The 55,362-nt window shown below is 62.0% G+C and carries 57 protein-coding genes and 1 pseudogene (2 of these 58 running past the window's edge); 33 read left to right on the forward strand and 25 right to left on the reverse strand.

Annotated elements, in window-relative coordinates:
* The 4 genes from AC0L2K_RS16645 to AC0L2K_RS16660 all read left to right on the forward strand — a co-directional run.
* Positions 1-520: the 3' portion of an aminotransferase-like domain-containing protein gene (locus AC0L2K_RS16645; RefSeq protein ID WP_473531849.1), read on the forward strand. The gene continues 869 nt to the left of window position 1, outside the view; 520 of the gene's 1,389 nt are visible here — the last part of the coding sequence; its start codon lies beyond the left edge, outside the window; it ends in the stop codon at positions 518-520.
* 42 nt (positions 521-562) lie between these two features.
* Positions 563-1,837: an NAD(P)/FAD-dependent oxidoreductase gene (locus AC0L2K_RS16650; RefSeq protein ID WP_473531850.1), complete on the forward strand. Its 1,275-nt coding sequence runs from the start codon at positions 563-565 to the stop codon at positions 1,835-1,837.
* 327 nt (positions 1,838-2,164) lie between these two features.
* A complete protein-coding gene (locus AC0L2K_RS16655) occupies positions 2,165-2,353 on the forward strand; it encodes a hypothetical protein (RefSeq protein WP_123148143.1) in 189 nt (62 codons plus the stop codon).
* A 371-nt stretch (positions 2,354-2,724) separates the two neighbouring features.
* Positions 2,725-4,206: a thiol-disulfide oxidoreductase gene (locus AC0L2K_RS16660; RefSeq protein ID WP_473531851.1), complete on the forward strand. Its 1,482-nt coding sequence runs from the start codon at positions 2,725-2,727 to the stop codon at positions 4,204-4,206.
* A gap of 207 nt (positions 4,207-4,413) precedes the next feature.
* Here AC0L2K_RS16660 and AC0L2K_RS16665 read toward each other — a convergent pair whose 3' ends face one another.
* Positions 4,414-4,815: a thiol-disulfide oxidoreductase DCC family protein gene (locus AC0L2K_RS16665; protein WP_473531852.1), complete on the reverse strand. Its 402-nt coding sequence runs from the start codon at positions 4,813-4,815 to the stop codon at positions 4,414-4,416.
* Positions 4,812-5,000 (reverse strand): hypothetical protein, encoded by a 189-nt coding sequence (locus tag AC0L2K_RS16670; RefSeq protein ID WP_128246943.1) that lies wholly within the window; start codon positions 4,998-5,000, stop codon positions 4,812-4,814. Before AC0L2K_RS16670 ends, AC0L2K_RS16665 begins: the two co-directional genes overlap by 4 nt.
* 251 nt (positions 5,001-5,251) lie before the next feature.
* Here AC0L2K_RS16670 and AC0L2K_RS16675 point away from each other — a divergent pair, with 251 nt between their 5' ends.
* The 6 genes from AC0L2K_RS16675 (at position 5,252) to AC0L2K_RS16700 (ending at position 10,646) form a co-directional block, all read left to right on the forward strand.
* A complete protein-coding gene (locus AC0L2K_RS16675; RefSeq protein WP_473531853.1) occupies positions 5,252-5,785 on the forward strand; it encodes a hypothetical protein in 534 nt (177 codons plus the stop codon).
* Positions 5,786-5,918: 133 nt separating this feature from the next.
* The gene (locus AC0L2K_RS16680) at positions 5,919-6,641 is read left to right on the forward strand and encodes a class I SAM-dependent methyltransferase (RefSeq protein ID WP_287345458.1); all 723 of its coding nucleotides are present in this window, start codon (positions 5,919-5,921) and stop codon (positions 6,639-6,641) included.
* A gap of 4 nt (positions 6,642-6,645) precedes the next feature.
* Positions 6,646-7,638 (forward strand): polysaccharide deacetylase family protein, encoded by a 993-nt coding sequence (locus AC0L2K_RS16685; RefSeq protein WP_473531854.1) that lies wholly within the window; start codon positions 6,646-6,648, stop codon positions 7,636-7,638.
* Positions 7,639-8,181: 543 nt separating this feature from the next.
* Complete coding sequence (locus AC0L2K_RS16690) at positions 8,182-9,234, forward strand: acyltransferase family protein (protein ID WP_473531855.1); 1,053 nt, start codon at positions 8,182-8,184, stop codon at positions 9,232-9,234.
* A 160-nt stretch (positions 9,235-9,394) separates the two neighbouring features.
* The gene (locus AC0L2K_RS16695; protein ID WP_473531856.1) at positions 9,395-10,201 is read left to right on the forward strand and encodes a class I SAM-dependent methyltransferase; all 807 of its coding nucleotides are present in this window, start codon (positions 9,395-9,397) and stop codon (positions 10,199-10,201) included.
* Between the two features lie 139 nt (positions 10,202-10,340).
* Complete coding sequence (locus AC0L2K_RS16700) at positions 10,341-10,646, forward strand: hypothetical protein (RefSeq protein ID WP_023799134.1); 306 nt, start codon at positions 10,341-10,343, stop codon at positions 10,644-10,646.
* 69 nt (positions 10,647-10,715) lie between these two features.
* On the opposite strand, the gene AC0L2K_RS16705 is transcribed toward AC0L2K_RS16700, so the two are convergent.
* Positions 10,716-11,054: a hypothetical protein gene (locus AC0L2K_RS16705; RefSeq protein ID WP_473531857.1), complete on the reverse strand. Its 339-nt coding sequence runs from the start codon at positions 11,052-11,054 to the stop codon at positions 10,716-10,718.
* Positions 11,055-11,230: 176 nt separating this feature from the next.
* On the opposite strand from AC0L2K_RS16705, the gene AC0L2K_RS16710 reads away from it, so the two are divergent.
* Positions 11,231-13,378: an alpha/beta fold hydrolase gene (locus tag AC0L2K_RS16710; protein ID WP_473531858.1), complete on the forward strand. Its 2,148-nt coding sequence runs from the start codon at positions 11,231-11,233 to the stop codon at positions 13,376-13,378.
* Between the two features lie 117 nt (positions 13,379-13,495).
* Here AC0L2K_RS16710 and AC0L2K_RS16715 read toward each other — a convergent pair whose 3' ends face one another.
* Both AC0L2K_RS16715 and AC0L2K_RS16720 read right to left on the reverse strand, forming a co-directional pair.
* The gene (locus AC0L2K_RS16715) at positions 13,496-14,350 is read right to left on the reverse strand and encodes an aldo/keto reductase (RefSeq protein ID WP_128247039.1); all 855 of its coding nucleotides are present in this window, start codon (positions 14,348-14,350) and stop codon (positions 13,496-13,498) included.
* 158 nt (positions 14,351-14,508) lie between these two features.
* Entirely contained in the window at positions 14,509-15,519 is a 1,011-nt protein-coding gene (locus AC0L2K_RS16720; RefSeq protein WP_473524746.1) for an Lnb N-terminal periplasmic domain-containing protein, read from the reverse strand.
* Positions 15,520-15,923: 404 nt separating this feature from the next.
* Here AC0L2K_RS16720 and AC0L2K_RS16725 point away from each other — a divergent pair, with 404 nt between their 5' ends.
* A complete protein-coding gene (locus AC0L2K_RS16725; protein ID WP_473524745.1) occupies positions 15,924-17,174 on the forward strand; it encodes a PQQ-dependent sugar dehydrogenase in 1,251 nt (416 codons plus the stop codon).
* Complete coding sequence (locus tag AC0L2K_RS16730) at positions 17,092-17,565, forward strand: c-type cytochrome (protein WP_473531920.1); 474 nt, start codon at positions 17,092-17,094, stop codon at positions 17,563-17,565. The genes AC0L2K_RS16725 and AC0L2K_RS16730 overlap by 83 nt, the downstream gene beginning before the upstream one ends.
* Here the strand turns inward: AC0L2K_RS16730 and AC0L2K_RS16735 are convergent.
* From AC0L2K_RS16735 to AC0L2K_RS16745, 3 genes are all read right to left on the reverse strand, one after another.
* Positions 17,543-18,031, reverse strand: a complete 489-nt coding sequence (locus AC0L2K_RS16735) for a VOC family protein (RefSeq protein ID WP_473531859.1) — start codon at positions 18,029-18,031, stop codon at positions 17,543-17,545. The genes AC0L2K_RS16730 and AC0L2K_RS16735 overlap by 23 nt on opposite strands.
* 57 nt (positions 18,032-18,088) lie before the next feature.
* Positions 18,089-18,652 (reverse strand): histidine phosphatase family protein, encoded by a 564-nt coding sequence (locus tag AC0L2K_RS16740; RefSeq protein ID WP_473531860.1) that lies wholly within the window; start codon positions 18,650-18,652, stop codon positions 18,089-18,091.
* 104 nt (positions 18,653-18,756) lie between these two features.
* Positions 18,757-19,995: an MFS transporter gene (locus AC0L2K_RS16745; protein WP_473531861.1), complete on the reverse strand. Its 1,239-nt coding sequence runs from the start codon at positions 19,993-19,995 to the stop codon at positions 18,757-18,759.
* A gap of 407 nt (positions 19,996-20,402) precedes the next feature.
* Between AC0L2K_RS16745 and AC0L2K_RS16750 the strand changes: the two genes are divergently transcribed.
* The 4 genes from AC0L2K_RS16750 (at position 20,403) to AC0L2K_RS16765 (ending at position 22,823) form a co-directional block, all read left to right on the forward strand.
* Positions 20,403-21,038 (forward strand): ankyrin repeat domain-containing protein, encoded by a 636-nt coding sequence (locus AC0L2K_RS16750; RefSeq protein WP_473531862.1) that lies wholly within the window; start codon positions 20,403-20,405, stop codon positions 21,036-21,038.
* A gap of 148 nt (positions 21,039-21,186) precedes the next feature.
* A complete protein-coding gene (locus AC0L2K_RS16755; protein ID WP_023799123.1) occupies positions 21,187-21,594 on the forward strand; it encodes an ArsR/SmtB family transcription factor in 408 nt (135 codons plus the stop codon).
* Positions 21,591-22,124, forward strand: a complete 534-nt coding sequence (locus tag AC0L2K_RS16760; protein ID WP_473531863.1) for an SRPBCC family protein — start codon at positions 21,591-21,593, stop codon at positions 22,122-22,124. The genes AC0L2K_RS16755 and AC0L2K_RS16760 overlap by 4 nt, the downstream gene beginning before the upstream one ends.
* A gap of 123 nt (positions 22,125-22,247) precedes the next feature.
* The gene (locus AC0L2K_RS16765) at positions 22,248-22,823 is read left to right on the forward strand and encodes a dihydrofolate reductase family protein (RefSeq protein WP_473531864.1); all 576 of its coding nucleotides are present in this window, start codon (positions 22,248-22,250) and stop codon (positions 22,821-22,823) included.
* Positions 22,824-22,891: 68 nt separating this feature from the next.
* On the opposite strand, the gene AC0L2K_RS16770 is transcribed toward AC0L2K_RS16765, so the two are convergent.
* The 4 genes from AC0L2K_RS16770 to AC0L2K_RS16785 form a co-directional block, all read right to left on the reverse strand.
* Positions 22,892-23,641 (reverse strand): glucose 1-dehydrogenase, encoded by a 750-nt coding sequence (locus AC0L2K_RS16770; protein WP_236377435.1) that lies wholly within the window; start codon positions 23,639-23,641, stop codon positions 22,892-22,894.
* Between the two features lie 76 nt (positions 23,642-23,717).
* Positions 23,718-24,722, reverse strand: a complete 1,005-nt coding sequence (locus tag AC0L2K_RS16775; protein WP_023799119.1) for a sugar-binding protein — start codon at positions 24,720-24,722, stop codon at positions 23,718-23,720.
* A 53-nt stretch (positions 24,723-24,775) separates the two neighbouring features.
* A complete protein-coding gene (locus AC0L2K_RS16780; protein WP_473524736.1) occupies positions 24,776-25,876 on the reverse strand; it encodes an ABC transporter permease in 1,101 nt (366 codons plus the stop codon).
* A gap of 16 nt (positions 25,877-25,892) precedes the next feature.
* Positions 25,893-26,633, reverse strand: coding sequence for an ATP-binding cassette domain-containing protein (locus AC0L2K_RS16785; protein ID WP_023799117.1), 741 nt, complete (start codon positions 26,631-26,633; stop codon positions 25,893-25,895).
* A 193-nt stretch (positions 26,634-26,826) separates the two neighbouring features.
* On the opposite strand from AC0L2K_RS16785, the gene AC0L2K_RS16790 reads away from it, so the two are divergent.
* The 6 genes from AC0L2K_RS16790 to AC0L2K_RS16815 all read left to right on the forward strand — a co-directional run bounded on the left by AC0L2K_RS16790 (position 26,827) and on the right by AC0L2K_RS16815 (position 32,103).
* A complete protein-coding gene (locus tag AC0L2K_RS16790) occupies positions 26,827-28,278 on the forward strand; it encodes an FAD-binding oxidoreductase (protein ID WP_473531865.1) in 1,452 nt (483 codons plus the stop codon).
* Positions 28,279-28,289: 11 nt separating this feature from the next.
* On the forward strand, positions 28,290-29,018 hold the full coding sequence (locus AC0L2K_RS16795; protein WP_128246959.1) for a FadR/GntR family transcriptional regulator: 729 nt from the start codon (positions 28,290-28,292) through the stop codon (positions 29,016-29,018).
* A 2-nt stretch (positions 29,019-29,020) separates the two neighbouring features.
* Positions 29,021-29,458, forward strand: coding sequence for a VOC family protein (locus AC0L2K_RS16800; protein WP_473524735.1), 438 nt, complete (start codon positions 29,021-29,023; stop codon positions 29,456-29,458).
* A 67-nt stretch (positions 29,459-29,525) separates the two neighbouring features.
* The gene (locus tag AC0L2K_RS16805) at positions 29,526-30,572 is read left to right on the forward strand and encodes an ABC transporter substrate-binding protein (protein WP_128246961.1); all 1,047 of its coding nucleotides are present in this window, start codon (positions 29,526-29,528) and stop codon (positions 30,570-30,572) included.
* Positions 30,572-31,348, forward strand: a complete 777-nt coding sequence (locus tag AC0L2K_RS16810) for an ABC transporter ATP-binding protein (RefSeq protein WP_031254866.1) — start codon at positions 30,572-30,574, stop codon at positions 31,346-31,348. The genes AC0L2K_RS16805 and AC0L2K_RS16810 overlap by 1 nt, the downstream gene beginning before the upstream one ends.
* Complete coding sequence (locus AC0L2K_RS16815) at positions 31,345-32,103, forward strand: ABC transporter permease (RefSeq protein ID WP_473531866.1); 759 nt, start codon at positions 31,345-31,347, stop codon at positions 32,101-32,103. The genes AC0L2K_RS16810 and AC0L2K_RS16815 overlap by 4 nt, the downstream gene beginning before the upstream one ends.
* Before the next feature lie 101 nt (positions 32,104-32,204).
* Here AC0L2K_RS16815 and AC0L2K_RS16820 read toward each other — a convergent pair whose 3' ends face one another.
* Both AC0L2K_RS16820 and AC0L2K_RS16825 read right to left on the reverse strand, forming a co-directional pair.
* Positions 32,205-32,678 carry an SRPBCC family protein gene (locus tag AC0L2K_RS16820; RefSeq protein WP_128246964.1) on the reverse strand — a complete coding sequence of 158 codons (474 nt, stop codon included), beginning with the start codon at positions 32,676-32,678 and terminating at the stop codon, positions 32,205-32,207.
* A 39-nt stretch (positions 32,679-32,717) separates the two neighbouring features.
* Positions 32,718-33,587: an SDR family oxidoreductase gene (locus AC0L2K_RS16825; protein ID WP_091599220.1), complete on the reverse strand. Its 870-nt coding sequence runs from the start codon at positions 33,585-33,587 to the stop codon at positions 32,718-32,720.
* A gap of 103 nt (positions 33,588-33,690) precedes the next feature.
* On the opposite strand from AC0L2K_RS16825, the gene AC0L2K_RS16830 reads away from it, so the two are divergent.
* From AC0L2K_RS16830 to AC0L2K_RS16845, 4 genes are all read left to right on the forward strand, one after another.
* On the forward strand, positions 33,691-34,581 hold the full coding sequence (locus AC0L2K_RS16830; protein ID WP_287238517.1) for a LysR family transcriptional regulator: 891 nt from the start codon (positions 33,691-33,693) through the stop codon (positions 34,579-34,581).
* A gap of 514 nt (positions 34,582-35,095) precedes the next feature.
* On the forward strand, positions 35,096-35,737 hold the full coding sequence (locus AC0L2K_RS16835) for a peroxiredoxin-like family protein (protein WP_091590900.1): 642 nt from the start codon (positions 35,096-35,098) through the stop codon (positions 35,735-35,737).
* A 339-nt stretch (positions 35,738-36,076) separates the two neighbouring features.
* Complete coding sequence (locus AC0L2K_RS16840; RefSeq protein ID WP_413468436.1) at positions 36,077-36,259, forward strand: hypothetical protein; 183 nt, start codon at positions 36,077-36,079, stop codon at positions 36,257-36,259.
* Between the two features lie 125 nt (positions 36,260-36,384).
* A complete protein-coding gene (locus AC0L2K_RS16845) occupies positions 36,385-37,941 on the forward strand; it encodes a serine hydrolase (protein ID WP_473531867.1) in 1,557 nt (518 codons plus the stop codon).
* A 208-nt stretch (positions 37,942-38,149) separates the two neighbouring features.
* Here the strand turns inward: AC0L2K_RS16845 and AC0L2K_RS16850 are convergent, their stop codons facing one another.
* From AC0L2K_RS16850 to AC0L2K_RS16870, 5 genes are all read right to left on the reverse strand, one after another.
* Positions 38,150-38,395 carry a MoaD/ThiS family protein gene (locus tag AC0L2K_RS16850; protein ID WP_023799104.1) on the reverse strand — a complete coding sequence of 82 codons (246 nt, stop codon included), beginning with the start codon at positions 38,393-38,395 and terminating at the stop codon, positions 38,150-38,152.
* Complete coding sequence (locus AC0L2K_RS16855; protein WP_473531868.1) at positions 38,383-40,659, reverse strand: xanthine dehydrogenase family protein molybdopterin-binding subunit; 2,277 nt, start codon at positions 40,657-40,659, stop codon at positions 38,383-38,385. The genes AC0L2K_RS16850 and AC0L2K_RS16855 overlap by 13 nt, the downstream gene beginning before the upstream one ends.
* A gap of 2 nt (positions 40,660-40,661) precedes the next feature.
* Positions 40,662-41,138: a (2Fe-2S)-binding protein gene (locus AC0L2K_RS16860; protein WP_023799102.1), complete on the reverse strand. Its 477-nt coding sequence runs from the start codon at positions 41,136-41,138 to the stop codon at positions 40,662-40,664.
* Positions 41,138-41,998: an FAD binding domain-containing protein gene (locus tag AC0L2K_RS16865; protein ID WP_473531869.1), complete on the reverse strand. Its 861-nt coding sequence runs from the start codon at positions 41,996-41,998 to the stop codon at positions 41,138-41,140. The genes AC0L2K_RS16860 and AC0L2K_RS16865 overlap by 1 nt, the downstream gene beginning before the upstream one ends.
* 105 nt (positions 41,999-42,103) lie before the next feature.
* Positions 42,104-43,039, reverse strand: a complete 936-nt coding sequence (locus tag AC0L2K_RS16870) for a hypothetical protein (protein WP_473524572.1) — start codon at positions 43,037-43,039, stop codon at positions 42,104-42,106.
* Between the two features lie 148 nt (positions 43,040-43,187).
* Here AC0L2K_RS16870 and AC0L2K_RS16875 point away from each other — a divergent pair, with 148 nt between their 5' ends.
* Positions 43,188-43,454: a hypothetical protein gene (locus tag AC0L2K_RS16875; protein ID WP_023799099.1), complete on the forward strand. Its 267-nt coding sequence runs from the start codon at positions 43,188-43,190 to the stop codon at positions 43,452-43,454.
* A gap of 353 nt (positions 43,455-43,807) precedes the next feature.
* On the opposite strand, the gene AC0L2K_RS16880 is transcribed toward AC0L2K_RS16875, so the two are convergent.
* From AC0L2K_RS16880 to AC0L2K_RS16895, 4 genes and pseudogenes are all read right to left on the reverse strand, one after another.
* A complete protein-coding gene (locus AC0L2K_RS16880; RefSeq protein ID WP_287240746.1) occupies positions 43,808-45,775 on the reverse strand; it encodes a putative bifunctional diguanylate cyclase/phosphodiesterase in 1,968 nt (655 codons plus the stop codon).
* A gap of 21 nt (positions 45,776-45,796) precedes the next feature.
* Positions 45,797-46,327, reverse strand: coding sequence for a putative pterin-binding protein (locus AC0L2K_RS16885; RefSeq protein ID WP_287180430.1), 531 nt, complete (start codon positions 46,325-46,327; stop codon positions 45,797-45,799).
* Positions 46,328-46,626: 299 nt separating this feature from the next.
* Positions 46,627-47,390 (reverse strand): annotated as a pseudogene (locus AC0L2K_RS16890) (slipin family protein).
* Positions 47,387-48,784, reverse strand: a complete 1,398-nt coding sequence (locus AC0L2K_RS16895) for an NfeD family protein (protein WP_023799094.1) — start codon at positions 48,782-48,784, stop codon at positions 47,387-47,389. The pseudogene AC0L2K_RS16890 and the gene AC0L2K_RS16895 overlap by 4 nt, the downstream one beginning before the upstream one ends.
* Positions 48,785-48,969: 185 nt before the next feature.
* Here AC0L2K_RS16895 and AC0L2K_RS16900 point away from each other — a divergent pair, with 185 nt between their 5' ends.
* From AC0L2K_RS16900 to AC0L2K_RS16910, 3 genes are all read left to right on the forward strand, one after another.
* Positions 48,970-49,710, forward strand: coding sequence for a 2OG-Fe(II) oxygenase (locus tag AC0L2K_RS16900; protein WP_473531870.1), 741 nt, complete (start codon positions 48,970-48,972; stop codon positions 49,708-49,710).
* Between the two features lie 457 nt (positions 49,711-50,167).
* Positions 50,168-51,253 carry a phosphate ABC transporter substrate-binding protein PstS gene (gene pstS / locus AC0L2K_RS16905; protein ID WP_473531871.1) on the forward strand — a complete coding sequence of 362 codons (1,086 nt, stop codon included), beginning with the start codon at positions 50,168-50,170 and terminating at the stop codon, positions 51,251-51,253.
* A gap of 87 nt (positions 51,254-51,340) precedes the next feature.
* Positions 51,341-53,071, forward strand: coding sequence for a Na/Pi cotransporter family protein (locus tag AC0L2K_RS16910; protein ID WP_473531872.1), 1,731 nt, complete (start codon positions 51,341-51,343; stop codon positions 53,069-53,071).
* A gap of 287 nt (positions 53,072-53,358) precedes the next feature.
* On the opposite strand, the gene AC0L2K_RS16915 is transcribed toward AC0L2K_RS16910, so the two are convergent.
* Positions 53,359-54,129 carry a pseudouridine synthase gene (locus tag AC0L2K_RS16915; RefSeq protein ID WP_473531921.1) on the reverse strand — a complete coding sequence of 257 codons (771 nt, stop codon included), beginning with the start codon at positions 54,127-54,129 and terminating at the stop codon, positions 53,359-53,361.
* A 255-nt stretch (positions 54,130-54,384) separates the two neighbouring features.
* A complete protein-coding gene (locus tag AC0L2K_RS16920) occupies positions 54,385-54,600 on the reverse strand; it encodes a hypothetical protein (protein ID WP_128170309.1) in 216 nt (71 codons plus the stop codon).
* A gap of 288 nt (positions 54,601-54,888) precedes the next feature.
* On the opposite strand from AC0L2K_RS16920, the gene AC0L2K_RS16925 reads away from it, so the two are divergent.
* Both AC0L2K_RS16925 and AC0L2K_RS16930 read left to right on the forward strand, forming a co-directional pair.
* On the forward strand, positions 54,889-55,149 hold the full coding sequence (locus tag AC0L2K_RS16925) for a metal-sensing transcriptional repressor (RefSeq protein WP_473531873.1): 261 nt from the start codon (positions 54,889-54,891) through the stop codon (positions 55,147-55,149).
* 8 nt (positions 55,150-55,157) lie between these two features.
* A protein-coding gene (locus AC0L2K_RS16930; protein WP_473531874.1) for a cation diffusion facilitator family transporter crosses the window boundary here: on the forward strand, positions 55,158-55,362 show its start. Its footprint extends 824 nt past the window's final position; the window shows 205 of its 1,029 coding nt (coding positions 1-205); it begins with the start codon at positions 55,158-55,160; the stop codon falls past the right edge of the window.

Here is a 55,362-nt window from a genome sequence, read left to right on the forward strand (position 1 = left end):
CGAATTGACGGTTCACATCGGCGCCTTGTCGAAATGCCTTGCCCCAGGGTTGCGCCTCGGTTTTGTGATCGCGCCACGTGCCATAGCCGGCCAGGTCGCCGCGGCTTTACGCATCAACTGCTGGAGCATCAGCCCTCTGACGGCGCTTATCGGCGCGCGGCTGATAGAAGAGGGCTCGGCGGCGCGCATCATCGAAGCCCAGAAGCAAGAGCTTCGTCAGCGCCAGGCCATCCTCACCGAAATCCTCGGCCGCTACGATGTCCAGAGCCACGCCACCTCGACCCATGCCTGGCTGCGCCTCCCGGAGCCGTGGCGGGGCGCGGGTTTCGCTCGCACCTGCCTGGAACGTGGCGTTGCCGTTCTTCCCGGCGACGCCTTCGCGGTTGGGCGCGAGCCGGTGCAGCACGGAGTGCGCATTAATGTCGGCGCCGCGCGCTCGCTCGTCGATCTGCGCACGGCCCTGAACACCATGGCCGAACTGCTCGCGGCCGGGCATCTGCAGCTGCCTGGCTTCGTCTAGACCATGATCCCGAAAAGTGGCGGCCGGTTTTCGGAAAAGATCATGGTCAAACAAGAAGATATGGTCGTGGCTGCACCGGAAACCGTGGAAGTCGCCATAGTCGGCGCCGGCATTGTCGGTTTGGCAACGGCGCTCCGGCTTGCGGCCGAGAGGCGCGAGGTGCTGCTCATCGACCCCAACGAGCCTGGTTCCGGCGCCTCGTTCGGCAACGCCGGAACGCTCGCCGAATATGCCTGCATGCCGGTCGGCAACCCGGCCGTGCTGCGCCAATTACCAAAACTGCTCCTCGATCCGGACAGCCCTTTCGCATTGCGCTGGACAGCATTTTTCCAGCTGGCGCCCTGGCTGGTCCGCTTCGTGCGGCAGTCGCTTCCGGCGGCCACCCGCGCCAACGCGCTGGCGCTCGCCGGGCTTCTGGCTGAGGCCCTGCCGGCCTGGGAGGAGATGCTGAAAGAGGCAGATATGGCCGACCTGATGCGCCGCAACGGCTGTCTCTACTTATATCGCCGCAAGAGCGATTTCGCCAAGGCCGCTGGGGGCAGGGCGCTGCGCGCCGGGTTTGGTGTGCATCAGGAGGTTCTGACGCCGGCAGAGGTGGCCGCGCTCGAGCCAAGCCTGCCCCCGGCGGGGGCCTGCGGCCTGTACTTCCCGGACTCGATGAACGTCACCGATCCGAAGACGCTGATGCGGCGGCTGCTCGATGCAGCGACCGCCCGCGGCGTGTCGGTGGCGCAGGCTGCTATAACCGGGCTGCGGGTCGATGCGGACGGTGTCAGGCTCGGCGGTTCCGGCCTGCGCATCAAGGCGAACACGGTGGTGATCACCGCGGGCGCGCAATCGCGGGCGTTGGCGATGCAGGCCGGCGACGGCGTCCCGCTCGAGACCGAACGCGGCTATCATCTCGAATTCCCGACCGAAGCGCCTCTGCTCAATCGTCCGGTCTGTCCTGTCGATCTCGGCTTTTACATCACGCCGATGACCGGCCGGCTGCGTGTCGCCGGAACCGTCGAGCTCGGCGGGTTTGCAGCACCGGCAAATCCGCGCCGGCTGGCTTTGCTCGATCGCGGCGTCAGGCATTTCTTTCCCCAACTCGGCCGGCCTTCATCCGAATGGCTCGGGTTCCGGCCGTCGCTGCCCGATTCCCGGCCGGTCATCGGTCTGTCGCGTGGCAGCTGCAGGGTGATCCATGCCTTCGGTCACGGTCATCTCGGCCTCACTCTGGCGCCGATCACGGCCCGCTTGGTTGCCGACCTGATTGCCGGACGCGGCGATCCTGACCGCCTCGCACCCTTTGCAGCGGACCGCTTCGATGCATGAGGGTACGTCGGCTCGGCCGCAGTAGCGCAGCGTGAGCATTGGATGGGCGTTCGGCATCCTCTTCTGTCCCCCAACCGACGCTTGCCTGCGCCAATTGCGGATGCCGGCTTCGACCCGAAGCACCATTCAAGCAAAACCCGCCCCGGTCTCCGGAGCGGGTCTGTTGCCTGAGGCGGAACTCAACACATGTCCGCAGCAGCAAGGTCGCCTCGCGATGCTGAAGATCTGGTTAACCGGCCATAATTGATTCAAATCCGGCTGTGGATGTTCGCCTTTGGGTAAATCGAATGGGCCATCCTTGTCGGGCGGCGGGCAAAAGGAGAATCCATGACAAGTGACTTTGCCGCCGCCCACCTCCATCTTGAACGAGCCTGTCACTATTTGCGCGGCGATGACGAGACGAGCAGCGCGGCTCGTGCCGCCCTGGACATCCTGATCGATGCAATTGCCGCAGCCCAGTACAAGCGTCCGCCCGCGGACGTGGTGGAATTTCCCAGAACGGCAAAGCAGCGTTAGTCGGCGAACCCTAAGCGCGGCGCATCCGCAGGATTTATGCGCCGCTTCAAGTTATTGTTTCTATACATGTCATTGGCCTTGACATGTCCTTGTCTTGATACCGCTGCGCGCCTTGGGAGACATGCAGGTGCGGGCGAAACAAATGGAGCGGGATGGCCAGTTCAATTCAAACGCATCCCGCTTTGGGTCCGCCGTACCCTCTCCCAATGGCTGATGCTCGGTAGCAGGAGCTACCGACAACGCCGGATTGACTCTTACTCTGCGCCCGTGCTGATGTTGCAGTGCAACATAGAGCAACGGTTCCGAAGGCGGCAAGTCGTCCCCAGTTGGACGCCAAAGAACCTGCAGGGCAACTTGAGGGGGCTTAACTGGTGTACTCGAGCACGACGCCGTTATGGAACGTTGGTCGCGGCAAGATCACGAAAGTCAGCGGACGGGACACCACATTTGACGGGTTGTCCGCATTTGCCCCTTTCTGGGCAATGGCGGCGATCTTGAGTATCGCCGGTGATATCTATTCCATGCTTGGCTACAAGGGGCCGCTTTTTGCCGCCCTGAGCTGGTCGGTCGTCCTGTTCAGCCTGCTTCTCCTGCTGTACCCGCGGCGAACCGAGCTATTGATCGGGCTCGTGATGGTATCGCTGGTGCTGTACGCGCTGCGCATGCCGGTCGCTTCGAACAATAAGACGATCACGGCGGTGATGAATGGGGCTATCCTGCTCAGCGCAGCGGTGCTCTATCTACGGGCCGCCGGCCGCGGCGCCGCCCTGGACCGGATGGCCCTTTACCAGCAGATCCGGGTCGTCGCCCGGGCGCTGCTCGCCATCATGTATTTCTACGGCATCTTCCACAAGATCAACACCGATTTCCTCGATCCTTCCGTGAGTTGCGCGGTGGGCCTCTACGCTCCTCTGGCTCGTCCGTTCGGCCTCGAGGACGATCTTTTCGGCCGGTATCTTGCGATCTTCGCAACCTTCGTCATAGAGGCGATCGCGATCGTGTCTCTCTACTGGAAGCGCTATTTCGCCGTGGGATTCATTCTCGCACTCGTCTTCCATTACGTGATTCCGATCTCGGCCTATTCCTGGTACATGGACTTTTCCAGCCTGGTGTTTGCGCTGTATGTGCTGAGCATCCCTACGCCCGCCAGCGAAGCGCTCTATCGCAGCTCGCTGGAGTTTACCAATCCGCTGCGCGAGACGTTCGGCCGGGTCGGGATCTTGCTGCCGGGCGCGGCCGTGATGCTGTTGGCGGTCACTCTCGTCATTCTGCTCACCTATGCTTTTCCCGGGCGCTCCTTCGACATGATGGTCCACTCCGTCTGGATCCTCATTTGGGCGGTAGTGGGCGGCGCGGCGATGGTCGTGCTGGCCTATGTGGCTCTGCAGAATCTGCCTTGCAAGACTGTTTCCTCGCCGCGCCAGCCGCTCTGGGTCTATTTGGTGCCGGGCTTGTTCTTCCTCTCCTGCCTGTCACCCTATGTCGGGCTCAAGACGGAGAGTTCCATCAACATGTTCAGCAATCTGCACACGGAAGCCGGCCAGACCAATCATCTGCTCTTTCCCAAGCCACCATACCTGTTCAACTATCAGAACGAGGTGGTGAAGATCGTTGATTCCTCGGAGCCTCATCTCGTCCGGCAGTCGCGGGCGGGCAATCACCACGTCCTCCTCGATTTGAAGAAACAGCTGCGCCGGAAGCCGGAGGCCTGGGTGACTTACGTGAAGGACGGCGAGACGATTACCCGGGCTAACGCGTCGACCTTCGCGGGCGAAATGCCCAGCCTCATCGAACGCAAGTTGCTTATGTTCAAGTTGGTGGATTTCTCGCGGCCGAAGGCCTGCACCCACTGAGCGCCGTTCTCACGAACGAAACTGGAGATGTCGACTGATAGATGTCGCTGGGCAGTCGACTTAAGCCCTCCATTTCGCCGGGAAATGTCCAAAGCGCCTCGCGATTGCAAGAGTCACGCGTCGCTTTAAGTTCATGTCGTTGTTGCAAACCACTGCGCACCCTCGGATCAGGGCCCGAGGGCATGCTTTTGCGCGACATGAATTGAATTAGCGCCGTTCGAGATCTGCAGGGATCAGCGAGCGGCCGCGAAGCCGCAGGGTGGCCCGGCGTCCGAGCTTGAGCGCCGGATAGATCAGCCGCGCCGCCGTCCTGTTTGAGAGAATCCTGCGGTTGAGCCAGCCAAAAAGCGTCGAAGAGGAACTGAGGATCGCCAGGAGATTGATGGCTTCCTCGCCGTGGTAGACGCGGTCCTCGAAAACGAAGAGCATGCCCTCATTCAGGTCGAAGCCCTGGCGCTGAAACTCGGCAACGCGCGGGTCGCCGGAGCGCGCGTCGAGCAGCTCGACAGGACCGACCGCGTCGCGCAGCCGGGCAAAGCGGACATAGCTTTGGCAGAAGATGCAGTCGCCGTCATAGATGATAAGCGCCGTCTTCCCGGGTGGCTTCATTGCAGCGTCGGATCCTGACTGTGCCCGATCGGTGCTTCTACGGCGCCATCCATCGCGCAATTGCTGTAGAATGCGCAGCCGGAGATGACGGGCAGGTTGCTGAAGGCGTCGAGGATGGCGACGAGCACCAGCCCGATAATGCCGAGCATCAACATTTTCTTGTAGGCGGGCAGGTCGCGAAGCATCTTGGTCCTTTGCTGCTTGATACGGACCTGGTCGATCCGACGTCAAAGCGCGATCGATTTCAACAGCCGGCCGCCTTTCGCAAAAACGGTAACCGGCGCGGGTCAACGTTTCCTATCGAAAGGCCTTGAACTGACACATCGGCACTACCCCGATATTGTGCAGCGCAACAATGGGTGAAGATCGGCGGAAAATCAAGCGGACTGCTGAATTTTAGTCTGCGCGGTCTGGGGTTCAGGGACGCGGCAAACGCATGGATTTCAACTCAGGCCATGGCTATTTCCTCATCCGCGGCCTCATCCTGGTCGGTGCCGGGCTTCTGATCCTTTCGCTGATCGTCAATATTCGTGTGGCGCACAGCGCGCGCCACGACATGCGCCATCGTGAAAAGCTTCTGGAATATAATCGCAACATCTTTTCCCAGCTTGGCGTGATCCTGATCGGTATTGGCGTTTCTCTGTTCATCTTCTTCTTCAGCAGAATTATCAGGACCAGCGCAAACGAGAAACTGAGCTCCAGCTGGCTCTCGCCAAACTGGCCGCGCGCATTGCTCGCGGCGCCGCCGTCGTCGAATACCTTGGCGAATTCGATGCGCTGCTGGATGATGGCGGGCCCTACATCAGCCCGGAACTCGGTGGAACGAATGCCGCGCCCGCTCCGAGGCGCGGGGCCACTCGCCAGGTTACGAAGGTCTTGCGCCCCGCGACTGACACCCGTAACATGGGGTTGCAATCACGTCGAAAGGTGGTCAGGCCGAGTTCGCATCCCTCGGGAGCTAGGTCGATGACCAAGGTACGGTGCTCACCGTTCAGAGGGCAGCAGCCCCAGTAGCGCGAAGCCAAGGCGTGAAACCATTTGGCAGGACCCGACAGCATGTGATGCCTGAGAGCGCCTGGGGAGTTCGCTACGCAAAATGTAGAATGTTTGCCCATCGCCTCTTGCCGAAAATCGTCAAGAAACGATTGAGGCGGCTGATGAGATATGACCGACCCGGCGTCGGAAGGGTGCGCTTTGGCGACTTTGAGCGGACGGATCCGATCAGTCGAAATTTCGGGTATGATCGCGGAACACCAATTGATCGTATCTACATCGAAAGATTTCTGGCGGAACACGCGTCAAGCATCCACGGTAGAACGCTTGAAGTCGTCGACGACGACTACACGGCTCGCTTCGGAGGACCGAGAACGACACAGCGTGATATCGTCGACTTGCGCCCTGAAAATACCCGCGCGACGATCGTCGGCGACCTCACGAGCCTGGGCGCAGAATGGAACGATAAGTTCGATGCGATCGTACTGACCCAGACTCTGCATCTCATCTTTGATCTGCAGAAGGCCGTTTCTGCGCTCTTCCGGCTCCTCAAGAGCGGTGGAACCGTACTTGTAACGGTGCCAGGCCTGACGCCCATTGATCATCATCAGGAATATGAAACCTGGTATTGGTCGCTGACGGAAGCTTCCGCTCGCCGATTGTTCTCGGATGTCTTTGGGGCGGACTCGACGCATATTGCTGTCTATGGAAACGTCTGCTCTGCGGTATGCTTTCTCGAAGGTATTGCTGCGGAAGAGCTCAAGCCAGAAATGCTACACGAGCAGGATCATCACTTTCCTGTCACCATCGGGATATGCGCCACAAAGGGCTAATAGAATGGCTTGGACGCTCAAGACAAGGTTGCGCCGCGTTTTACGTCGCTGCGTCTTCAAGCCGGTGATCCTGATGTACCATCGCATCGCTGCAACGGACCTGGACCCGTGGGAACTCGCCGTTTCGCCAACCAATTTCGAGAAGCAGGTGCGGGACCTCGCAAAGACGAGACGTGTGCTGCCGTTGCGCGAACTCGCATCGAGGCACATTGAAGGAAGCCTTCCACCTGACGCTGCAGCCATTACTTTCGACGACGGCTACGCGTGCAATGCCTTAATCGCGGCGCCTATCCTGGAAACGCTCGGTCTTCCTGCTACGTTCTTTCTGGTAACGTCCATGCTCGGGAAAACCGACGAGTTCTGGAACGATGCTCTCGAACGGGTTATCTTCGATCCTAGGACCGCAGGACCAGCCTCCCTCGTCGTCGCCGGTCGCGATGCTCATGTTGATCTGGGTGAGCAGGCCGATGACTATCAATTGGGCCTAGGGTGGCGAGCTATGCACGAGCCGCCTCGAACTGCGCGCGAGCAGGCCTATCTCAAGCTTTGGAAGGTTCTGAAGCCGGCCTCTTTTGATGTGCAGTACCAAGCAATCGAATCACTCGCTCGCCAGGTCGGCAGTGACTTGGCGCCTCGAACCAGCCACCGACCCATGACGATTGATGAAGCCCGAATGCTCTCGCGAAGGTCGCGCTTGGACATTTCAGGTCACACGGACACCCACGTTTCCCTCCCATTGTGGGATCGGCACATCCAGCTGAAGGAGATCCAAAAAAGCTGCCGGACGTGCGAGGACCTGTCGTCCCGCCGATGCACCACATTCGCCTACCCCTATGGCGACTATTCCGACCTGACCATCGAATGCGCAAAAGAGTCGGGGCTGGTCTGCGCCGTGTCGGCCTACCCCAGACCTGTGGCGAACACGGACCTCCCTCTGGTGCTGCCGCGGATCATGATGACGAACGAGAGCATTGTCGGATATCTGGACGCAAATTGATGCATAAGCCGATGTTCGGCGAGCGCGGTCGCGGCGTCATTGTTCAGTTCGTGATCTGGCCTTCAGTCGGGTCGAGATCACGCCAGTCTCCACGATCGGAAGTACGAAATTCTGCGCCATCACGGCTTGGCAGATCTGCTTCTTGAGCAAAGGGCCCACCGAGCGAACGCCACGATCCGACTCTCGCGGCGCATCGACATCACAACAGCTTGTGGAGCCTCGCCGACGTCCACATTGGGGTCGCGATTTGCCCTTGCCCCGAACCTTGAATGTCGCCAACGGGTCAGCAGCACTGGTCGCGCGCATGTCGGATTTTTGAACGGAAAACGGCCCCCGAAGGCTCGAAAGGGCTCTTTCCGGATGTTGACGCCCTATGAACATGTAGGCGTAGAGCCGAATGGTATCGCCCGACTGAATGGGACTATCGGCAATCCGTGAAGCCGAGCCAATTCGCACTTGCCACAAAGTATGATGCGGTGCACAATCGCCATCGAAACCGAAGGACCGGGCCGGCCGATAAGCCGTATCCAGGAAACGCTGAAGTTGAACCTTCCCGTACGTGAGACCTGGCTGGACACTGCCAAGGGCTTGGGAATCACCCTCGTCGTCATGGCCCACGTCCTCGACCACAGCACCTGGCGCTGGGCGCACCCGATTTACTTTACGGCATCGCTGTTCTTCATGCCGTTCTTCTTCATCATATCCGGCTACCTTTTTGCCGTCACGGAGAGGAAGGCGCTTTTCCGGAAGCGCGTCCAGGGCCTGCTCATTCCCTATGTAATGTTTCTCGGCGCGATCATGGCGAGCGTGCTCGTTGTGGACTTTTTGCGCGGCGACACCCCGGCGCCCTGGCAGATCAGGGAACTCATCACCGACGCGCTGTTGGGCGGACGGCACCTGACGCGCGAACTCGGCGTGTTCTGGTTCGTCACCTGCCTCGTCGCCACGCAACTCGTCTACAACGAGGTCGCGATCAGGACCAGCGGACCGACCGATCCCGGCATGCTGATCTTCGTCGGCGCATCCGTCGGCCTCGCCTATTCAATCCAGGCCTATTGGCAGAACGTGCGCGCGCCGCTGGCTCTGACGAACGTGCCGCTCGCCATCGGCGCATTCTGGTTCGGACATTTCCTGCGCGAACGCGGCATGAGCGCGCTGTGGTCGGCGGTGTTTGTCGTGGCGGTTGCTGGGGTCGCGCTGGCGGCGGCGCGGACAGGGTCCGACTTTACCTTCAGCATGAAGAACGCCATTTTCGGCCCGCCACTTCTCGGCTTGCTCGTTGCATTGGCGATCTCGACCTTTATCCTCGGCCTCATCCGCTTCATGGCGATGCCGAGCTTGCGCATCGCTCCGTTGGCGGAAATCGGCGCAGCCTCCCTGGTGATCATGTTCGTCCATCAGTTCGTTCATTTCACGCTGCGGGACTTCGGAATGTCTTCCGAGTTGGCGCTGATCGCCCTGTCGCTCGGACTTCCCTATCTTCTCTATCGCGGACTGAGGTCGTCCCGCATCCTGTCGCCCTGGTTCATCGGAAGCGGAGACCTGGCGCTCAGCATCCAACTGATGAGGCGGAGCCTCGCCTTCCGGGCAGGCTGAGCACGAACGCGGATCGTCTGCCTTGCCGGCCCCGGGGCGTGCGCGTGTCGGCGTCCGAGTACGATCCCCCGGACAGACCTTCCTGGCCCTGTTCCCGCGAGGGCGGCGGGCGTATTCTCGCGGTCCGACGGGTCGAAAATCATCAGGGGAGGAGATTGCGATGGCTGAGGCAACGCGCCACGACGCTTGGCAGGCCGGGGATAGCTACGACCTCTATATGGGGCGATGGAGCCGTCAGATCGCTCCACCGTTCCTGGATTGGCTCGATCCGGCGGAGGGTCTGGACTGGCTGGAGGTGGGTTGCGGAACCGGGGCGCTGTCGGCAGCCATCCTGGCCCGTTGCAATCCCAGGAGCCTGGTGTCCATAGACCCGTCGGAGGGGTTTCTCGCCAAGGCGCGGGCAAACGTGCCGGGCAAGCGTGTCGCGTTTCTCGCAGGCGATGCGCAGGCCTTGGCAGTCGAATCGGGCAGCAAGGACATGGTCGTGTCGGCGCTTGTTCTCAACTTCGTCCCCGACAAGCAAAAGGCGCTCGCCGAGATGCGGCGAGTGGCCCGCCCTGGAGCGACGATCGGCTTCTATGTGTGGGATTATCCTGGCGGAGGAGTGGAATTCATGCGGGCCTTCTGGACCGCTGCGACGGCGCTTGACCCCGGTGCCATCGACCTTACCGAGGACAGGCGTTTTCCATTTTGCACACAAGATGGACTGACCGATCTCGCGGAGAAGGCCGGCCTGGGCTCCATCGACTCCACCCGGATTGAAATGCCGGCCGTGTTCAAGGACTTTGACGACTACTGGCGTCCCTTCACCCTGGGTGCGGGACCGGCGCCCGGCTACTGCATGAGTCTCGACCCCGCAGCTCGCCAGAGATTGATGGAGAGGCTCCGCGACAGTCTGCCGCGCGGCGAGGGCGGGTCCATTCCCCTGAAAACGAGAGCCTGGGCAGTCAAGGCGAAGGTGCGCTGATGACCGGCAGCCCATGTCGCGCCAGACCGGCAGGCGGCCAATCATAGACTGCCGGCGCAAAGTTCGGGTTGACCGGCCTTGTGCGCGAAGCGACTATTCGTTTGGACAGCCGAGATGCAGATTGCGCGAGGAGATTACGATGGACGAGCCCGATCGCTGGCGTCACATGTCGAGCGCGCCAAGGGATGGCAGCCGAATCCTTGTCACGGTTCGGCCGTCTGAACAGGGGCCGGCGGAAGTCGACCTGGCTTACTGGTCTCGAGCCGACCAGTTCGGCAGCGAAGGCTGGCGCGCTTCCGACTCGTCGCCCGGACGCGTGGTTGAATACGCCGAGCCCGAGCTGAAATGCTGGATGCCACTGCCGACAGCCAATCTGAGCAAGGGTTCATTGCCGAGCCCCTGGGACGAAGAAGATGTCCCGCTGCTGGATGGATCGGGGATATGAGGCTGAGCGCGAAGGGGAGTTTTCACCGTAAAAAGGCCATTGGGATCGAGCCGAAACCCGCTCTCGTGCTCACCGACTCCGGAACGACTTGCTTATCTCTGCTTCGATCTGCGCCAGCCTCAAGCCAATATCGTCGGTCAACTTAAGTGTATTGTTCATAGCGATGCGCGGTTTGAATGGCTGCAGTCGCCGGAAAAAATCACGCCCAAGTCGCGCGATCAGCGCGCATGCGCGGATCGCTGTGGTCCGGAAATCGAGCGAGCGGACCGTTGATACCCGGCAGGCCCGCTGCTTCTCGAGATAATGCGTAAGCGCAATATCGTGGCGTAACGGGCCGCCGCGCGGCTGCTCATTCTGCCAGGGATCATCATGCCAGATGGGCCATTCGGACGAACTCGGGCGTAGCATAGTGTCCTCCTGAAATAAGGGCTGCTCGTCCGGACAATCTCCACCACGGACGTGAGAGGCGCGTTGGGGCTAGCGTGAAGGATTCGTGAAAACGCCAGGCCGATGAAAATGACGGTTGAATTAGGGACAACTACAGGAAAGGATCGCAACCAAAGTTGTGGCCGTGGGCGGACCCGATGTCGCACCCTCATCTCTGTCTGCTGGGCGGTTTCGACTTCGCCGGAGGCGCAGCGGCGACCCCGGTTTTCAGCCGCAAGGCGCGCGCTATGGTGGCTTATCTCGCCCTGCAATCCGGACACTCGCAGTCACGCGAGAAGCTCGCCGCGCTTTTGTGGGGCGGCAACGGTGAGGCCCAGGCGCGGATGAGCCTTCGACAGGCCCTATCGGCTATCAGGAAAGGGATGGACGGATCCGATGGCCGAACGTTCCTGACCGACGGCGACAGCATTACCCTCAATATCGACGATCTTGATTTCGATGTCGTGCGGTTCGAGGCGCTGGCCGCCGGTTCCGAACCGGAGCACCTCGAACAGGCGCTTGTCGTCTATCGCGGCGACCTGCTCGACGGCTTCGGCCTGAAGGAGGAGCCGTTCGAGGATTGGCTGCGGGTCGAGCGCGAGCGCCTGAGGGCGATGGCCGTCGCGGCACTGGACAAGCTCGTCGCGCATTACTGCACCACGAACGATCCTGCCTCATGCGTGCGCTCGGCAACGCGCCTGCTCGCCATGGAGCCGCTGAGGGAGGATATCCACCGCGCCCTGATGCGAGCCTATGCGGCTCAGGGCCGGCTCACTCTCGCGCTGAAGCAATATGAAAATTGCCGCGGTGCGCTGCAGCGGGAACTGAACCTGCAGCCCGAGCCGGAAACCCGACATCTCTATGAAGACCTGCGGACGCGCCGCATGACACCGCAAGCCGCCTCCCGGGCAGCTGCCTCGGCGTCGTCTTCCCAGACGCCGCCACCGTCGCCAGCCCGAACCGGCGAGCGGCCGGCGTTCCCGGCCGAGCCGATGCGCCCCGCGACCCATTACGTCAAATCGGCCGGGATCAACATCGCCTATCAGGTGACCGGCGACGGCCCGGTCGACCTGATCTATGTGCCTGGATGGGTCTCCAACCTTGACCTTGCCTGGTCGTCGCCGCGGCTTTCGCATGTGCTCCATCGCCTCAGCGCCTTCTCGCGCCTGATCCGCATGGATAAGCGCGGCACGGGGCTGTCCGATCGAAATGTCGGTTTGCCGACCCTGGAAGAACGGATGGAGGACATGCGGGCGGTGCTGGATGCGGTCGGCTCGAAGCGCACGGTTCTGTTCGGCAGCTCCGAGGGCGGTCCCATGTGCATGCTGTTCGCGGCGACCTATCCCGAGCGCACGGCGGCACTTGTGCTCAACGGAACCTATGCCAGGGGCAGATGGTCGAAGGATTACCCTTGGGCAAGGACAGGCGAGCAGGTGGAAGAAGACCTGGCCGCCATCGAGCGACAGTGGGGGGAGCCGGCGGATATGAGCAATGCGGCACCCAGCCTGATGAACGACGCGTTCGAAAGAGAATGGTTCGCCGCTTACCTCAGGAGTTCAGCCTCGCCAGCCGACGCGATCGCGCTGTGGCGCTGGGGCACCGAAATCGATGTTCGCGCCCTTCTCCCAGCCATTCACGTCCCCACACTGATCGTGCAGACGGCGGGCGACCGCTGGGTAAAACCGGAAGAGGGGCGCTACCTGGCAACGCATATCGAAGGCGCCAAATACATCGAGCTTGCCGGCCGTGATCACGTAATCTGGGGCGAGAATTCCGATCGCCTGGTCGACGAGATCCAGACCTTCGTCACCGGCACCTTGCCGGCAGCGCCGGGCGAAGGGGTTCTGGTGTCGGTGCTGTCCCTGGAGATAGCCGGCCCCCCTTCTGGTGTCGGCGCAGATCTGATCGAGCGATACGCCGAAGAGATCCGCGGCGAACTGCTCGCTGCCGAAGGCAGACAGATCAGGCGCTCCGCAAGCGGATTTTTCGCCGTGTTCCAACGGCCGACGCGGTCGATCCAGTGCGCGATCGCGATCCGTCATCGCCTGAGGCATTCCGGTCTCGATGTCCGCTCGGCAGTCCATACCGGCGAATGTCAAGTGCGCGGCGATGACTTCACTGGCGTTGCGATCGAGCTGTCATCGCGGCTGCTCGATCACGCGCGGCCGGGCGAGATCATCGCGTCGCGGACGGTGCGCGATCTGGTAGTCGGCTCCGGCCTGACATTCGAAGGGCATGGCGAACTGGAAGCGAGCGGGCTGCCCGGTGGCCTGCAGCTTTTTTCCGTCAGTAAACTGGCTGTCTGACATTGGCCGACAACAAATCGCGGCGTGCAGGTTCGGCATCGGGCAGCCGGCCGTCGCCAAGCGGCCGCTGCCCTCACGCCATCCGCCTTCGCTGATCTGACCGATGTCCGTCGCTCGTCAGAACAGGAACGCAGCCGTGGCCGGGTTCGCGCCCGTACGGCCGTTTGATGAATCCATACCTCGAATGAGCTCGAGGTCCTTTGAATCCAGCTCGAAATCGAAGACGTCGAAATTGGCGGCAATCCGGTCCTGGTGGATCGACTTTGGAATGACGATCAGCCCTTCCTGAAGATGCCAGCGGATGATCACCTGCGCCACGGACTTGCGGTGTTTTCCGGCGATCTTTTCGAGGGTCGGGTCGCTCAACAGCCGGCCGCTGCCCAGCGGGCTCCAGCTTTCGATGCGGATGTTGTGCGTGCTGTGAAATTCTCTGGTCTGGCGCTGTTGAAACCGGGGATGGAGTTCGATCTGGTTGACTGAGGGTGTGACACCAGTTTCGCCGATGATCCGCTCCAGATGGTCGTGGTTGAAATTCGAAACGCCAATCGACTTGGTCCGGCCGGATTGCCTGAGTTCGATCAGCGTCTTCCACGCCTCGACATATTTGCCCTGGCTGGGCACTGGCCAGTGGATCAGGAACAGGTCGATCTGCTCGATGCCCAGCTTGTTCATCGTCTCGTCGAAAGCCCGCAGGGCGGCGTCACGCTGATGCGCGCCGTTTCGCAGCTTCGAGGTGATGAACAGTTCGCTTCTCGGCACGCCAGCCGTGCGGATCGCCTGCCCGACGCCCTCCTCGTTCTGGTAGCCTTCGGCGGTGTCGATCAGTCTGTAGCCGGCCTTGATTCCCCAACTCACGACTTGGGCCGTAATGGCTGGATCGACCTGCCAAACGCCAAGGCCGATCTGGGGAATGGCTGAGCCATCATTCAATGTGATCTGCTCAACTTTAGTCAGGGTAATTTGTTCAGGCATGCTCAGGTCCTTCTGCATCGCTCCGCCCCGGCGCAGTGCTTATCTAGGCGCGGCGTCCGCCAATGCGAGTCGACAGGAGGAGAAAGTAGAAGTGCGCCGTGAAGCCGGGATGAGATCCGGTTCGAACCGCCCAGCGTTTCCAAACACGATTCCAGAGATCAATAAATTGGACCGGGGGATGGCACGCCAATCCGGATCGATCTCGAAAAGTCTGGCGAAAGGCCCGACTCCCGCGCACGGCCGTCAATGTGGGCTGCCTCCCTCAAAACCGACATCGGCAAGCTGACATCGAGCGCACCCCGTGCATACGCATATTCGGGAAGATAGCCGTTAACGATGAGGCGCCAGTCAAGAGGCACCACGTCACCGACGGCTCGCATCATCTTGACGATCGTGGTCGTGCAGTTCGTCGTGATGGAATTATAGAATTCTGGAGTCGTGGAAAGTGCATTTGCGTCCAAGACGTATTCCAGCAAGAGCGCCCGGGCCGCTTCCGGTGACACTTTTAGCCGATAGATTTGGACATCCTCTCCACGAACGTTTGACCTGACGCCGACGACGTCTCGCTCATCAGCCGCAATAATGACCAGGGGATTGCTCTTGAACAGGTCTGCCATGGGTGAAAACTTGCCGCCTCCATGGCGCCGCACCTCAATCGACCAGGCAAGATAGTCACCTCCTGCAAAGCCGAAGCTTATGATGACATGGGCGATTTTGGTCCCGGACCAATAAGACATGAAGAGATCCACCGTCTGAACGTTGGAGAGGTCGTAGGTCCGCGTTGTCCAGCGTTCGGTGAAATCAGTAGCGCTACGCCACTCGAAGTCGCGCACATCAGTCAGCGTCAACAGGTTTCCGTCGCGTGTGCCGGTTACCTGACGGGCGACGTCGGGCGCCCAGTCCGCGTGATCGAAAGGCCTGATGGTGCTCCACCAAACCAGAACCACAGCTAACGCAGCTGCAAACAGGACAAGCGCCCTGATGCGAAACCGGCTGAAGAGGGCGATGATAGTGGCGAGGCCGAACAAGATGAACAGGACGCCGGCCAGAGCCCGTCCAAGCTCAGCCACAGGCAGACGATACCACATGGCAAGTCCGGCCCAGGCAGTCAGGATTGTGACGGCCAGCGAAAGGATGATGGCAAGCGAGATCCGAGCGATGCGACGCATTTATTCCCCCTCTGGCGGGCCGCTCTGTGGTGGCCTAGAATTGCCTGGATGCCATTTTTTCACCGGACGTCCGAAGGCAGCTCTACATGGCGATATTGGAGCACATTCGGGCTGTTGCGCCAACTCGGCGCACGCCCGGCCAGCCGATAAGAGGACTGGTTGAAAAGCCCCGGCCAGCTTGCCGTTCATCGTTGGTACCCGGCGGGCCGACATGTTATGCTGTGGCGGCAACCGCTGCAGCCCCAGGTGACTGTCAGGGGGATTGAGTTAGGCAACGCTTTCGGTCGTTTGGTCCCGACCGGAAGATCGTGCTCGGCGCTGGAAATTTCGCACAAAAGCAACCGCCCGCAACGTTGTGTCTGACTGCCACAGATGCCCCGAAGCTGGCCACGTGGGAGGATATCGTGATCAAGAAACTGGCTTTCGTTTTGTCATGCGCTGCCGCCCTTTGCGTAACGTCCGCCTTTGCGCAGGACGAAAATCTCGAGAAACTTGGCGGCTTCAAGACGACCGGCACACCGATGATGGAGCCGATCCCGCAAACCGGAGAAAACGCCGAAGCCCTCAAAGCCATTGCAGCGAAGGTCAAAGTCCCGGATGGTTTTAAGATCTCTCTCTATGCCATCGTTCCCGACGCGCGTCATATCGCCGTAGGACCGCAGGGCGTGGTGACCTTCGTCGGTACCCGCAAAGAGCTGGTCTACTCCATGACCGACCGCAACAAGGACCGCGTCGCCGACGACGTGAAGGCCTTTGCGCCTTCGATCAAAATGACGGTTCCGAACGGCGTCTGTTTCTCGAGGGATGGCCACCTCTACGTCGTCGAACAGAACCGCGTATTGTGGTTCCCGGCGGCCGAGTTTTTCTATGAAGGTCCCGATGTCGCGGCTTTCCCGATCGTGAAGCAGGGCGAGCTGATACCCGCATCCAACGAGAGCTACAATCACACGGCCCGAACCTGTCGCGTTGGGCCTGACAACCGCATCTATATTACCATCGGCCAGCCGTTCAATGTGCCAGCCCCCGAAGTGCTCCCGGAATTCGAGAAACTCGGCATCGGCGGCATCATAAGCATGAAGCAGGACGGTACCGACCGCAAAATTTATGCGCGCGGAATGCGCAATCCCCTCGGCCTGGATTTCAACCCAAAGGACAAGACACTGTGGGTGAACGACAATCAGGTCGACGGCATGGGCGACACCATTCCCCCAGGTGAAATGAACCGTGTTACCGGACCGGACCAGAATTTTGGCTTCCCCTGGTATGGCGGCGGCAAGGTTCGTACGGTTGAGTACAAGGACGCAACAGTCCCCGAAGGTGTGATCTTCCCGGAGGTCGAGCAAGAGGCTCACGCGGCCGATCTCGGGCTGTCGTTCTATACCGGCAAGCAGTTCCCCGAAAAATACCGCGGCGGCATCTTCTCGACCCAGCACGGCTCCTGGAACCGCGTGGACCCGGTGGGGGCACGGGTGATGTTCACCTCGCTCAAGGCGGACGGCACGGCGGACAAAGCTGAAGTGTTCGCTGACGGCTGGCTGAACGAGAATGGCGAGTATCTCGGCCGTCCTGTCGATGTTCAGATGCTCAAAGACGGTTCGCTGCTGGTGTCCGACGATTTGGCCGGGGCCGTCTGGCGGATTTCCTACGGCGATTAAGCGACTGGCCAGGCGGCAGCCTTCTGCTGCTGCCTGGTTTGCTTCTCTATGGATAAGGGAGTTCGGGGTGAGGCGTTTGATCGTCAGTCTGGCTGCGCTCTTTGCCTGTTCGTCGCTTGCGCAGGCTGGAGGTGATGCCGCTTCGGGAAAAAAAATCATGCTGAAGTGCCAAGTCTGCCATGGCAAGGACGGCATCGCCAAGCTGCCTGACGCGCCGAACATAGCAGGGCAAAAGGAGGCTTATCTTGTCAAGGCGCTGAACGCCTTCAAGACAGGCGAGCGCAAGAACGAGCAGATGACTGTCGTGACCAAGGGCTTGAGCGATGAGGATATAGCTGATGTCGCCGCCTATTATTCATCGATCAAGATCACCGTTCAGGTTCCGCCATGAGGCCAGCTCGCAGACGTCCGCCGCCTGGCCACGCCACCGAGCGATCACGGGTTCCATCCGCCGCTGCCGTACGACGGGTAATGATCTCGAGTAGATGACCGTTGGGGTCCTCGAAATAAACGCCGCGGCCGCCGTCGTGGCGATTGATCGCGCCCAGCTGCGTCCGGCCAGGATCAGCCCAGTACGGCAGGTCCCGTTCAGGAATCCTGCCGAAGATCTCGTCGAACTCGGCTTCGCTGACCAGGAAGGCGTAATGCTGCGGCCTGATTTCGCCTGAGGTATCCATGTAGTCGAGGTTGGCACCGTTTTCGGTGGTGACCATCTGGAAAGGCCCCCAGCGCCTCGGGGCGGAAAGGCCAAGCATTTCCGCCAGGAACTTTGCCGACGCCTCGCTGTCGCGGGCCGGCAGTATTGTGTGGTTGAAATCGATAGCCATGCCATCACTCCCTTCGATCTCTCCTCGCATGTCGTTGTTCCACGACTGAAGCGATGCTGCACGAGATGGGGTCGAAGGCCATCATGCTCAAGCCGGCGTGGCAACCTGCCCGATGACCTGCACGGGGTCAGCTTGGTGAATACGGACGATGATCATTTCGCCGCTCTCCGGCACCTCGCCGGTCAAGCCGGTGATGTTGACCTGATGCGTGACAAGCACCACAGGTCCGCCGAAACGCTGCCCGCGGAGCCAGGCCAGAGGGGCAGCGGTGCGCACTTCTGCGGCCGAACTGTCGCCAAAGACCGAATTGAGCAGCTCAAGAGGCACGACGTCGCCGATCCCGAGCAGGCGAGCGGTATCGAGGCAGCGACACCACTGGCTCGAATAGACGGCTGCCGACGAGATGCCGTTCGCACGGAACAGGTCGCCGATCGCGCGGGCCTGCGCACGACCTTGTTCCGACAGATTCCGCTGGGTGCTGCAATCACCGAGCCTGAAGCCAGGCGGATCGCCGGAGCCTGGGGCCGCGGCATGGCCGCAGCAGCGCAATGGCTTCTCCGGATCGCAGGGCTGCCCAGAGTGGCCCGGAGGCTTGGGCTGTGCCGAAGGCAGCCGCTCCGAGCGACAGGACAAGAAATCGCCGACGTCCAATTCGCATCTTGCTTCTCACCTTTCCGATTGGCAGCCTGACGCGGACCAGCACTTCATTCCGCAAGTAGCGACATAAATGTTGGTGTCGACGATTTCAGGACCGATCAGGAGCTGGAAAGATTCCAGCCGCGAGACAGGCCCCGCGTCAGCTTCCGCGATACCCGCCACATCAGCAAGGCGGCGGCCAGGCTGTAGACGCCCATCAAGGCCAGTTGCAGCGCGTAGTCGACGCCGGCGTCGATCAGGTATCCGGTGATGCCGGGGCCCATCGCCGAGGCCAGAACCATCACGGCTACCACAACCGAGCGGATCGCGCCGAGATGCGCGGTGCCGTAGATCTCCGGCCACATGGCGCCCTCCAGGGTCGAGGAGAAGCCGTAGCTGATGCCAAGCAGCGCCATGAAGACGAAGATGGCGAAAGGCGCCGTCAGATAGGCAGCCGCGAAGCATGCCAGCGCCAGCGGCAGAAGGAATAGAGGCAGCAGCTGGACCGCCGAGAAGCGGTCGATCAGCCACCCGGCCAGAAGCGCAAAACCCATCGTCGTGGCGGACAGGACGGCAAAGCCGCCGGCGAAGAGTGGCAGCGGCCAGCCCCGGAGCTCGGTTAGATAGACCTGGTGAAAGAAGATAGTCGTGCCGACGAAGGCGGGAGCCAGGACCCCCAGGCAGATGGCGTAGAAGGTGGAATCGCGCAGGACTTCCGCCCGCGTCCAGTGCTTCACTGCGCGTTGCGCCCTCGGCTGGGCCTCGCTCTGCGGATTGCGTTCCTTCCGGACCAGCGCACAAACCAGAGGCAAGGCCACGACCAGGATGAAGGCTGCGCAGACGAACCAGCTTCCCCGCCAGCCGACGATGCCAGCCACGAGGACGAACAGGAAAGGCAGCAGAGCGCCGCCGACATGAAAGCCAAGCGTGACGACCGAGACGGCGCGGCCCCGGTTCGCGGCGAACCAGCGGCCTGTTGCCGTCAGAGCGGTCTGGGTCATCATGCCCTGGCCAAAAAGGCGCAGCAGGTAGAGCGCAAGGAGCAGCGTTGGCAGCGACCCGGCGAACCCCATCGCAATGCTGGCGCAGGCAAGCATGAGCATCGTCGCGATCGCCATGGTCACTGTCGAATACCGGTCCAGCGGCCGCCCCAGGAACGGCAGGGTCGCCGCGCTAAGCAGCGTTGCCAGCATGTAGAGCCCGCCGAACTCGCCGTGACTCAACCCGAACGTCTCGCGGATATCGCCGTTCGACAAGGCGATGAAGAAGGTCTGCCCGAAGGACGAGACGAGGGTCAGCAAAAAGGCGCCCGCGAGCCAGCGGACATTGTTGACGACGAATGCACTGAAGGACTGCATGATCCCTTTGTTTCTCGATAGAGTGCGCGCTTACTGTTCGTCTTTATCGGCCTCCGCTGCCGGAGGATATCGGCCAGTTCCGCTTTGATCAGAGGCCTGGCTTCACGTTCGAGCCGGTCGAACTTCCATGCCGATTACCAACCAGCCAGTCCGACTTCGGCGTCCTCGCCACTCTGCATGCGAGTGAAGTCAGTCGGACGCCGTTGCGCTCTTAGGTCAGGCACTCAAAGGCATCATGCCTCTCGCTCAAGCTCAGGTTCGCTATCTTCTCCTTCTTCCCCTCTCGGATTGTATTTGCGGACACCGTCGAATGAGAAAGGCTTTTCGATGGAAGCCGGTCATTCGGTGGATGTCGGCCGAACCGGAACAATGGTATCCTGCAGGGAGCATTCGGGGAGGCGACTGCATTGACCGAGAGCTTGGAAGTCGAAGGGGCGAGAGGTTGGTCGAATCTGCTGATCGCGGCAGAAAGCGGCGATGCGGGGGCCGTTCGAGCGGAATTGGCGGCCGGCGCCAATATCAACGAGGCGGACGGCGGCGGCTGGTCAGCCCTTCATCTCGCAGCCCTCAATGCCCGCACCGCGGCGGTCGAGGCGTTGATCGAACACCCAGCAATCGATGTGAATTCCAGAAACAAATGGAAGAGCACGCCTTTGAGCCTTGCTTCGGCCAAGGGCCACTACTCCTCTATTTTAGCCCTCGTGAAACATCCCGAAATAGAGATTAATGCAAGAGCCGACTACTACGGCAGAACGGCCCTTATTGAAGCAGCAAAGAACGGGCATCTGGATATCGTTAAGTTGCTTGTCGAGTATGGCGCCGACGTGAATCTTACTGACAAGACCGGAAGAAACAACGCGCTTATCGAGGCTATCAAGGGACGGCACCACGAGGTCGCGGGATACCTGCTTGATTCCCGGAAAATGAACTTTCTCAACAAGGATATGAGACTGAACGCCTTGATCTGGGCTGGAAGCTGCCATAACCCTCAACTCATCGAAAAGCTGGAAGTCTCGATTCATACTTTCTTCGAAGGCAAGTGAAGGTCCCGCTTCCGCCGCGGTGACCATGTCCGCGGCTCTTGCACTTGCCGAATGTCTTCGATCGCCGCAGACCGCCTGTGGAACTCCCTTCCAAGATCATTCAACCAATCGGTTGACAATTCGAAAGCGTGCCTCTATATTCAACTACATGGTTGAATTAGAGACACCCCAGATCGACGCGGTTTTTCACGCGCTTGGCGACGCCACCCGCCGGCACATGCTTCGCGACCTCGCCGGCGGCGAGCGAACGGTGAGCCAGTTGGCGGAACCCTTCGCCATGTCGTTGGCGGCCGCCTCCAAACACATCAAGACGCTGGAGAATGCAGGGCTTATTCGTCGCGAGGTGAGGGGCCGCACACATCTGTGCCGCCTCGAACCCGGACCGCTGGCCAGCGCCCACCAATGGCTCGGCTTCTACGAGCGCTTCTGGACCAACCGTCTCGATGTCCTCGAGCGTCTGCTTCGCGAGCAGGACGCACGCAAAGCCCCGGGTGATTCCTGGGCCCAGGATGATTCCAGGAAATCGCCCGCCTCAAAAGAAGGAGACGACCAATGAACCAGATGAAAACCATCGAAGCCTATGGCGAGCTGACCGAGCCCGCGACGTTCACCATCCAGCGGCTTTTGCCCGGCCCGATCGAGCGGGTCTGGGCCTATCTCACCGAGAGCGACCTGCGCCGGCAGTGGATGGCTGCTGGCCAGATGGAAATGAAGGCCGGCCCGTCGTTCGAGTTGATCTGGCGTAACGACGAACTGACCGATCCGCTCGGCCAGCGCCCCGCGGGCTTTCCCGAAGAGCATCGGATGGAGGGCCGGATCACCGAGCTCGATCAACCTTACAAGCTCGCCATTACCTGGGGAAACACCGGCGGGGTTTCCTTCTTGCTGGAGCCGAAGGGCAATGATGTGCTGCTCACCGTCATCCATCGCCGGCTGCCGGAACGCGCAATCCAGCTCAACGTCACCGCCGGCTGGCACATGCACCTCGACATGCTGGCCGCCCGCCTCGCCGGAAAGACGCCGACCTCGTTCTGGGATGGCTGGAGCCGCCTGCGGGCAGAATACGACCGCCGCCTGCCGGCCTGACACGACCGCGTCGGCTGAAGTCACCGCCCAGCCTCCACCGGCATTCGCCCGTGGAGGCTCGCACACCAGCAACGATGAAACGATGAAACGTGCTTGCATTGGGCAAGCCTGATGGAGGAAGTCATGCGCAAATTGATCGCCGGAATGAAGATTTCCGTCGACGGCAAGATGGAGGGACCCGAGGGTTACGCGGAATGGGTCGACGCGTGGTCGGAGGAGTATGGGCTGATGCCGCAAATCGATGCCTGCCTGCTCGGGAGCATCATGTACGCCGGCTACGAGCGCTACTGGAGCGCGATCCAGGATGAGCCGGACAAGCCGTTGCCGATGACCGGCAAATTGCCGACGCCGGCGGAGCTCGAATGGGCCCGCTTTGCCGAACAGACCCCGCACTATGTGCTGTCGAACACGATGACTTCGGCGGCCTGGCCAAAGACGTGCTTCGTCCGGAGCCTCGAAGACATCGCTGCCCTGAAGCAGCAGCCAGGCAAGGATATCTATCTCATGGGCGGTGCGCGAATGACCGCGAGCCTCATCGATGCCGGGCTGGTGGATGAACTACGGCTTATCCTCTATCCACTGCTCGTCGGCGAAGGGAAGGCGCTGTTTGGAGCAACGCAAAATCGTCGCGGGCTTGAACTGCGGAAGGTTCAGCAGCTCACAGATGGGCGCGTGAGCCTGGTCTTTGGAATTGGCTAACTCAGCCGGTCTTCGCAGATTTCGCAGCGCTGCCCGGCTGAAATTTATTCCTGAAAGGCACGTCGCGGTCAGAGGGAAACCGACAGCCCACCGTCGACGGCCAGCACATGGCCGTTGACGTAGGCGGCAGCGTCTGAGGCGAGAAACACCACGGCTCCGCCGAGTTCCTCAGGCTGGGCCCAGCGGCCCGCCGGGGTTCGTGCCTCGACCCATTTGGTGAAGGCCTCGTCGCTCATAAGTGCGGTGTTGAGCTCGGTGGCGAAATAGCCGGGGGCGATCGCGTTGACGGTGATGCCGTGGCGGCCCAGTTCAGCGGCGGTCGAGCGTGTCAGCCCGTGCAGGCCCGCCTTTGCCGCCACATAGGCGTGAATGGTGGGACGGCCAAGGATCGCCGCAACCGATCCGGTGTTTATTATGCGCCCGAACTTGTTTGGCAGCATCAGGCGCACCGCGTCGCGCATCAGACGGAAGCAGGCCGAAAGATTGACGGCAATCACATGGTCGAAATCCTCGTCCTGCCATTCGACCAACGGACTTCGATGCTGGATGCCGGCGTTGTTGACCAGAATATCGAGGCGGCCGTGGCGTTCGACAATCCCTTCGAGCGACGCCCTCGAGATCGCCGCGTCGGTGACATCGAACGGCAGGGCTTCGGCACCGATCCTTTCGGCCGCCGCGGACAGCGCCGCCGGATCGCGGGCATTGACGATCACCGTCGCGCCGTTTTCCGCAAGTGCCTTGGCCATGGCGAAGCCGAGGCCACGCGAAGCACCGGTGACCAGCGCGACACGGCCGTTGAGCGAGAACAATTCCGACATTGATATCCCCCAAGAAAAGGGCGGGCTATGAAAAGGGCGGGAGTTTGCTCCCGCCCAATTAACGCTATTTGGAGCACTATTTGGCGATGCAGGTATCCGCTGTCTCCGGGGTGCAAATGTCAAGGCCGGTGTAGGTCGGGTCGGCCGGCGGAGCCTTGCCGTCCTTCATGTCCTTCAGCGCCATCATCGTCTTGTAGCCCATTTCGAAAGGCCGCTGGCCGACCTGGCCAAGCGAGAAACCTTCGTTCATCTGGTCGATCTGCACCGGAAGCGTATCGGCGACGACCAAGGCCAGGGCCTTCGAGGCTATCTTTTCCTTGTACGGCGCGACCGCGGCGCGGTTGGCATCGGGGATGAACTGCGGGAAGCCGCCGGTTGGGATGAACGCATCGAGGTTCGGGTTTTTCGCCATGATGTCCTCGAACTGCTGCACCGAGCGCGGGAAGTCGTCGTCGGTGTAGAGTGGGCAGCCCTCGATTTCGGTCCAGCCGTTCTGTCCGGTCAGGCGGTCGCCGGGTGAGGCCGCCGATTTGGTCCCCGAAAGCGTGTCGCGAATGCCCTGCATGCGCTCATTGTGGTTGGCGGCCGCCGCGCCGCCCGACTGGATACAGATCGTGCCGCCCTTGGGCTTGATCTGCATGGCGAGCTTGGCGAGGTTCGTGCCGATCTCATAATTGTGCGTGCCGATATAGGCGACGCGCAGGTCCTTGTTCTCGGGCAGCAGATCGGAGTCCCAGGTGAGGACCGGAATGCCCGCGTCCTTGGCGGCCTGCAGCGCAACCGCCATCGCCGCAGCGTTCGATGGCGATACGGCGATGCCGTCCACCCTCTTGGCCACGAGATCCTGCACGATCTGTACCTGCTCGTCGCCGCCGCCATGCTCGCCGGGGCCGATATACATGCACTCCAGGGCACCATTCGATTCGGCTTCGGCCTTCTTGCAGCCGTCGCGTGCCTGGTCGAAGAAAGGATTGTTCATGTTCTTCGGCACCAGGGCGAAGGTGTATTTCGCCTCGGCACCGGAAACGGCAAGCACCATGGCGCCAAGCGCGACAGCCGCCGTCAGCAGATGTTTCTTCATGTGAAGTTCTCCTCCTTGGTGTGACGTCCCGCAGGTCTCCCGCCGGCGGGTTTCTAGCGGTGCTTTTTGGGCATCAGGACTGCCAGCGACGCGGCGAGGATCGACTTGCCGCCGGTTTGCATGCCCAAAAGAACCGCAAGAACGATGAAGGCGCCGACGAAGGCACCCTGCCAGTTTGAATCGATGCCGGCCATCAGCAGCGCATTCCTGATCACTTCGAGGAACGCCGAGCCGATGACCGCACCGAAAGCCGTGCCGGCGCCGCCCATCAGGCTGGCGCCGCCAATCACTGTCGCCGCAATGACGCGCAGTTCGTAGCCCTGGCCCATCGCATTGATGGCCGAGCCGTTGTAGCCGAGCAGCAGGAGCGAGGCGATCGAGGCGGTGAAGGCAGAGAAAAGGTAGGCCTGGAATTTTATCCAGTCGACCGGAACGCCGGTGAGCCGTGCCGCCTCCTCATTGCCGCCGATTGCGAACAGATGCCGGGCCCAGGCAGTGAAGTTGAACACGAAGCCGACAATCAGCGCCAGGACCACCATGGTCCAGAATTGCGACGACAGTTCCGGTATCCAGTGCGGCGCCCAGTCCTCGGGTCCATGCCGCGGCCATTTCGCCTGGCCGATCGCCTTCACGATCGGAGCATCGGGCCCGAACTGGTAAAGCATCTGGTTGGCCGAGAAAACCACCGCCAGCGAGCGCGCGACGGACAGCATGCCGAGCGTGACGACAAAGGACGGCATTCCGACATAGGCGACAAAAAATCCGTTGACCGCGCCGCAGGCCAGGCCGGAAAAAAGACCCATGGCGAAAGCGGTGTACCAGGGATAATGCCAGGTGAGGAACAGGCCGGCGACGATGACCACGAGACCCATGATCGAGCCGACCGACAGATCGATGCCACCGGTGATGATGACGACCGTCATGCCGAGCGCCATGATGCCGAAAGGCGCAAGATTGCGCGTCACATTGGCGACGTTTTCGGAGGTGCCGAAGCTCGGCTCCATCGCTGTCATCAAGATGACCAGCGCGATCAGCGCGATCGTCACCCAGAAGGGCTGACTTGAAATCACGCGTTGGAAAGCTGTCTGTTCCTTGGTCGGGACGAAGTCCGACATGGCCGGCTGGCCGGCTTTCTCGGCTGACTCCTGAACCATAACCGGCTCCTGAACACTATTCGCCACGGATGGCCCCCGTTATCAGTCCTGTGATTTCCTCGGGTGATGTGTTGCCGGTGTCCTTGTCGGCAACCTTGGAACCTCGCCTGAGCACGATGATGCGATCTGCGACGGCAAAAACGTCAGGCATGCGGTGGCTGATCAGCATGACGCCGACGCCCTGCGCTTTCAGGCGCCGGATCAATTCGAGCACTTCCGCCACCTGGCGCACCGAGATGGCGGCGGTCGGCTCGTCCATCAACACCAGCTTGGCGTTTGAAAGCCGGGTTCGCGCAATGGCTACCGCCTGGCGCTGCCCACCGGACATCTTCTTGACCAGATCGCGCGGCCTGGTTTCCGATTTGAGTTCCCTGAACAGCGCTGCCGAGCGGTCGATCATCGCCTGCTTGTCAAGCACTCTGATCGGCCAAAAGCCTTTCTTGATCTCGCGGCCCAGGAAGACGTTCTGCGCCGCCGTCAGATTGTCGGCGAGCGCCAAGTCTTGATAAACGACTTCGATCCCCTTGGCGCGGGCCTGGACAGGTTTATGGAAATGGCAAACCTCGCCGTCCACGACAATTTCGCCGTCGCTCGGCGGGAAATTGCCAGCCACGGTCTTGACCACGGTGGACTTGCCGGCGCCGTTGTCCCCCATCAGACCCACGACTTCGCCTCGCTCCACCTGGAAGCTGACGTCGCTCAGGGCCTGGATGGCCCCGAAATTCTTCGAAACGTGGCGAACCTCAAGCACCGGCATCGCGGTCCTCCCCGGACAACATTTGCCAATCTTGTCCCGGACTTATGCAAGATAGCTAATCAGCGAAATGTATTCGACACAATCGTTATTCGAAGGAGACCGGCATCCGTTGTTGGAGGGGGGCAGGTGGACCCTGGAGCATCGAGAAGAATAGGACTTGCGAAGTTGTAGGATGACCGTATGATCTGACCCGATGATCACGGATCGCCCCTCTCAACGCGAAGCTTCCGGCGCAATTGCTGAGCTGCCTGCGCAGTTGGCGGGTGATGCGCTGATAGACGGCCGGTCGCCCCAGGCGGAGCGCTACCTCATCGATTGGAGCCGCGACAGGCGCGGAAGTTCCCGCTTCATCGTGCGTCCAGGATCGGTGGAAGACGTCCAGGCGTTTGTGAGATGGTGCTCGCAGAGCGGTATCGCCATCGTCGTGCAGGGTGGCAATACCGGACTTGCCGGTGGCGCCATTCCAGACAATTCGGACTACGCAGTGCTGTCGCTTGAGCGTCTCAATCGGATACGCCGCGTCGACCCGCTCGACTTCACGCTGCAAGCGGATGCCGGGGCCGTGCTGCAGGACGTCAAGGACGCCGCTGAAGCATCCGAGATGACCTTCCCGCTCGCGCTTGGCGCACAGGGATCGTGCACGATCGGCGGCAATGTCGCGACCAATGCCGGCGGCATCAATGTGCTGCGCTACGGCATGACGCGTGATCTGGTGCTCGGGCTTGAGACGGTCCTGCCGGACGGGACACTGTGGAGCGGCATGAACGGGCTGCGCAAGGACAATCGCGGCTACAGCCTGAAGCAATTGATGATCGGCTCGGAAGGGACGCTGGGAGTCGTCACCGGCGTCGAGGTAAGGCTCTCGCCCCGGCCGACGCAGGTCGAGACCGCCTATGTCGGACTGGGCAGCTTCCGCCAGGCGTGCGAGCTGTTCCGGACGGCAAGGCATCTCTGCTCTGACCTTCTCAGCGCGTTTGAGGTCATCGGCGAGGAGTGCCTGCCGCTGGTCCACCTCATCGATCCGAACCTGCGCTCGCCGCTGACGCAAAAATGTCCGGTTCATGCGATCGTCGAACTCGCCTGTGGGCCAGGGATAGATGCCGGCGGCCTTCTTGAAATTATGCTGGCGCGCGCCCTCGAGGCCGACCTGATCAGGGACGGCGTCGTCGCGCAAAGCCGCTCGCAGGCTGCCACATTCTGGGCCATCCGTGAGGGCCTGGTCGAGGGGCAGGCGCGGCGCGGCTATCATGTCCGCACCGACCTGTCGGTTCGTCTCAGCCAGGTGCCGACGCTGATCGAGCAAGCACGCGCGTGTGTCTTGCGAGACTGGCCTGGCTGGACATCCCTGACCTATGGCCATGCGGGCGACGGCAACATCCATTTCAACGTGCTGCCTCCCATCGATTGCGACCCCGGCGAAGCGAGGACCGTGGGGCAGGCGGTTTTGACCCGGCTCTACGAGCTGGTCGGAGCGCTCGGCGGCTCGTTCAGCGCCGAGCATGGCGTCGGTCGCAGCCGCAGTCACGTGTTCTGGGCCGGCCTGTCGCAGCGCGAGCGGCAGCTTCATTTCGCGATCAAGGCAGCCTTCGATCCGGCAGGCCTGTTCAATCCGACATGTCTCATTCCTGATCCGGGCGATTTGTAGGGGAAAGCCGCATGAAGCAGCGTTCGTCCATCATCGGCAGCGTGGAGGCGCTTCCGCATCGCGTCGCTTCGCATCTGAGCCGCGAGATCGAGGGCGGCGACATCATCCCGGGAGCCCGGCTCCCCACCGAAAGCCAGCTCGCCGACAAGTTCGGCGTCAGCCGAAATGTTGTCAGGGAAGCGATCGCGCAGCTTCGCGCCGATGGCATGATCGAGGCGCGTCAGGGCGTAGGCGCATTCGTCATGGCGCCGGAACAGCGGACCGCCATCCGGATCGACCGTGAGGCGCTGAAAGACCAGCGCAACATGGAGCAGCTCTTCGAGCTGCGCAGCATCCTGGAGACCGAGTCCGCCACGCTGGCCGCGGCGCGCTGTACATCCGATGATCTTGACGCAATCAAGGCTGCGCTGGACCGCATGGGCGGCGAGGAGCGCTGGGAGGATGGCAGCATCGAGGCCGATCTGCTTTTCCATCGGGCGATCGCCCGGGCGACCGGCAATAGTTACATCTACACCTTCATTTCCTTCGTCTGCGAGCAGATCCGCCAGTCGATCCACTATGCCCGCCTCACCAACCCGCTCCACGACCTGGTCGAGGTCAACGTTGCCGAGCACGTGCGGATCTACGACGCGCTCGCCGCGCATGATCCGCAGGCTGCCGGCGAGGCGATGCGCCGGCACATCGAAGGCGCCGCATCGCGCGTAGGCGTCGAGCTCACCGCCATCAATCGAGGCAAATGACCATGTCGCTCGGGCAGATCAAGGCAATCACCGATATCTGCCTGCTTGTAGAGGATATCGACCGCACCATCGACTTCTACACGCAGAAGCTTGGCTACCGGATCAGACGCCGCGCCGAGGGCTTTGTCGATTTTCATTCCGAGCGCGTGACGCTCGCTGCATGGCAATTGGACCACATCAATCGCCACTGCGGCGTCTCGAATGTCCGCTCACCGAAGCAGGCGCACAAGGCATGCGTCGCCATGGAACTCGAAAGCGCCGGCGAGGTCGACCGGCTCTACGCCGAACTGTCGGACAAGGGCGTGCCGTTCGTCGGGCCGCCCGGCGACTATGTCTGGAACGCGCGCTGCGCCTACTTCCACGATCCCGACGGGACGCTGTGGGAACTCTATGCCTGGACCGGCGCCGGACCGGGCGACTATCACGACACGCAAGTGTGATTGGATCGCGACGGCCTCGCAAGAAGGGCCGCGCCGCATGCAAACAGTCCAACAAAGGAGCAAGAAGATGAGTGGGAACGCATCGCAGTGGAATCGCAGATTGATCCTGAAGGCCGGCGCCGCCGGCCTGGCGGCTTTCGGGCCGGGACTTCAGCTGTTTGGCGCCAGCGCCTCGGCAGCCGCCAAGCTCGTGGTCCAGTATGACTGGCTGATGTCGAACGGCCAGATCGGCGACGTCGCAGCCGTCGCCAATGGCTACTTCAGCGAAGCCGGGCTTGAAGTGGAGTTCAGCCCCGGCGGGCCGAACGCCGCCACCGTGCCGCCGGTGGTGTCCGGTGCCGCCCAGCTCGGCCAATTCTCGGAATCGCCTCAACTCTATGCCGCGCGGGCGAGCGGCGTTCCGGTGAGGATAATCGCCTGCGGCTATCGCACCGGACCCTATGCGCTGACGTCGAAACCGGAGAAGCCGATCCGGTCGGTGGCGGATCTGAAGGGGATGCGGATCGGCACGCAGCCGACCGCGCGCTTCGCCATCGACGCGATGCTCGCGAAGAACAAGATCGACCCTTCCGAGGTCACCATCGTCAATGTCGGGTTCGACAAGGCGCCGTTGGTTCGTGGCGACGTCGATGCGATCGGCGGCTGGATCACCAACACGCAGGCGCTCAGCGTCGTCGGTGACGATCGCATCGATCTGCTGTTGTCGGAGCTCGGCCTGGCGTCCTATGCCAACGTCTACTTCGCGACCGACAGCGCCATCGAATCCGATTCCGCGACCCTGGCGAAATTCATCGGGGCGGTGGCCAAGGGGTGGGGCTGGGTCCACGCCAATCCCGAGCAGGCGGTCGACAAGCTCGTCGCGGCCTATCCCGAGATCGACGCAGGCTGGGAAAAGAAGACGATTTCCCTGGTGCTGAAACTGTCGTTCGACGACAACACGAAAAAGGATGGATGGGGCACCTTCGATCCTGCCTCAATCGAGAGCCAGATCGCGCTGCTTGACCAGATTGGCCAGTATCCAAACGGCAGGCCGAAGGCCGAGGACGTCTATACGACGAAGGTGCTCGAACTCAGTGCGGCTGATCGGCCGAAGCTCGGCGCGCCCGCCTCTTGATGGCCGCGCCGGCCATCGAAACTTCCGGGCTCGACGTCGGCTATCCCGGCCGGCGCTCGCCCGTGACGGTGATCTCCGGTCTCGAACTGACAGTCGAGGCCGGGACATTCCTGTCGATCCTCGGGCCTTCGGGGTGCGGAAAGTCGACGTTTCTGCGGGTTGTCGCCGATCTTCTGGCGCCGCTCGCGGGCACGATACGCGTGATGGGCGAAACGCCGTCGGCGGTGCGCTCCGGCCGGGGCGTGGGTTTTGTCTTCCAGGACTCGACCCTTTTGCCGTGGCGCACGGCGCGCGAGAATGTGCGGCTGCCGATCCAGGTGGGCCGCCGCAGCCTGTCGCGCATGATAGACGACCGCGCCGACGAGCTGCTCGAACTCGTCGGGCTGTCGGCGCTTGGTGAGCGCCTGCCGCATCAGCTTTCCGGCGGACAACGCCAAAGGCTGGCTATCGCCCGGGCGCTGCTTGGCGAGCCACGTCTGCTTCTGATGGACGAGCCGTTTGGCGCGCTTGACGAGATCACCCGCGATCGCCTCAACGACGAACTGCTGAACCTTTGGCGGCGGACCGGAACGACCGTGCTGTTCGTCACGCATTCCATTGCCGAAGCCGTCTATCTCGGGCAGCGCGTGATCGTGCTTGCCGCCCATCCCGGACGGATCGTCGCCGACCACGACCTTCGTCCGCTGAAGGGGCCGGACAACAGATGCTCGCGCGAGGATCCGGCGATCGTCGCGGCAATGGCCAGGATGCGCTCCGCCCTCGGAGCGGCGTCGTGAACCAGGGCGCGCTTTCGCCATTCGCACAGGCTGCGCTGCCGATCCTCGGCGCCGGCTCGCTTATTCTCGCATGGCAATTCCTGCTGCCGCTCGCCGGCGTGCCCGCTTACGTCGTTCCGACGCCGACCGCGATAGCGGGCGTGTTTGCCGGGAACGGATCGCTTCTCCTGTCGAACCTCTGGCCGACGGCCATCGAGGCGCTCTCCGGCTTCGTGCTCGGCAACCTCGCCGCAGTGCTGCTGGCGGTCGTCTTCGTTCACAGCCGTACGCTGCAGGCGGCCTATTTTCCGGTCGTGCTGTTCTTCAATACGATCCCGGTGCTGGCGCTGGCCCCGGTCGTCATCCTCATCTTCGGCCTCGGCATGCTGCCCAAGATCGTGATCGCGGCGGTGATCTGTTTCTTCCCAACGCTCATCAACATGATCCGGGGTCTGGAATCGGCGAGCCCCAGCGAGCACGAGCTGTTCCGCGTGCTGTCGGCGACGCGCTGGGAAGTATTCTGGCGCCTGCGCCTGCCGCGCGCGCTGCCAATGCTTTTCGCTTCGCTGCGGATCGCCTCGGCGACCGCGGTGATCGGCGCGATCGTCGGCGAGTGGATCGGCTCCGACAAAGGTCTCGGCGCGCTGATCATCCAGGCGACCTTCAACTACCAGTCCGACCGGCTCTACGCCGCCATCGTGCTCTCATCGCTGTTGTCGATCGGGTTCTTCATGACCGTCGTCGCCGCTGAGCGATGGTCGGTTCGATACCGTTAGAGGCGGCTGAACGCGTCGGCGACGGACGTAGCATCATTTGTTCCCGCGAAGGCAGGGCGCCTCCTTGAGAGCCGCCCTGTTGCTTGTGTTTCTGGCGATGATTAGAGCTTTCCCGCTGCGAGCAGTTCGCGGGTCCGCTTCAGCGTCGACAGCAGGGCGGCCTTGTAGCCGTTTTCGCTGCCGAACTGAGCCTGCTCGGCCTGCTCCTCGCGACCGTTTGGCTCTTTGCCGCGCAAGCCAATGTAGCAGTAGAAGCGAAGCTGCAGTGCGCCTTCTCCATCTTCGAACAGTTCGTTGACAATCGCTCCCTCGCGCGGACCGGATGCCTGGAAGAAGGTGACCTTGCTTTCCGGCTCGAGCGTGACGATTTCGCGCAGGTCGTGGCCACCGATCGTGGCCTCACGCACGAAGTGGGTAGCGCTTTCCTCCACAACGTCGCAACGGGTGCAGAGACCCGTGACAAGGAACAAGCGGGCGTCGCGTGCTTTCAGCTCGAGACCCTTCCACACTTGAGCGCGCGTCAATGGGACTTCGCCTTCCGGGTTCACCGGAACTGTGGCAGTTGAATAAATCATGATGACAGTCCTTGTGATCAGACAGGGGCTGCGCTTCCGTCAGGCGGAGGCAGCGGTTTCCGAGGCGAAGGCTCGATATGGGCGCAGTGGACGTCCGAGCAGGGCAGTCAGGCGCTCGACGTCGCCGGCCCCAGGCAGCATCCCGTCGGTGAAGAAGCGCTCGCCCATCAGACGCATGTCGTAGGCCATCCAGGCGGGCACGAACTGCTTGAGATTTTGCTCAAAATCCTCGGTATTGTCGCCGCCGTAGTTGATCGGGCGGGCGAGCACGTCTGACCAGATGGCGGCGATATCCGCCCCAGTCAGTGTCTCTGGACCGACGAGGTTGATCCAGTCGATCGCAAGCGGCTCTGCGGCCTGTTCACGGCGCAGCAGCTCAAGGGCGGCGATCTCGGCGATATCACGGACGTCGATCATGGCGAGACCCTTGTCGCCGATCGGCATTGTGTAGGTGCCATAGCCGGTGATGACGTCCTTGATCATCAGATCGTTCTGGATGAAGTAAGCTGGGCGCAAGATCGTAGCCTTGAAGTCCATCTGCTCGATCATTCGCTCGACGCCGAATTTGCCAGCGAAATGGGGCACGTTCACGTAGCCGTCAGCGTGGATCACCGACAGATATACGATCCGCTCGATACCGGCCGATCGGGCGACGTTCAGCGCGACCAAAGCTTGGGTGAATTCGTCCGGAACTACGGCGTTCAAAAGGAACAGAGTGGAAACTCCAGACATGGCTTTGCGCAGCGAATCGACATCGAGAAAGTCGCCTTGCACGACGGATACGCCTGCCGGGAAGTTGGCTTTCGACGGATCGCGGACGAGAGCACGTACATCAGCGCCGCGCTTGACGAGGTGTTCGACGACTTGGCGGCCAATATTGCCTGTGGCCCCGGTAACGAGAATGGTCATGAAATTTCTCCTGTTGGGTTGCTTGACACGGCCAATATGTGTGGCTCACTGAGGGTCCAATAGGCTGAAATTTTAGACGCACCGTCTCGCTGGTGGAACACACATGGATCTTCTTGCCCTCGCCGATTTTAATCTCGTTGCCCGCCACGGTGGTTTCGGCAAAGCGGCAAGGGCCACCGGACGGCCTAAGGCGACCCTGTCCCGGCGCGTTGGAGAATTGGAAAGCAGCCTTGATCTGCGCCTGTTTGAACGGGGTGCGCGTAGCCTGAAGCTCACCGAAGAAGGACGGGCGCTCTTCGAGCGGACAGGGGCGCTGCTTGCCGAACTGGACGAGACGGCTTCGGCGATTGCCTCGGGCGGTCAGAGACCCAGGGGCAGATTACGGATTAGCGCACCTTTGCTTTTTTCTCAGACCGCAATGGGGAGGATTGCTGCGGGGTTTGCCCTTAAATATCCGGAGGTGAGGCTGGAGGTTACGACTGAGGATCGGCCTGTTGACATGATCGAGGAAGGCTACGATCTGGTAATCCGAGTCAATCCAGATCCCGACGAAAGCCTTGTTGGACGGGCGTTTCTCCGCGACCGCCTGGTCGTAGTGGCGAGCCCTGACCTTCCTCGCGCGAGTGGTGGACTCGCCGCTCCTGGCGTCGCGCGCTGGGCGGGCGATCGGCAAACATGGCACGTGAAGACACAAGGTGGCCGGTCAACAATTGCAATCGAGCCTGTCCTCGCTTTGTCGATGCTCGTCATGGTCCGGGATGCGGTGCGAGCCGGCGTCGGTGCAGCACGTCTTCCCATTTCGTTGGTGGCCCACGACTTGGCTGACGGCACGCTGGTACTATGGGGGGATATCGACGGCCCCGAGATCGCTCTATGGGCGCTCTACCCATCTCGGCGGCTACTCAGCGCGCGAGTGTCGGCGTTCTTGAATTTTCTAAAACAGGCCTTCCCAAATGGGACGCCGGACGAACTAGCCGCCTATATTGGCAGGTGATGACCGAACCCGCGTTCGGGCGTAGAAAGTCCTATGCAACAAAAAAACGAAAACTGAGAAGCGCTTTGCCAGCGTCATGGATGAACTCACGTCCCATGCCAGCCTGCTTAGCAAAATGTGCTGGAACTATGGCCTGTCTTCCGATGCACTTTGTCAACAGAACCTAGGGGTGAAAGTCTGACGCTTGGTGCCGGTGGACGGCAAGAACCGACCCGTTGACGACCTTGGGCGTTGCAGACTTGAACCTCCAAATCGAGGTCGGGAACCTGACCTTCAGCGCAAGAGCATTCGGGAGTGCGCTCGCGTAAGGTAATTCACCACATTTGGCGGCACCCGCAGATGCTTTTTCGTGTTATGATGGGCTTGCAACGCGCGTAATCTCGACCTCGGCAATATGGCAGAGGTCGAAAGCTATTGCCTTGGCACAGGAAGCTTTCGCCCCAGCACTTGATCGCCTCCGAAACGCTGGGTGTGCTGCTTTCCCTGACTGACCCCCGGGGCGAGGAGGTTGTCCATGTCCACGAGTAGTGTTGACCGCCCGCTGCAGCCGGGCGACCGGGCACCGAATGTTGTGCTCAATGCGATCTCACGCGAAGGCAAGATCGCGCTCGATGATTTTCGAGGCCGTAGCCCGTTGTTGATCGGGTTGTTCCGAGGCCTGCACTGTCCGTTCTGCCGGCGCCATGTCGCGGCGATGGCGCAACTCAAGCCGGCCCTGCGTGAGAAAGGCGTCGAATGCCTGGCTGTGGTCAATACGCCGGTCGAGCGGGCGCGGCTCTATTTCCGTTACCACCCGGCACCCGATCTTCTCGCCGCATCCGACCCGGAGCGAGCCTCGCACCGTGCTTTCGGCTTGCGCGAGGTCGGGATGGACACGGTCATGGCGATACCGTTCCATCTCCCGGGCGAGTTGCCCGAGCCTATGAACGTCATGGCAATGAATGAATTTCTTAACAAGAAGGAAGGATATGAGATTACGGAAGTCGATCAGCAGGCGATGGCTTCCAGCCAGGCGCAGCTTGTCGGTCAGTTCCTAATCGACCGGGCGGGCATCGTACGCTGGAACTTCACTGAAGTTCTGGAGGATGGCCTCAACACCTTCAGAGCGCTGAATCCCGAGGAATTGATGTCGGCAGCTTCCCAAGTTGCACATTAATAGGCTGCGGAAATGGGCTGCTGAAAACTCGCTGGACGGCCACCGTCCTGTGGTGATTCTTTGGATTTAACAATCATCGAAATGCTCAGCGCAGGAGGCTAAGGTCTGCCCGTGGGCTTCGTAGCGATTTCGATTCAACGGTCTGCGGACCGCCCCGACGCTAGAGTGAGCAAGCCGCATAGGCGGGGCGACGTCCGCTCCTTGCCGCAATCACGTCGTTCCGACAGGCGCGCATACGGCAAGTTTCCACCCTGAGCTGCCCTACGCGTCGGGTAGCAAGCGTCAGGCTTTCACCACTAGGCGCCGCCTCCGGCGGCTTACCGCCGCGATGCGACCGCGGTGATCGGCGCGATCGTTGGCGAATGGATCGGGTCCGACAAGGTCTTGGCGACGATCGTCGACGCGACCTTCAACTATTGGTCCGACCGGCTCGACGCCGCTATCGTGCTCTCATCGCTGTTGTCGTTCGGGTTCTTCATGACTGTCGTCGCCGCCGAGCGATGGTCCGTTCGATATTTTTGACCGGTTGGCTACCGGGATGGCCGCTTGGCGTCGCGCAGCGGACTTTGCTGTATCGCGCAGGCGAGGGCTGGCCTTCCCTGCGTCGGCCTGTAGTATGACAGTGCTTGCAGGGGAGGAGCTCGAGCGTGGGGTTGGGTCGGAATTTCCGCCGTTGGGGGACGTTGGCCTTCATCGCCGTCATGGTGCTTTCGCCGCAGGCGGCGTCGGCCGACGGCCTTACGCCCGACCGGATCACTGCCGCCCTGTCGAAGCTCGAACTGCTCGCCGAAGGTGTCGTCGCGGACGGTGCCGTACCCGGTCTCGCCATCGGGGTCGTGCATGACGACAAGGTGGTCTTTCTCAGAGGGTTCGGGCGTCGCGAGGCCGGCAAGCCGGAGACCGTCGACGCCGACACGGTGTTCCAGATCGCCTCCCTCTCCAAGCCAGTCTCGGCAACGATAGTGGCGGCGCTGGTCAGCGAGGGCATCGTATCCTGGGATGCGAAAATCGTCGATCTCGATCCCGCCTTCCGGCTCGCCGAGCCCTATCCGACCAGTGAACTCACGGTCCGCGACCTGTTTTCGCACCGCAGCGGGCTTCCCGGCACCGCCGGGGACGATCTTGAGGACATTGGCTACGATCGCGCGGAGATCCTGCGTCGTCTGCGGTTCGTGTCGCCATCGTCGAGCTTTCGCGCCGGCTACTCCTACAGCAATTTCGGACTGACTGAGGGTGCCGTCGCGGCCGCGAAGCCGACAGGCAAGTCCTGGGAAGAGGTCGCCGAGGAGAAACTCTACCGGCCGCTTAAAATGGTTTCGACCAGCTCCCGTCATGCGGACTTCATCAAGCATGCCAATCGCGCTGCGCTCCACGTCAAGATCGACGGCGTCTGGGCCGCGAAGGTAAAGCGCGATCCGGATGCGCAGGCGCCCGCGGGCGGTGTCAGCTCCACGGCGCGCGATCTCTCGCAATGGGTGCGCCTCGTGCTCGGCAATGGGGTCTACGCCGGCGAGACGCTCATTAAGGCAGATGCACTGGACCAGACGCATGTTCCCCTGATGGCGCGCGGCAGGAACCCCGTCTCAGGCGGCACGTCCTTCTACGGCCTCGGCTGGAATGTCGAATTCGGCCGGCACGGCCTGAGCTGGGGCCATGCCGGCGCCTTCAGCGTCGGCGCCCGTACCCTGGTGACAGTTTTTCCTGAGGAGAAGCTTGGCATCGTCATCGTCGCCAACGCCTTTTCGACAGGGGTGCCGGAGGGGCTGTCCGACAGTTTCGCCGATCTCGTCTTCGACGGAACGGTCGAGAAGGATTGGATCAAGGCATGGGACGATACCTATGCGGGTCTGTTCGGCCCGGCAATCGCGGCGGCCAACGCCACCTATGCCGCGCCACCGTCTCCGGCAAGCCCGGCCCGGCCAGCCAGCGCCTATGCAGGCCGTTACTCCAACGACTTCATCGGCGATGCGGTCGTGTCGACTGCGGGAGACACTCTTGTGCTCAAGGTCGGGCCGGCCGGCGCCCGGTCATATTCGTTGAAGGATTTCGACGGCGACCTCTTCCTGACCTTCCCTGACGCCGAGACGCCGGACAGGCCATCGGGCGTAGGCTTTGACATCGGCCCCGACGGCAAGGCGTCGGCCATGACCATAGAGTTTCTCAACGATAACAATCTCGGCACGCTGCAGCGCGTCGGAGATTAGAGTTCCTCTGCGCCTTCGTCATCCTGGGGCGGAGCAAGGAGCGAAGCGACGCGGCGCAGACCCTGGGATCCATTCCGTTACATAAGCCGAAGAATGCTGCGGCTCAGAATAAAAGCGCTCTGTAGCGATCTTTCGCGCCCCCTCGCGCTGTTCCTCCGCGATCAAAGGTTCTGCACCGCAGCAGCGCTCCGAGGTAAGATGGTGCCAACTATCCTCCCGCCAGTCTCGGCAGCAGGAATATCTCAGCGCCCTGCGGCAATTCCTTCGACCAGGTGTCGCGATAGATAACCCCGTCTATGGCGACTGCGATGCCGCGGTCGATGTAGGGCTCGAAGCCGGGATACTGCTCAGCCAGCTTCCTGAACAGCTCCCGAATATCCTTCGCCTCGATCTCGACCTTGCTCTTGCCTCCGGCGATTGCGCCGAGCGATCCCCAGAGCGTTACTTCGACCATCGGCCTCCCCGTTCCGCCTCGATCGCCGCGAGAATCCGCGGCGGCGACATCGGGATATGCGTCATCCGCACGCCCGCGGCGTTCGACACCGCATTGGCGATCGCCGCCAGCGGCGGCACGATCGAGGTTTCGCCGACGCCCCGCACCCCGTAAGGGTGGTTGGGATTGGGGATCTCGAGGATCTGCGTGTCGATCATCGGCAGGTCGGAGCAGACCGGGATGCGGTAGTCGAGAAAGCCGGGGTTCTGCAGCCGCCCGTCCTTGCCGTAGACGTACTCTTCGTTGAGCGCCCAGCCGATGCCTTGCGCGGCACCCCCCTGGTACTGCCCCTCGACATAGGTCGGGTGCACCGCCTTGCCGGCATCCTGCACGACCGTGTAGCGCAGCACCCTCGTGGCGCCGGTCTCCGGATCGACCTCGATATCGCAGATATGGGTGGCGAAGGAGACGCCGGCGCCGTCGGCGACGAGCTCGCTGTGGCCGGCGATCGGCCCGCCGGTCTTTCCTGACCCGGCCGCGATCTCCTTCAGAGACAGCGCCGCAAGGTTGCCGTACTTCTCGCCTTTGGCGATGGCGTGGCCGTTTTCCCAGAGCACGTCGTCGACGGGAACATCCCACATCTGCGCGGCGCGTTCCCGCAGGATCTTGATGGCGTTGCGGGCGGCCGAGATCGTCGCCATCGAGGAGGAGAAGGTACCGCGGCTGCCGTCCGTCATGTCGTTGTAGCCGAGGCTGGAGGTGTCGGCGACCACCGCCTTGATCTGCTCATAGGCGATGCCGAGTTCCTCCGCCGCCACCAGCGACAGCGACGCGCGGGAACCACCCACATCGACCGTGCCGACGGCAAGCGAGACCGAGCCGTCCATGCCGATGTTGAGGTCGGTGCAGGTCTGGCCGCCGAAGTTGAACCAGAAGCCGCAAGCCATGCCGCGGCCCTGGTTCTTACCCAGCGGCGCCTGCATGTGCGGATGGTTCTTCGCCGCCTCCAGCGTCGGGCCGATGCCGATCGGGCCGTAAACCGGGCCGTAGGACGATCGGGTGCCTTCCTGGGCGGCGTTCCTGATCCGGAACTCGACCGGATCCATGCCGATCTCCTTGGCCAGCTCGTCGACGGCACTTTCCACTGCAAACGCCGCCATCGGCGCCGATGGCGCGCGATAGGCCGCCGTCTTTGGCCGGTTGACCAGCACTTCGTAGCCGACCGTCCTGACGTTAGCGAGATTGTAGCAGGCGAACGCGGTCATGGCGCCGAGCTCGGCCCACATGCCGGCATAGGGGCCGCAGGAATAGCGCAGCGTCGCCTCGGCCGCGGTGATCGTGCCGTCCTTGCGGGCGCCGATCCTGACGTCGATCGAGGTGGCACTGGTCGGCCCGGAGGCGCGGAACACCTCGTCGCGCGTCATCACCAGCTTGACCGGCCGGCCGGCCTTGCGCGAGAGCGCCAGCGCCACCGGCTCGGCCCAGACGTGTGTCTTGCCGCCGAAACCGCCGCCGATTTCCGACGAGGTGACGCGCAGCTTGGAGGCTTCCATGCCAAGCAGCTGAGCGCAGTGCTGGCGGTAGACGAAATGGCCTTGCGTGCAGACCCAGAGGTCGGCGGTGCCGTCGGAACTGACGCTCGCCACGCAGGCATGCGGCTCGATATAGCCCTGGTGCGTCTGCTCGGTCTTGAAGGAGCGTTCGACGACGTAATCGGCCTGGCCAAATCCCTCATGGATGTCGCCATGGCCGTACTGGCTGCGTTTGGTGACGTTGGACGGCTTGACGGGCTTTTGCTCAAGGCCCTCGGTGAAGATGGTGTCGTCGAGCACGGGCGCCGAGTGCTTCATCGCCTCGTCGACATCGGTCACATGCGGCAGCACTTCATAGTCGACCTCGATCAGCTTCAGCGCCTGCCTTGCCGTGCGGGCGTCGACCGCGGCGACCGCGGCCACCGCATGGCCGTCATAGAGCGCCTTCTTGCGCGCCATGCAGTTGTCGAGGATGTCGTACATGGCGGCATCGCCGTCGGTGAGGTCGGGCAGGTCGGCCGCGGTGATCACCGCCTTCACGCCGTTGAGCTTCTCCGCCTTCGAGGTGTCGATCTTCCTGATCGTGGCGTGCGCGTGAGGGCTTCTCAGGACACGCCCGACCAACTGGCCGGCCACGTTGAAATCCGCGCCATAGCGCGCGCGGCCCGTTACCTTGTCGACGCCGTCGGGGCGGATGGGACGCGTGCCGACGGAGGCGAAATTGCGTCCGGAATAGCGCGGATCGAAGTTCATCGTCAGGCTCCCTTCATCACGCTTGCGGCGTCCTGAACGGCGCGCACGATCTTGTCATAGCCGGTGCAGCGGCAGAGGTTCCCGGCCAGGCCGAAGCGGATTTCCTCCTCGGTCGGGTCGGGGTTCTTGGCCAACAGGTCTTTCGCCGCGATCAGGAAACCCGGCGTGCAGACGCCGCATTGCAGCGCTGCGTGCTCGAGGAACTTCTGCTGCAGCGGGTGCAGGCTGTCGCCATGCGCCATGCCCTCGATGGTCTCGACGCGCCGGCCTTCGGCCTCCGCGCCAAGCACCAGGCACGAGCACACCAGCCGGTCGTCGAGGATGATGCTGCAGGCGCCGCAGTCGCCAGTGCCGCAGCCTTCCTTGGCGCCGGTCAGCCCGAGGCGGTCGCGCAGCACGTCGAGCAGCGTCTCGTCCGGCTGGCAAAGGTACTCGACATTGTCGCCGTTGATTGTCGTTGAAACTGCTACACCAGCCATCACTTGCCTCCTGCACGCGCATAGGCGGTCGTGGCGGCCCGCCTGGCCAGCACACCCGCAACTTTTCTTCTGAACTCGACGGTGCCCCGCTTGTCGTCGATGGGGCGGCAGGCCCCCGAGCAGACCTTGGCGAGCCGCTCAAGTGCTGCTTCGTCCAGCCTCCTGCCGATGAGGGCCTCGGCCGCCTCTTCCACCAGCAGCACCGTCGGTGCCGCTGCGCCCAGCGCCACGCGGGCCGATTTGACGACGCCTTGCTCATCGAGCGTCAGGTTCACCCCGGCGCTGACCACGGCGATGTCCATCTCCGTGCGTGGAATGAAACGCAGATAGGCATCGCCGGAGCGCGGCGCCCGCCTGTCGAGCAGGATCGCCTCGATGATTTCTCCCTTGGCGAGCGACGTCTTGCCAGGCCCGGTGGGGACTGCCTCCACCGCGACCGTGCGCCTGCCTCCTGGCCCGACAATCGATGCCCTGGCGCCGGCGGCCACCAGCGCCGGCACGCTGTCGGCGGCCGGCGAGGCGTTGCAAAGATTGCCGACGATCGTGCAGCGTCCCTGCACCTGTTTGGAGCCGATCAGCTTGGCCGCTTCGACGACGCCCGGCCATTCCCTGTTCAAGGCCGCGCTCTCTCCCATCAGGGCGCAGGGGACCGCGGCACCGATGCTGAAGCCCTCCGCCGTTTCCCCGATCTCGCCCAGTCCGTCGATCGACTTGATGTCGACGATAAGGTCGGGCTCGATAAAGCCGCCTTTCATTCTCACCAGGAGGTCGCTGCCTCCGGCGAGAATGGCGGCGGTGCCGGGCGAGCCGGCCAACTGGCCAACGGCATCTTCCATTGAAAGCGGACGTATGTAGCGCATCGTCTCCCCTTGATCATCGCAATTCTGTCGGCCTGTTATAGAGCCTTGGATTGGAATGGTCATCCGGTTCTGCATGAGCAGCGATTAGGCCAGGCGCGTCCGCGTTCAGGGCGCCGGGTTGAACTGGAGCAATTTGAAACAATCGCCGCTTCCCGACTTCAACTGCGTCAGGAAACCTTTCGACCGATCGATCCATTCCTGGTGCGACCTGGCTTCGGCCTCGATCTCGTCGACCGGTCCAAGCTTGACGAAGCTGCGCCCCTTGCTGAAAAGCCAGCACGCACGGCCGAGAAGTCTTCGGCTGCGCTGGCGCAAGAGGTCGGCATCATAAAAGATGTCGAGCACCTCCTGCTTGATTTTTGCCTGTTTTTCAGGATTTGCGATCGCAACCGCGATCGAGTCTCCGCCCATCGCATCCTGCAGGTCCTTGTAGTCGAGGGCGAGCTGAGTGGTGGCATATTTGATCTCGCTCTCATCCCGGACGATGTTGAACCACAGCGCGGGATCGAGCTCGTTGACGACGAACGATGCCTCGAAGTCGCGCGATAGGTTCAGGATCTCGAACCCTTGAACCTCAACATCGCGCTCAACCAAAAGGATCTCGGCGACCTGCTTGCCGACTTCCGCCCCGTGCGCGCTGATCGCGGCGTTGGTTCCACCGAGTTCCGGACTGATATAGGGTCCGCCATCATCCAGCAGCGCATCGAATTCGCTGAGGTATTCGACGACGGCCGCCCCGCGAGCAATGCGCGCGGCCAGTTTGGCGAGAACCAGCTGGAGCTCGGTTTCGCGTTTGCGCTGCTCCTGATAATTCTGCTGAAAAAAGAAGATGAACAGGGAAACGCCAATTCCGATCAGGATCACGCCGAGTTGGGAAAAGATGTTGCGATAATACTCCAGCAGCTTTTCACGATGGCGCATGTCGTGGCGCACGCTGTGCGCCACACGAGCATTGACGATCAGCGAAAGGATCAGCAGCCCGGCACCGACCAGGATGAGGCCGCCGATGAGGAAATAGCCTTGCCCTGAACTGAAATCCATTCTTTTGCCGCGTCCTGAAGCCCGAGACCGCGCAGACTAATCCCATTCCGTTTCAACGCCTACGGGCGCCCCCAAAAGCGTGCGCTCGCCTAATACTTTAGTTGTAATCTGCCGCGTGTTTGATATCGTGACAGTGGGAGGAATTCAGATGGCCGTGGAGTGCAAATCCGCGCCCTATATGGGCGTCTTTTCAACCATTGAACTGGATCTTTTGAGGGGTGTGGTGCGGGAAACTTTGCGGTCCGGCGAAGCGGAGCTCGACAACGAGGACGCCGAAAGGATCGCGCGTGTGGTTATCGCAACCTACAAGGACGGCGCCTCGGGCCGCGAGGAATTGCTTGAAGCCGCCCGGATTGCCGCCAGGCGCTGCGCCCTCGACCATTTTTACGATCGAGCAGTCGGCCTGTTCGCATAGGACTTCGCAGCTGACGCACTTCAGGGCGGTGTTGCTCGTTCGACATTTCGTTGCGCACGTCGATCTCGTCAGTCGCTGCGGCCTACCTTCTCATGTCCTTCGAGCCGCAAGTCTGCCATCGGCTGCGAACCGTCGGTGGCAAATCTCACTGGCAGATCGCAAACGTTGGAGATTGGCCGAAACACCCCTCCACTTCGTCATCCTAGGCGAAGCAAGGAGCGAAGCGGCGCGGCGCAGACCCTGGGATCCATGCCGTTACCTCAGCCGAAGAATGCTACGGCCCAGACCCGAACGCTACCACCCCGTTCCGCGAAAAAGCTCGAACCATTCTGGGTTGGGTCGGCAGCGACCCCTTACGCAGAAATACCCAGCCTGAACTTGTCCGTATCTCTCATCCTGCCTTGCCTCGCGGCCAGGTGGTTCGTCAGCAGATTTTCTTCGATCGGCTGTGACAGGAAAAACCCTTGAGCGCTGTGACAATGCTCGGCGATCAGGAAATCGAGCTGCGCTTCGTTTTCCACCCCCTCTGCCAGAACGGTCAAGCCGAGCGAATTGGCCAGCGCTATAATGCCTCGAACGACGTTCTGTTTTTTCTTCGACGCTTCCAGACCGCTCAAGAACGATCGGTCGATCTTCAGCCGATCGAGGTTGAAGTCGGCAAGGTAGCCGAAACTTGAATAGCCGGAGCCAAAATCGTCGAGTGCCAGACCGACGCCGATGTTTCGAATTTCCGTCAGCATGTTCAAGGCGTTTCGGCTGTTCTGGATAAGCACCCCTTCCGTTATTTCCAGTTGCAGGCGCGACGGCGGCAGTCCTGTTTGTTGCAGCACCAGAACAAGGTGGGCAAAGTACGCATCGTTCTGAAGGCTTTTGCCCGACAGATTGACCGAGCAAACGAAATCATGGGCAGAAACAGGCGCCCATCGAGCTGCCTGCAGGCAAGCCTTGCTCAGCACGACCTTGTCAACTTCCAGTATCAGGTCGCTTCGTTCGGCAATTGGAATGAATGACATCGGCAGACGAATCGCGCCCGAAGCGGGATCGCGCCAGCGCACCAGCGCCTCGGCGCCGATCATGCGGCCGGTTGCCAGCTCGAACTGCGGTTGCCAAACCAGAAAGAACTCGTCGCAGTTAAGCGCACGCTTAATCCCAGCTTCTTGGCCGAGCTGCATATCGAACTGATTGAGGATTGCAGGCGAGAACGTCACGAAGCCAGAGCGTCCTTCGGCTTTGGCGACATAAAGAGCGCTGTCCGCGTTGCGCAACAGGGTGGAAATATCCGAACCATGTTCGGGGAAACACGCCATGCCGATACTGGCTCCCATCCGCACGTGGTGGCCCGCGAGTTCGGCAAACCGGTTCAATTGCTCGCGAAGCCGATTTCCGAGAGCATCGGCTGCCGCGTGCCGGTCCCCGATCGCCATGACGGCGAACTCGTCACCGCCCAAACGGATGGCGACAACTTCGTCGGGCCGTTCGACCGATTGCAGGATTTCGGCGACGGCTTTCAGCAAGAGATCACCGATGTGATGACCGAACGTATCGTTCACGCTCTTGAAATGATCCAAATCTATCAGGAAAAGGCGGAGTTGCTTGCCGGCCAGCCTTGCCCGGTCCAGCATCACGTCCCTGTTGGCTGACATCCAGGCACGGTTCTTCAGTTCCGTCGTCGCGTCGCGCCAGGCCAGAAACTCCAGTTTCCTTATCGTTTCCCGACGGCCGATAAGCAATACGGCAGTTCCGATCGCCAGCAGCGACAAGACCGCCAGAGCGAATGCAATCTGGTAGTTGAATCTCTTCAGGCTTTTTTCCGCCGAATAGAGATCCACGTTGATCTCATCTCCATATTTGTAATATTCGTCGTTCATCCTCGCTACGAGATGCTCGAGCTCCAACCCCATTTCCTTCAAAATCTTTTCGTCGAGAGGCAGCCCGGCCGCAATCATGGCATCAAGCCGTGTCACCGCGTCAACGATACGCGGAACGATACTTGCGTAGGCGGGAATCTCGCTTGCCGTCCCGGTGCCGTCGATCCGCTTGAAGCGGATGTAGACCAGGTCGTTCGCCGCTGATAACTGCTCAAGGCTGTCTGCAGAGCCGGGGGCGGCCTTGGCGAGCGATGTCATGTCCTTGAGGTGAGTTACATCGCGTATTGCAATATGGAACTCGCGGATGGCGAAAAAGCCGAACCGCGGCAGCGAATATTCGATCTTGCTGAGGCTGAGAAACAGTACGGTGATCAGGACCGCAGAGCTGGCTGCTGCAGCCGCGATGGCGGTCCCGTAGGTGACGGGAACGCGCCAGCCTTCAAAGCGTGCCATTCGAGCCACGCCGGAGCTCGATCAGCCGCCAGGCTCGAGCGTCTTGATCAGCCAGACCCACCGTGGTTTGTGGACTGGCGTGTCGAAGGCCGGGTGGTCGTTGAGCGGATAGACCAGCCGGGTCGGACCTTGCGTGCGCCGGGTCAGCAATTTTCCATTCTGGCGGGTGGCAAGCAGGAGAGGACCTTCCGTCCAATCCTGGCGCGGAATTATCTGCACATATTCGTCCACCGCCCGCAGAACAACGGAATCCTCGCCTTCCAATCCAACGAGCTTGAGCACGTCGCGGAACAGGACGCCTTCAAATGTCAGCTGCCCTTTTTCAAATGGACTTGCGGTGGTGACCCGGTAGAGACCGAGCTTTTCCAGCTGTCGCAACGTGACTGGGACCGACTTGCCGTTGTTCTGAACATTGAAGGCCACAGTGTCTGGCGATTCCGGGAGATCAACGGGCTCCAACGCCCCGGCCGGCAAGATGCAAAAGGCCAGGACTGCCAGCATGATCAGACTGCGCTTGAGCGATGATAGTCCGGTGTTGAGCAAGGATGACATGCGCAATCCTTTTCTCCTCGATGGGCCAGCACCCAGCCGTCGCCTGACTTTCATTCGGGCAGGCGGGTTCAACATTGCCATGAATGTCTGATTTTTCCGTTAGCCCTGTTCGGCCAACGAACGGTTGATTGGCGCGCAGCGGCGACCTGCCGATCTCCCCGCTCGTGGCGGAGATGGCCGGCATGAAGGATCGCGGCCTCATTCCAGCTTGGGTTCCTCGCCCCCACGAAGTGGTCCATTGTTGTGGGGCGAGATGCCTGCCAGGGCAGAGGGGGTTGAAGGATCGCCGGCCTTCGAGCTCACGTCTTCTCGCCGGTCGGCCTGATGAAATGGCCGAGCAAATCCATCGGCACCGGAAACACCACCGTCGACGAGCGTTCACCGGCGATGTCATGGAGCGCCTCGAAATAGCGCAGCTGCATGGCCTGCGGGGTCTCGGACAGCATCTTGCCGGCCTCGACGAGTTTTGCCGCCGCCTGCTGTTCGCCGTCGGCATTGATCACTTTCGCACGCCGCAGCCGTTCGGCCTCTGCCTGCTTGGCGATGGCGCGGACCATGTTCTCGTTGAGGTCGACATGCTTGATCTCGACATCGGAGACCTTGATGCCCCAGGCATCGGTCCGCTGATCGAGGATCTCCTGGATATCGCTGTTGAGCTTGTCGCGTTCGGCCAGCATTTCATCGAGTTCATGCTTGCCGAGCACCGAGCGCAACGTGGTCTGTGCCAGCTGGTTGGTGGCGGTCATGAAGTCCTCGACCTGGATCACCGCCCGCTCGGCGTCGACGATACGAAAATACAGCACTGCGTTGACCTTCACCGAGACGTTGTCGCGCGAGATCACGTCCTGCGGCGGCACGTCCTGGACCACCACCCTCAGGTCGACCTTCACCATCTGCTGCACGAAGGGGATGAGGATGATCAGGCCGGGCCCCTTGACCCCGGTGAAGCGGCCGAGCGTGAAGACCACGCCGCGCTGATATTCCCTCAGGATGCGATGGCCGCGGACAGGAACATGACCACGACGAGCGCTGCCACCAGATAGGCCACATATCCGAGCATCATTGCCTTGCTCCATCGCTTCGCACATTGCGGCGCCGTATCGTCAGCACGAGACCCCTGACATCAGCCACCTCGACGCTGTCGCCCACCGCAATGGGTTCGTCGGCTTTCGCCCGCCAGCGCTCACCCCGGGCCAGCACGTGTCCCTCGCTGCCCTGCCAGTCGAGGACCTTGGCCGGCAGCCCTTGCATGGCCTGGGCGCCAACACGCGGAACGTTCTTGCGGGCCGCCCACAGATAGCTGCCGGTTAGCAGCGCCAGGCCGAGCGTCAGGATGGCGGCGGTGCCGATGACGGCCCACGACATCTCGAAGCCGGGACCTTCGATCCTGAGCAGCATGGCAGCGCCCAGCAGAAACGCAGCCACGCCTCCCAGCCCAAGCACCACTGTGGGATTAAAGACCTCGACGACGAGGAAGATGATGCCAAGCAGCATCAGGGCAAGGCCGGCATAGCTGATCGGCAGGAGATTGAGCGCATAGAGCCCGAGCAGCAGGCAGATCGTGCCGATCACGCCTGGCGCGACCGCGCCCGGGCTGGTGAACTCGAAGACGAGGCCATAAACGCCGATCAGCATCAGGATGACGGCGATGTTCGGGTCGGTGATGACGGCGAGAAGCCGGATGAGCCAGCCAGGCTCGAGCGTTTCAACCGGCAGCCTTTTGGTCGCCAGCACCTTTTTCCTGCCGGCGATCTCGACCGTCCGGCCGTCGGCCAGCTGAAGCAGTTCGGTCGTGTCGCGGGCGACAAAGTCGATCACATTTTCCTGCAGTGCGGCGCTGGCCGACAGGCTGGCCGCCTCGCGCACCGCCTTTTCACCCCAATCGGCATTGCGCCCGCGCAGTTCGGCCAGGCTGCGGATCAAGGCAACCGCGTCGTTCGTCGCCTTGGCGATCATCGCATTGCCCGCCGGTGGATTCTTCGGGTCCTTGCCGGCTTCCGGGCCATTGTTCTTGTCGTCGCCGGGAAAGGATGGCATCGGCCCGCCCATCTCGATGGGCGTTGCCGCGCCCAGATTGGTGCCGGGCGCCATCGCCGCCACATGGGTTGCGTAGAGGATGTAGGTTCCGGCGCTCGCCGCATGCCCGCCGGCGGGCGCGACATAGCCGATGACGGGAACCGGGGAGGCGAGGATGTCGGCGATGATCTCACGCATGCTGGTGACCAACCCGCCCGGCGTGTTCATCTGCAAGATGAAAACCTCGGCGTTCCGTTCTGCGGCCACCGCCAGCGCTTCCTCGAACTGCATGGCGCTCGCCGGACCGATGGCGCCGTCTATCTCGATGCGCAGCGCAGTCCGCCCTTGGCCGTTTGCTTCTCCTGTTGCTGCGGAAGAAGAACAAACAGCCACAGCGGCTACAAAAGCCGCGGCAATCAGGGCTACACGCGCGAGTTTCACGCTCAAAGCTCCCTATCAGGGATATGGGCTCGATTTTGCTAAAATCCATGCTGCGTCGCGGCGGTGAAGCTGATCCATGGCAACCTTGCGTTGTGCCTAAACCGGTTGGCAGGAAACGGGTGGTTTGCACGCGCCGATTCACCCATCTGATTGCAGAAGCCGATGAAGCCAGAGGAGGCAGAGCCATGACCATACACGCGGTTCCAGAAGCAGCGGTCCGATCGGCGGAAGCGCGCGTCGCCGGATATGACTGGCAGGCACTGGCCGAGGAGATGAGCTTCTATGGCTGCGCGGTGATGGAAAAGCTGCTGACGTCAGAAGAATGCCGGGAGATCGCCGGGCTCTATCCCGACGAAAGCCATTTCCGGAGCCATGTCCACATGGCGCGGCACGGCTTCGGCAAGGGCGAGTACCGCTACTTCCGCTATCCCTTGCCAGAGCTGATCGGCGGCTTGCGCACCGCACTCTATCCGCGCCTTGCCGCCGTCGCCAACGACTGGAACGAGCGCATGGGCATCGCCCAGCGCTACCCGGACGAACACGCCGCGTTCCTCAAGCAATGCCACGAGCAGGGCCAGACGCGGCCGACGCCGCTCCTGCTCCAGTATGGCCCTGGCGACTTCAACTGCCTGCATCAGGATCTCTACGGCGATCTTGCCTTCCCGCTGCAGGTGGCAATCCTGCTGTCGGAACCGGATAAAGATTTCACCGGCGGCGAGTTCGTGCTGACCGAACAGCGCCCGCGCATGCAGAGCCGCGCCGAGGTGGTGCCGCTGCGCCAGGGCGATGCAGTCGCCTTCGCGGTCCACAATCGTCCGGTGCAGGGCAGCAAAGGCAGCTACCGCGTCAATCTCAGGCACGGCGTCAGCCGGCTTCGCTCCGGCATGCGCCATACCGTCGGCATTATCTTCCACGACGCGAAATAGGGCTGTCCCTGCGTGGAGGCGACCAGCAACTTCGTGCCAAGGGGATCAGTCGTCGGGGTCGCCGCCGCCCCTCATCGCCCTGCCGGGCACTTCTCCCCGTGTGACGGGGAGAAGGGACTGGTCGCACCGTGGCGGATATTCTGCAACGCTGGTGATTGGCGAAACCATCGATGAGAGCGCCCCTCTCCCCGTCACTATACGGGGAGAGGGTGCCGGCAGGCAGGTGAGGGGCAGCGCAAAGCTGAAGCGATTGGCTGCCGAACAATTCTTCAGGCAACCGCGGTAATCGCGGAAAAATAAAAATCTCGCCCACAAAGATCTTTGTCATCCAATCGTTAACCAAGGTTCATACGGTGAGCGGTGTTGTTTCTCTGCCGGCGTTCGTTCGCCGGGCGGATGACTGTTGATATCTGCCAAGACTGAAAAGTAGCTATTTGTTCGCGCGTCGGGGATCGCCATGATGTTTCCAGCAAGCTTTGCGTCACTACGGCGCAAATCGGCGAAGATCAGCGGCGCCATCACGCTTGCTGTTGGCCTGATGATCGGGGCCGCTGCGCAGGCCGAGCCTATCCGCGGCGCCGGATCGACACTGGCCGCCCCGATCATCGGCAAATGGGCAACGGCCTACGAGAGCGCCCGCGCCGACGGCGGGGACTATGTCTCGCCCGACTGGAAGGTCGACTATGAAATCGTCGGCTCGCTCGCCGGCGTCCTGCGTCTCGATCAGCCGGATATCGACTTTGCCGTGACGGATGCGCCGATCAATGGCGCCGAACTCAAGAAGGCCGGCCGACAGCAGTTTCCGATCGTGATGGGCGCCATCGCCGTCGTCGTCAATCTCGACGGCATCGGCCCGGGAAGCCTTCGCCTGACCGGGCCGCTGCTGGCCGACATCTATCTGGGCAAGATCCAGTCATGGTCCGATCCCGCGATCAAGGCGGTGAATCCGGATCTGACGCTGCCCGATCTCAGGATCAGCGTCGTTCACCGCAAGGATGGCTCCGGCTCGACCTTTGTCTTCACCGAGTACCTGTCGGCGGTCAGCGGGGAGTGGAAGGCCAAATACGGCGCCAATACACTGATCTCGTGGCCGCTCGGCACTGACGCGGAAGGCACACAGAACCTCATTCAAGCCGTGCACGACACGAAGGGCGCGATCGCCTATGCCGAATCCGGCCCGGCACAGCGCGCCAGCCTTGCCTACGCGCTGATCCAGAACAGAGCCGGCAAGTTCGTCAAGCCGGAGCCGCAGGGCGTGCAGGCTGCCGCGACATCGATCGACTGGGCGCAAACGACCGACTTCTTCGCTTCGCTGACCGATCGTAACGGCGATGCCGCCTATCCGATCAGCACGGCGGTGTTCGCGGTCGTTCAGGTCTCGGGCCGTTCGGAACATCGCTATCGCCGCGTGCACGACCTTTTCCGGCTCGCCTTCGCGCACGGCGCGGATGACGCCGCCGCGCTCGGCTACGTGCCGCTGCCGAAGGCGCTCATCGCCCGGATCGAGCAATACTGGGCAGGGCAGGGGCCCGTCGCAAACTGAGCGGAAGAGCCAGGCCGCTGCTTCGCGCAGCGCCTGAACTGAAATTCATATCGCGCCGTGATGGCGGCTTGTTGGGGACTGCGTGACATGGACATCGATATCTTCAAGGACATCCTCGTGCCGGTGATCGGCGGGTTGGGCATTTTTATGCTCGGCCTCGACTTCATGGCCAACGGCATCCAGGCGCTGTCGGTCAACCGGATGCGCGCCTTTCTCGCCAAGGCCGCCGGAACGCCGATCAAGGGCGTGCTGGCGGGAACGCTGATCACCGGCGTCATCCAGTCGTCGACGGCGATGAGCGTCATGGTCGTCGGCCTGGTCAATGCCGGCGTCATCGCGCTTCGACCGGCGATCAGCGTGATCATGGGCGCCAATATCGGCACCACGCTCGGCAACGGGCTCATCGCCCTGCCGCTCGGTCCGCTCGGGCTGATCCTGGCCGGCGTGTTCTCGCTGATCTACTGCTTTGCCAAAAGCGAGAAGGTCAAGAACATAGCGCTTGCCGGCATGGGCTTCGCGCTGATCTTTTATGGCCTCAACCTGATGACCGGCGGCCTGCGCCCGCTGCGCAATCTGCCCGAAGTCATGGCACTGCTTCAAACACTGACGGCCGACTCCTATCTCAACCTGCTCAAATGCGTGTTCATCGCCGCCGGCGTGACCGCCATGATCCATTCGTCCTCGGCGACGATCGGCATTGTCATGGGCCTTGGCGCCGCCGGCATTCTCGACTGGACGACGGCCGTCGCCTTCTCGCTCGGCGCCGATCTCGGCACCACGATCACCTCGTGGATGGCTTCGCTCAATCTTTCGAAAAACGCCAAGCGCACCGCTTACGCCCACATCTCCTTCAACATCATCGGCGTGTGCATCACCATCCCGCTGTTCTTCGTCTCCATGCAGGTCCTGGAATGGGCCATGCAGTTCTTCGGCGGCGATCCCGCCATTCCGGTGATCGTCGACGGCAAGGAGACCTTTCCCCTGGTGCCGGTCGCGGTCGGCCTTTACTCGACGTTCTTCAACGTCTTCAACGCGTTGTTGCTGTTTCCGTTCATCGGGGTGTTCGAGCGGGTCCTGTCGCGTGTCGGTCACACCGATGCCGAGGACACGGAAGATTTCTCGACGCCGCGATTCCTCGACCGCACGCTGGCCGGCGATTTCGCCAAGGCCGTTCCCGCTGTCCAGCAGGAGACGGCCCGCCATCTGCAAGCCGGCGCCATGTTCCTCGACATCGCCCGCTCGTCGAAGAAGGCGCCGTCGGATCCGGGCGAGCACTACCTCGCAACCGATATCCTCAGCCGCGACATCCGCGCCTACACCGCCGAATTGATGAAGGAAGACCTGCCCTACGACCAGCTCGACCTGATCGCCAGCCTGATCGAGGAAGCCGACTTCACCGCCGCCCTGACGGAATCGATGCATCAGGTGGCGCGCCGCGTCAGGCGCGAGAAGTTCAGTGGTCCGGCGCAGGCCATCGTCGACGTCGGGCTGAGCAAGCTCGATGCCTCGCTGCGACAGATCTTGCCGACTTACGGCATCTCCGACCCGAAGGTGCCGGCCGGACATGTCAATCTGCCGGAGGTCGAGGAACTGCGTGCCCGCACGCTGGCGCTCGGACCCAATGCAGGCGCCGCCGAACGCGGCACGATCCTGGCCCTGCTCGGGTCGATCGAACGCGCGGAAATCCTGATCCAACGCATCGATGCCGAGCGCAAATCGGTCAACCGGCAAAGCGTGCTCGCCCGGGCGTCGGCACGCAAGGAAACCAGGCCGCACGCGATGGGCGATCCCGGCCTCAGCCCGGTCCCGGCCGAGTAGCGGGGCGGGACATAGCGCGTTCGCATTAGAGGCGACGAATTATCGAAGTCGGCGCCGCCCCTCATCGCCCTGCCGGGCACTTCTCCCCGTATAGTGACGGGGAGAAGTGGCTGGCGGCGACCTAGGTGAATATTCTGCAACGCTGGTGATTGGCGAAACCGGCGAAGAGAGTGCCCTCTCCCCGTCACTATACGGGGAGAGGATGCCGGCAGGCAGGTGAGGGGCAGCGCCAACCTGAAGCGATGGGCTTGCCGTTCCGCTTTGCCGGGTCGCTTCGGCGCCTTCGCTCAGCCTTGAAACAGCGCCAGTTCTTCGGCCGTGAGGTGGCGGGCCTTGCCCTTGGCGAGGTCGCCGAGCTGCAAGCGGCCGATCGCCACCCGCACCAGGCGAAGCACCTCGACCTCATGCGCGCCGAGCAGCCGGCGGATGTGGCGGTTGCGGCCCTGGTCGAGTGTGATTTCCAGCCAGGCGGTGCTGGCGCCGCTGCGCAGGATGTCGATCGACCGCGCCGTCAAATCTTCGCCATCGACCGTGGCGCCGGCGCGCAACCGCGCCAGCAGGGCCGCGTCGGGCAGGGCGCCGATCTGGACGTGATAGATCTTGGCGACGTGCGAGGCGGGGTCGAGCAGGCGCTGGGCGAAACGCGTGTCGTTGGTCATCAAGAGCAGGCCCTCGCTGGCCTTGTCGAGGCGGCCGACCGGCGACACGAAGGGCAGGTCGAGCTCTGCCAGGCAGTCGTAGACGGTGCCGCGGTCCTGCGGGTCGTTGCGGGTGGTGACCAGGCCGCGCGGCTTGTTGATCATCAGAAAGACCTTGCGCTCGGCGACGACGCGGCTGCCGTCGACCTCGATGCGGTCGCGGCCGGGATCGACGCGCAGCGAGCCGTTGCGCACGATTTTGCCGGCGACCCGGACGCGCCCTTCGGCGACCAGAATTTCCGCCTGCTTGCGCGAGCACAGGCCGAGCTTTGACAGGGCACGGCAAAGGCTGACGCCTGGCGGACTGGCTCCGGCGCTAGGCGAGGGGCGTGGCCAGCCGGCGTTCGGCCGTGGCGCCATAGTTTTGCGTGATCTTTCCGGCAAGTCAGGTCTTCCCCGCCACCTGAGGTGAATATTTGCTAACAGAAAGCCGCCGGGGTGGATATCTGGATTTCTCGATAGGAGTATCCGGACGTGTGAGCTGCGGCCCTCCGTTGCGACAGGTCGCCTCCGGACATCATGGCAAAGTTGGCAGGACAGAGGGGGGCGCCGTAGAGCGCCAACATTTCGAGCCTCGCACGCGCCCCGACGCTGATCGCCGGGGGGCCCCGATCTTCAGTTTGCCCTGGGCTCGTCCTCGACAACGAAAGATGCGGCAATCAGGTCGTCGGCATCGATCCGCAGGGAGCCTTCACCTCCTCCCATGACAGCGGCTACCTTCTGAAAAATTTTCATCTCGTGCTCGGTAATCCGGGCGCTCCGCATCCTGGCTTTGAGATCAGCGATGCGCAGCCCCAATGTGTGGGACGTTCCAATTTCACGGTTCGACATGACAACATGCTCCTCCCCGACCCATGCTTTTTGCCTCCCCACCGCTATTCGCCCGTCGCCTATCATGTTTGCCCAAAAATAAGGCATCGCGAATACCGCGCCCCGAACGCTGGTGCGAGGGGAAGGTTCCGGCGCAACATGGTCACGAAATAATACGGGCCGCCGCCGCCGGCGGTTTACCCGCAGGAGGTGGCTAGCCGTCATTCTTCGATTTGTGACGGACTCGCCGGCAAGGTGAGCTCAAAAGAAGATTTGACTGGATCCTCCCGGGGAGGATACAAAACAGGCATGTCCGACGGCATCCATCGTTCGCATCCGGTCGTGAAGCGTCTGAAGCGCGCGCAAGGCCATCTTGCGGCGGTGCTGTCGATGTTCGAGGCGCATCGTCCTTGCGTTGACCTGGCGCAGCAGCTCCACGCCGTGGAGAGCGCCATCAGCAGTGCAAAGCGCGAACTGATCCACGATCATATCGAGCATTGCCTGACGGACACCGCGGAAGCCGGCGGCAACTCGCTGGCGGAACTCAAGCAACTGGCGAAATATTTGTGAGCCGTCAAATGCCTGTGCTCGGCGCGCGCTTCCTCGACTGGTTCGGGTTCGGGCCGCGCCATCACGCCGCGCATGGTCATGGCCATCACGATCATGTGAGCGGGTCGCATAGCCACGGGGTCATCGATGCGACCATCGCCACGACCGACCGCGGCATATGGGCGATAAAATGGTCGTTCGTCATCCTGGCAATCACCGCGGCGATGCAGATGG

This window comes from Mesorhizobium sp. WSM4817, assembly GCF_055811135.1.

Excerpts from the sequence above, each read along its gene's own strand:
- AC0L2K_RS16745 (WP_473531861.1), bottom strand. The coding sequence starts at position 19,995 with ATGCAGTCCTTCAGTGCATTCGTCGTCAACAATGTCCGCTGGCTCGCG.
- AC0L2K_RS16880 (WP_287240746.1), bottom strand. The coding sequence starts at position 45,775 with ATGGCACGCTTTGAAGGCTGGCGCGTTCCCGTCACCTACGGGACCGCC.
- AC0L2K_RS16835 (WP_091590900.1), top strand. The coding sequence starts at position 35,096 with ATGTCCACGAGTAGTGTTGACCGCCCGCTGCAGCCGGGCGACCGGGCA.
- AC0L2K_RS16830 (WP_287238517.1), top strand. The coding sequence starts at position 33,691 with ATGGATCTTCTTGCCCTCGCCGATTTTAATCTCGTTGCCCGCCACGGT.
- AC0L2K_RS16655 (WP_123148143.1), top strand. The coding sequence starts at position 2,165 with ATGACAAGTGACTTTGCCGCCGCCCACCTCCATCTTGAACGAGCCTGT.
- AC0L2K_RS16805 (WP_128246961.1), top strand. The coding sequence starts at position 29,526 with ATGAGTGGGAACGCATCGCAGTGGAATCGCAGATTGATCCTGAAGGCC.
- AC0L2K_RS16785 (WP_023799117.1), bottom strand. The coding sequence starts at position 26,633 with ATGCCGGTGCTTGAGGTTCGCCACGTTTCGAAGAATTTCGGGGCCATC.
- AC0L2K_RS16820 (WP_128246964.1), bottom strand. The coding sequence starts at position 32,678 with ATGATTTATTCAACTGCCACAGTTCCGGTGAACCCGGAAGGCGAAGTC.
- AC0L2K_RS16780 (WP_473524736.1), bottom strand. The coding sequence starts at position 25,876 with ATGGTTCAGGAGTCAGCCGAGAAAGCCGGCCAGCCGGCCATGTCGGAC.
- AC0L2K_RS16650 (WP_473531850.1), top strand. The coding sequence starts at position 563 with ATGGTCAAACAAGAAGATATGGTCGTGGCTGCACCGGAAACCGTGGAA.
- AC0L2K_RS16775 (WP_023799119.1), bottom strand. The coding sequence starts at position 24,722 with ATGAAGAAACATCTGCTGACGGCGGCTGTCGCGCTTGGCGCCATGGTG.
- AC0L2K_RS16790 (WP_473531865.1), top strand. The coding sequence starts at position 26,827 with ATGATCACGGATCGCCCCTCTCAACGCGAAGCTTCCGGCGCAATTGCT.
- AC0L2K_RS16770 (WP_236377435.1), bottom strand. The coding sequence starts at position 23,641 with ATGTCGGAATTGTTCTCGCTCAACGGCCGTGTCGCGCTGGTCACCGGT.
- AC0L2K_RS16925 (WP_473531873.1), top strand. The coding sequence starts at position 54,889 with ATGTCCGACGGCATCCATCGTTCGCATCCGGTCGTGAAGCGTCTGAAG.
- AC0L2K_RS16735 (WP_473531859.1), bottom strand. The coding sequence starts at position 18,031 with ATGCGAGGAGAGATCGAAGGGAGTGATGGCATGGCTATCGATTTCAAC.
- AC0L2K_RS16875 (WP_023799099.1), top strand. The coding sequence starts at position 43,188 with ATGGCCGTGGAGTGCAAATCCGCGCCCTATATGGGCGTCTTTTCAACC.
- AC0L2K_RS16860 (WP_023799102.1), bottom strand. The coding sequence starts at position 41,138 with ATGGCTGGTGTAGCAGTTTCAACGACAATCAACGGCGACAATGTCGAG.
- AC0L2K_RS16705 (WP_473531857.1), bottom strand. The coding sequence starts at position 11,054 with ATGCTACGCCCGAGTTCGTCCGAATGGCCCATCTGGCATGATGATCCC.
- AC0L2K_RS16715 (WP_128247039.1), bottom strand. The coding sequence starts at position 14,350 with ATGCCTGAACAAATTACCCTGACTAAAGTTGAGCAGATCACATTGAAT.
- AC0L2K_RS16885 (WP_287180430.1), bottom strand. The coding sequence starts at position 46,327 with ATGTCATCCTTGCTCAACACCGGACTATCATCGCTCAAGCGCAGTCTG.
- AC0L2K_RS16720 (WP_473524746.1), bottom strand. The coding sequence starts at position 15,519 with ATGCGTCGCATCGCTCGGATCTCGCTTGCCATCATCCTTTCGCTGGCC.
- pstS (WP_473531871.1), top strand. The coding sequence starts at position 50,168 with ATGATGTTTCCAGCAAGCTTTGCGTCACTACGGCGCAAATCGGCGAAG.
- AC0L2K_RS16665 (WP_473531852.1), bottom strand. The coding sequence starts at position 4,815 with ATGAAGCCACCCGGGAAGACGGCGCTTATCATCTATGACGGCGACTGC.
- AC0L2K_RS16675 (WP_473531853.1), top strand. The coding sequence starts at position 5,252 with ATGGATTTCAACTCAGGCCATGGCTATTTCCTCATCCGCGGCCTCATC.
- AC0L2K_RS16870 (WP_473524572.1), bottom strand. The coding sequence starts at position 43,039 with ATGGATTTCAGTTCAGGGCAAGGCTATTTCCTCATCGGCGGCCTCATC.
- AC0L2K_RS16825 (WP_091599220.1), bottom strand. The coding sequence starts at position 33,587 with ATGACCATTCTCGTTACCGGGGCCACAGGCAATATTGGCCGCCAAGTC.
- AC0L2K_RS16670 (WP_128246943.1), bottom strand. The coding sequence starts at position 5,000 with ATGCTTCGCGACCTGCCCGCCTACAAGAAAATGTTGATGCTCGGCATT.
- AC0L2K_RS16910 (WP_473531872.1), top strand. The coding sequence starts at position 51,341 with ATGGACATCGATATCTTCAAGGACATCCTCGTGCCGGTGATCGGCGGG.
- AC0L2K_RS16795 (WP_128246959.1), top strand. The coding sequence starts at position 28,290 with ATGAAGCAGCGTTCGTCCATCATCGGCAGCGTGGAGGCGCTTCCGCAT.
- AC0L2K_RS16730 (WP_473531920.1), top strand. The coding sequence starts at position 17,092 with ATGTTCAGATGCTCAAAGACGGTTCGCTGCTGGTGTCCGACGATTTGG.
- AC0L2K_RS16695 (WP_473531856.1), top strand. The coding sequence starts at position 9,395 with ATGGCTGAGGCAACGCGCCACGACGCTTGGCAGGCCGGGGATAGCTAC.
- AC0L2K_RS16810 (WP_031254866.1), top strand. The coding sequence starts at position 30,572 with ATGGCCGCGCCGGCCATCGAAACTTCCGGGCTCGACGTCGGCTATCCC.
- AC0L2K_RS16920 (WP_128170309.1), bottom strand. The coding sequence starts at position 54,600 with ATGTCGAACCGTGAAATTGGAACGTCCCACACATTGGGGCTGCGCATC.
- AC0L2K_RS16700 (WP_023799134.1), top strand. The coding sequence starts at position 10,341 with ATGGACGAGCCCGATCGCTGGCGTCACATGTCGAGCGCGCCAAGGGAT.
- AC0L2K_RS16755 (WP_023799123.1), top strand. The coding sequence starts at position 21,187 with ATGGTTGAATTAGAGACACCCCAGATCGACGCGGTTTTTCACGCGCTT.
- AC0L2K_RS16900 (WP_473531870.1), top strand. The coding sequence starts at position 48,970 with ATGACCATACACGCGGTTCCAGAAGCAGCGGTCCGATCGGCGGAAGCG.
- AC0L2K_RS16760 (WP_473531863.1), top strand. The coding sequence starts at position 21,591 with ATGAACCAGATGAAAACCATCGAAGCCTATGGCGAGCTGACCGAGCCC.
- AC0L2K_RS16850 (WP_023799104.1), bottom strand. The coding sequence starts at position 38,395 with ATGGTCGAAGTAACGCTCTGGGGATCGCTCGGCGCAATCGCCGGAGGC.
- AC0L2K_RS16680 (WP_287345458.1), top strand. The coding sequence starts at position 5,919 with ATGTTTGCCCATCGCCTCTTGCCGAAAATCGTCAAGAAACGATTGAGG.
- AC0L2K_RS16685 (WP_473531854.1), top strand. The coding sequence starts at position 6,646 with ATGGCTTGGACGCTCAAGACAAGGTTGCGCCGCGTTTTACGTCGCTGC.
- AC0L2K_RS16710 (WP_473531858.1), top strand. The coding sequence starts at position 11,231 with ATGTCGCACCCTCATCTCTGTCTGCTGGGCGGTTTCGACTTCGCCGGA.
- AC0L2K_RS16855 (WP_473531868.1), bottom strand. The coding sequence starts at position 40,659 with ATGAACTTCGATCCGCGCTATTCCGGACGCAATTTCGCCTCCGTCGGC.
- AC0L2K_RS16765 (WP_473531864.1), top strand. The coding sequence starts at position 22,248 with ATGCGCAAATTGATCGCCGGAATGAAGATTTCCGTCGACGGCAAGATG.
- AC0L2K_RS16800 (WP_473524735.1), top strand. The coding sequence starts at position 29,021 with ATGTCGCTCGGGCAGATCAAGGCAATCACCGATATCTGCCTGCTTGTA.
- AC0L2K_RS16865 (WP_473531869.1), bottom strand. The coding sequence starts at position 41,998 with ATGCGCTACATACGTCCGCTTTCAATGGAAGATGCCGTTGGCCAGTTG.
- AC0L2K_RS16915 (WP_473531921.1), bottom strand. The coding sequence starts at position 54,129 with ATGGCGCCACGGCCGAACGCCGGCTGGCCACGCCCCTCGCCTAGCGCC.